Consider the following 47,130-nt stretch of genomic DNA (forward strand, 5'->3'; position numbering starts at 1 on the left):
ACCTCGGGAATGTCTGCGGTTGCCGGCCAGCGGCCGGCACTACCGGTATTGCTTACCAGCGCAACTTGCGCCGCGCCAGCGCCGCGGCCAGCTGCTCCATCACGTGTTGCGCCTGCGCCTGCGGCAGGTGGCGCAGGGTCAACGCCACATCGCCGTGCGCACCGGCCGTATCCAGCTGCAGGCTGCTGGTGCCGAGCAGCTTGTCCAGCGGTGAACGCTGCAGGCGCAGGCCCTGCACCTTGTCCAGCTCGGCCCAGCGCCACCAGCGCTTCCACCAGCCGCCGCGCACGGCCACGTAATGGGCATCCAGATACCAGCCCATGCGCGCCATCTGCCGATGTGCCACCAGCAGCGCCACCGGCAGCCAGGCCAGCACGATCAGGCCCCATGATCCCCAGCGCCAGTACGCGGCCGCTGCCAGCACCGGCACCAGCAGCAGCGCGCCCAGGCACAGCCGCCACCAGCCACGCTGCGGAATGGACTGCCATTGCGCTGGCGGCCACTGCAGTTGAGGCAACAGGTGCTGCACCAGCTGCTCGCAGCGCATTGCCGGTGCCAGCGGTGCCAGCTCGCGCAGGGCGCGGTCCTCGTCGCGCGAGGGCCCGCCGGCAGCGCTGTCGATGCGCAGCTGGCGCAGGCCGAACCAGCGATGCAGGGTGGTTTCGCGCAGCGTCCAGGCCTGGATGCGGCGACGCGCGACACTGCTGCGTGTGCGGCTGAGCAGGCCGGCCGAGACGGTCAGGCGGCGGTCCTGCTCGCTGAGGGTGAAGCCGTGATAGCGCAGCAGGGTCAGCACCACCGACAGCGCACGCAGCGCCAGCCAGCCCAGCAGCAAGGCTGCGGCCAGCAGCAGGAAGGCGCCGGCCACGCCGGGATGCAGGTGGCTTGCGTAGCCGAAGGCTTCCCGGCCGCCACGCTGGATGGCCGCGTCCATCACCGGCCGCGGCACGGTCTGGAACAGCACGCCGAAGGCGGCGATCGCCAATGCCCAGCCGCGGTTGGACAGCAGGCCCATGCGCACCACGTCCCAGCTCGACAGGCGCAGCAGCACCTGTTCGGTGTCGGCGTCGGTGATCGAGGGGGCGGCCACGACGTCGGCGGCCTGCGGTGCCTGCCCACGCTGGCGCACCAGTCGTTCCAGCGCCAGCGCCTGGTCCAGCTTCAGCACGCGCATTTCGGCTTCCGGACGCACGCCACCGGCCGATTCCAGGCGCAGCTCGGCCACGCCGAACAGGCGGTGCAGCGGGTTCTGCCGCACTTCCACGTTGTGGATGCGGGCGAACGGGATCTCGCGGCGGTTGCGCGCCAGCAGTCCGCTGCGCACGGTGATCGCGTCGCTGCCGATGCGGTAGCGGTAGCTGAGGTACTGCAGCACCGAGACCAGCACCAGCGCGGCAATCGCCGACAGCGGAATCAGCTGCGCCCACATCGGGTCGCGGTCACCGCGCTGGCCGAACACCAGCAGCGCCACCAGCGGCAGGAAGTAGTGGCGCAGCTGCATCAGCAGCACGAACAGCCACGACCACGGGTGCAGGCGATGGTCCTCGCCACCGGCAGGCAGCGATGCGGGCAGGGGCGGCGGCAGGCTCACAGGGCGTCGGCGTCCTGGTCGAGCTGATGGGACAGGGTGTCACGCAGGCGCTCGGCGTCGGCCTCGTCCAGGCCGCTCACGGTCACTGCGCTCATGCGGGTCCCGGCGGTGTGCACGATCAGCGTGGCCAGGCCGGCACGGCGTTCCAGCGGGCCGCGGCGCAGGTCCAGGTGCTGCACGCGCGAAATGGGGATGCGCGTTTCCAGCTGCCACATCAGGTCGCGGCGCAGGCCCAGCCCTTGGGTATCCAGCCGCCAGCGGGTGCGGGTCAAGCGCCGGTGGCCAAGCCACGCGCCGAAGACGATGCCGATCAGCAGCCCAAGGGCGGCCGTCCACAGGCCGCCGGGCAGCTCGAAGAACCACGCGGCCGCGGCCAGCGGCAGGCCCGGCACGAACAGTCCGCCGAAGGCGCCTTCCAGTGCGGCCAGGCGGGCGGCGCGCTGCGGCAGCGACTGCCAGGCATCGGCAGGCGGGGAGGTCAGGGGAACGTCGATCACGCAGGCTCCGTCAGGTGGCAGGGCGGGCGGTGGCGGCAGGGCCGCACCGCGCAGACGGTAGCAGGTCGACCGCGCTACTGGGCAGCCTGGATCAGCGCGTCCACATCCAGCATGTGGCCGGCACGATCGGCCTTGGTGCGCAGGTAGTGTTCGTTCTCGGCAGTGATCTCGCCGGTGACCGGAATGCAGTCCAGCACCTCGATGCCGGCGTTGCGCAGACGCTGTGCCTTGGTCGGGTTGTTGCTGAGCAGGGCCACGCGCGAAATGCCCAGGCCATGCAGCATCGCCACCGCACTGCCGTAGCGGCGCTCGTCGGCACCGAAGCCCAGCTGTGCATCGGCATCGATGGTGTCCAGGCCGTCGTGCTGGTAGCCGTAGGCGCGCATCTTGGCGGCGATGCCGGTGCCGCGGCCTTCCTGGTCCAGGTACAGCAGCACGCCGCCGCCCAGTTCCTTCAGCTTGCGCAGGCCGCGCCGCAGCTGGTCGCCGCAGTCGCACTTGAGTGAGCCGAACAGGTCACCGGTCAGGCACGAGGAGTGCACGCGTACCGGCACCACCGCCGACAGGTCCGGTTCGCCGACGATGATCGCGACCTGGTCGCGCTGGGCCACGCCGCCGCGGAACACCGCGAAGGTGGTCATGCCGACGTCGCGCAGCGGTACCGGCGAACGGGCGACCAGTTCGTAATCGTGGGCGGCGTGTGCCGCGCCTTCGGCCAGATCGCAAAGCGCCACTTCAGCAGCACCCTCGAAGGTGCGGTCAGCTGCGTCCAGGCGCACGGCCACCATGGCCGGCAGCAGCAGGCCCAGGCGGGCCAGCTCCACCGCGCCGGCATCGAAGGCGTCGCCGGCCGTCCAGTCGTCCGGCATCGGGCCGGGCTCGCGCAGGTAGCCCAGCGAGGGCAGGGCATCGAAGGCAACCCCCGCCAGCGGCAGGCGCGCGCCTGCCGGTGCCTCCACGCCGAGCACGCGGGCGCGGGTGGCGGTCAGGAACAGGTAATGGCGCTCGCGTGCGGCAGCGGCGAAGGCAGCGAAGCTGCTGGCAGTGGCGCTGTCCAGTGCAATCACCGCCAGCCGCTGGCCCTGCCCATCGTGGAGCAGTACCGGGCGACCGGCACGCAGTTCGGCCACCGCGCGTTCGCAGCGGATCGCGGCGGGGTCGCCGAACAGGGAAGAGGCAGCAGGCATGGCGGGACCGGGGGAGGCGGACATCGCAGTCTCTATGGGGGCGCCGGCGTCGTATTCAACGTGGTGCGGCCGCCGGTCGCAGGGGCCGGATGGGCCTGGGCGTGGGGGCCGTCAGTGCGGATGCTCTTCGGTCGCATACGGATCTTCCTCGCCGCTGCCCGGTGGCCGCAGCGTATAGCGCTTGTAGGTCCACTGGTACTGCGTCGGGTCGCGGCGGGCGATGCGCTCGATGCCGGCATTGAGCGCGGTGGCGGCCACCTGCGGGTCCGGATCGGCCACGGCCGGGTCGGTCGGCTCGATGTGCAGGGCGAATTCCATGTCCGGCCCGATGCGCTCGCACCAGCCATACAGCACGGTGGCGCCGGTGCGCTCGGCCAGCCGGTTGACCAGGGTCATGGTCAGCGCCTGCACGCCGAAGAACGGCACGAACACGCCATCGCCGGCCTTGGGCTGCTGGTCGGGCAGGATGCCGGTGGCGCCGCCGTCCTTGAGCACCTTGAACAGCTGGCGCACGGCCGGGCCCTCGGCGCGTACCTGCTGCACGTTCTGGCCGCCGCGCACCAGCTGCAGGAAGGCGTCGCTGGCCTCGTCTTCCGGCGGCTTGTAGACGATGGCGATCTGCCCGCGCGAGGCCAGCCACTGGTTCAGCAGCTCCCAGTTGCCGAAGTGCGGTGCGGCCACGATCACGCCCTTGCCGCTGGCCAGGGCCGCGTCGTACAGGGCTTCGCCGTGGCGCTGCTTCAGGTGCAGCCGCAGGTTGTCGGCCGGCTGCCGGCTCCACAAACGCAGGGTCTCGATGGCCTGCAGCGCAGTGGAGCGCAGCAGTTCGCGGTGCAGGCGGTCGCGTGCAGGACCGTCCAGCTCCGGGTAGGCCAGTTCCAGGTTGCGCCGGGTAACGCGGCTCTCACGGGCATTGACACGAACCCACGTCCACGCCAGGGCGTGTGCGACCCCCCGCAGCAGCGGCCAGGGCAGGCGGGCGAACAGGGTGGTGGCGCGGTAGACCAGCCGGGCTTTGCGTTGCGGATTCATCGGCGCCAGTTTAGCCAAGGGCGCTGCTATCGTGGCCGGCCCCGTTCATTGGAAGCCCACGATGCTCGTCCTGATCCAGCGTGTCAGCCAGGCCGCCGTCCATGTCGACGAGGAGGTGGTGGGGCAGATCGGCCCCGGCTTGCTGGCCCTGGTCGGCATGGAACCGGGGGATAGCGAGGCCCAGCTGCGGCGGATGGCCGAACGCCTGCTGGGTTACCGGGTGTTCGCCGACGAGGCCGGGAAGATGAACCGGTCGCTGCGCGACACCGGTGGCGGCCTGCTGCTGGTCAGCCAGTTCACCCTGGCGGCCGATACCCGTTCGGGCATGCGGCCGAGTTTCACCAGCGCCGCACCGCCGGACGAGGCTGAACGCGGGTTCAATCGATTTGTCGACATCTGCCGTGAAAATCATGCGCCAGGGGTGGAAACGGGCCGGTTTGGTGCCCATATGGTCGTCAGCCTGGTCAACGACGGTCCCGTGACCTTCCTTCTCAGGCCCTAGGCCGCCGGGACCACCGCCCGGCAGGCAGGGCCCCGGGCTGGTATAATGCTACGTTCCCTATTTCTCCCTAGCCGGTGGCGCGAGCACTACATGGCCAACGAACGTCCTGCCCAATCCGAAATCAAGCAACTGATCAGCAAGGGCCTGGAACAGGGCTACCTGACCTACGCCGAAGTCAATGACCATCTGCCGGACGACATGGTCGACCCGGAACAGATCGAAGACATCATCGGCATGATCAACGGCATGGGCATCGATGTCCATGAAGTTGCGCCGGATGTGGAAACCCTGCTTCTCAACGACGGCAACACCGGTAACCGCGAAGTCGATGACACCGCGGCCGAAGAAGCTGCCGCCGCGCTGAGCGCGCTCGACACCGAAGGTGGCCGTACCACCGACCCGGTGCGCATGTACATGCGCGAAATGGGCACGGTCGAGCTGCTGACCCGCGAAGGCGAAATCGCCATCGCCAAGCGCATCGAGGAAGGCCTTTCGCAGGTCCAGGCCGCCCTGGGCCAGTTCCCGGTTTCGGTCGAATCGCTGCTGACCGACTACGAGGCCCACAAGGAAGGCAAGAAGCGCCTGGCCGAAGTGATCGTCGGCTTCAACGACCTGGCCGACGAAGAGCCGGCGCCGCCGGCGGTCGCTGCCGATGACAGCAGCGATGCCGACGCAGAAGGCGACGAGGACGAGGACGATGACGTCGAGGGTGGCGAGGAAGAAGCCGCACCGACCGGTCCGGATCCGGAGGAAGTCGCTGCGCGCATGCAGGCGCTGAGCGATGCTTTCAATGCCTTCAAGAAGGCGGCGACCAAGGGCGACAAGAAGAACCTGCCGCGCCTGCGCGAAGAGATGTCGGCGGTGTTCGTCACCCTGAAGCTGCCGCTGCCGCTGACCGACGTGCTGACCAAGCAGCTGCGCGACACCATGGCGTCGATCAAGGCCCATGAGCGACGCGTGCTGAACCTGGCCACCGTCACCGCGCGCATGCCGCGCAAGGACTTCATCCGCTCCTGGGAAGGCAACCAGACCAACCTGGAGTGGGTGGAAGACGCACTGAAGCGCAAGCAGAAGTGGTCGTCGGCCCTGCGCGAAGTGAAGGACCAGATCATCGCCGAACAGCAGGCGACGATCGACATCGAGAAGCTGACCCAGCTGGACCTGGAAGAGCTGAAGGAAATCAGCCGTGCCATGGCCTACGGTGAAGCCAAGGCGCGCAAGGCCAAGAAGGAAATGGTCGAGGCCAACCTGCGCCTGGTGATCTCGATCGCCAAGAAGTACACCAACCGTGGCCTGCAGTTCCTCGACCTGATCCAGGAAGGCAACATCGGCCTGATGAAGGCCGTGGACAAGTTCGAGTACCGCCGCGGTTACAAGTTCTCGACCTACGCCACCTGGTGGATCCGCCAGGCGATCACCCGCTCGATTGCCGACCAGGCGCGCACCATCCGTATCCCGGTGCACATGATCGAGACGATCAACAAGTTGAACCGCATTTCCCGCCAGATGCTCCAGCAGTACGGCCGCGAGGCTACGCCGGAGGAGCTGGCCAAGGAAATGGACATGCCGGAAGACAAGATCCGCAAGGTGATGAAGATCGCCAAGGAGCCGATCTCGATGGAAACCCCGATCGGCGACGACGAGGATTCCCATCTGGGCGACTTCATCGAGGACACCAACGTGGAGTCCCCGATCGAGAACACCACCAACATCAACCTGTCTGAAACCGTGCGCGACGTGCTGGCCGGCCTCACCCCGAGGGAAGCCAAGGTGCTGCGCATGCGCTTCGGCATCGACATGAACACCGACCACACGCTGGAAGAAGTCGGCAAGCAGTTCGACGTGACCCGCGAGCGCATCCGCCAGATCGAAGCGAAGGCGCTGCGCAAGCTGCGTCACCCGAGCCGCTCGGAGCAGCTGCGCAGCTTCCTGGATATCGATTGATTTCCAGCGGCTGGTGAAGCGTTGAGAGAAACCCCGCCTGGTGCGGGGTTTTTCTTTTTGGGGTGCCTGGACATGCCCGACGGGGCTTGCCGATGACGCATCTGCCGTTTGAATTTTTCCTGCGACGGTCGCACGCTGATCGCGCAGATGCTCAACACATCCCGTAGGCGGGCCAGTCATCACCGGCGCCGATGCAAGCGCGCGGCAGGTCACGTGCAACTCGTACGGCCTGCGGCATTGATTCGTCATGCATCTGGAGTCACGCCATGAATGATGTGGAGCACGATGTTCCCGAGCCCGTGCAAACCGATTTCCCGCCGCTGCTGGACTGGGATGAGGTGATGCGGGATGAGTGCGAGGATCGATTGGGATTTGCACGCCGTACGACGTATGCGCTGCTGACGCTGTCGGAGCCCGGATTGCTTGCCGGCTTCAGCGGCGACAACCAACAGGGACTGGAGCAGATCAGAAGGATGGTTGCGTTGTTCCAGGCATGCCTGAGGCGGCAGGTATGGCTCGCGGAAGCGGCGGAGAGGCGGCTGGGGCGTATTTCGGAGGCGCTTGCCGCCGCCGGGTAGCCGATCGGGCGCGGCCTCCACTACACTGTGACGCTGCGCCGGGCCTATAGCTCAACGGTTAGAGCAGGGGACTCATAATCCCTTGGTTCCAGGTTCGAATCCTGGTGGGCCCACCATAAGAAGCAGGTGCTTGGGCGTCGGGCCCGATGCCTCTACCGCGTCGGCGGAAAGAACATTGGAAATAATTCTCGGACGCCGATAGGGTTCCACGGGATTTACTGCGCATCGACAGGCAATGGACACTTGTTGCCATGACAAGGAAGGCAGCAAGAAACGAATGGTTGGTCCTCGCCGGCAAGTGCGCGGAGAGTACACGGAGGCGGCCACGCCGGCTGGCTCTATCGCCAAGACCATATCTCCATGGTGACGCTCGAAAGCGGCAAGATAATGGCCTACAGGGAGTACTGGGATCCTTACGTTGCGCTGAGAGACTTCGGGCTGGTCAGGCCCGGTGTTGCCGCTCGGTAGCCCTGAACAGCACACGGCGTCGTGGCGTGATGCGTGCAGCGTGCCTTGGCAGCACCTGGATCAGCTTTCTGGAAGCTCGATCAGGAATCCCCTCCTTATGTAGTGCGGGATCTTCACGTACTCGGCCCTGACGCGTTCGGCGAACTCCGGATCCAGGTGCCAGTCACTCTTGTCCACCGCGAAATAGTTGACCCACTGCGCGGTAACGATTGGCCCTGGCCAATGACGGGCCAGTGTCATCAGATATCGACGCGCGGAACAGATTTTTCCGATGGCAATGACGCTCCGTCTCTCTTCGAGAGGCAGCATGCGCTCGGCAAGCTCGCGCGAGCGCCATACGTTCTCACCAGTGTTCATGGCGAGCGGCTCGATGATGAGCACATGCTCTGGAATTCCCAACTCCATGAGGCGGGTAGCTATGGTTTCGGCTTCTGAATCGTGAAGACCTGCGGTCATGCCACCGGAAACGACTGCCTTCCGGAACATTCTCTTGTGCCACAGGGTGACTACTGCCTGGCAGAAATCCTCCACTCCGTGCCGAGTTCCGAAGATCAGTGCGAGATCTGAGCGTACTGCAGGGCGCTCCGGCATGACGTAGTCGCCTATGCGCTCGATGTCTTCCAGTTGCATGGCTGCTTCCCTCATGGTCAATTTGGCTGGCTTCTAAGTTGACCACTGGAGTATTACGGTCTGTGGGTTCTCGAATTGGTACGAAGACCCTCTTCGACGCGCAGGTCAGGGGGGGGCGGCCCACAATCTGGTAGTGCATCTCCTGGATACCCCGCATGACATTCGTCGTGATCGCGTCCGCGAGCGCAATCGCGAGAAAGGCACAACGTTCCCCATGGAGGTACCCGCTGCCTTCTTTGAGCTGGCGAGCGAGCATTGGGAACCGATGGACCCAACCGAATGCGAGATCTACGACGTCAGGTAATCACCTGGAATCCAAGGCCCCCTTCTGACTGACAGGGATACCAAGGCCCCAACGCCGCTGCGCGCTCCTGATACATGAGGTAGCGCGTCATCGCCCCGCAACCGCGATGCTGATTCATGGGAGGAGACGGCGGCAGCCGCCATGCGGCTGCCGCGCATGTGGACGTCCTGCTGCTTGCAACTACTTCGGCATCAACACCGTGTCGATCACGTGGATCACGCCATTGGACTGGCCGACGTCGGCAATGCTGATCCCCGCCTTGCCGCCCTTGGCATCGATGACCCACAGCTTGCCGTCATGCAGTGCGACGGTGAGGGATTCACCTTCAACGGTCTTCAGCGTCGCCTTGCCGCCGTGCTTCCTGGCATCGGCCATCAGTTGCGCTGAACTGTAATTGCCTGGCACCACGTGGTAGGTCAGGATCTTGGTCAGTTGTGCCTTGTTTTCAGGTTTCACCAGCGTATCGACCGTACCTGCGGGCAGCTTGCTGAAGGCTGCATTGGTGGGCGCGAAGACGGTGAAGGGGCCGGCGCCATTGAGGGTATCGACCAGGCCCGCTGCCTTGACCGCAGCGACCAGGGTCGTGTGGTCCTTGGAGTTGATGGCGTTCTGGACGATGGTCCTGGTGGGATACATCTCCGCTCCGCCGACCATCACGGTACTGGCGGCGAAGCTCATTGAAGTGGCTGAGACGAGTACGGCGAAGCTGACTGTGGCGGCTATCCGCTGAAGGGCTTTCACGGCGCGTTCCTCTATAGGATGCCCGCAAGGCGCGGGCATCCTACATACGCGCTGGCGCGGCCCTTGGATGCAGGCAGATGCATCAGTGCGCGTTGTCGCTTGAAACCTCGCAGCGTTGTAAAAGCCGAGTGAACGACTGCCCCTGCCGGCGGCTACGCAGTACGAACTGCGCGCCGCTCAGCGGCGCGGATGGCGGATGTCGGAAGCGCAGCCAGAAAGGCGCGCGTTGCTGATGGCCTGGCGGACACCACAGCCACGGCATGACAGCACGGTTCCACCGGCAACGTGTTCCATCTCATGCTCGTCCCACACGCTCGTCGATCCGCAGGCGGTGCAGGTGGCGACGATCTGCAGTGCGCGGGCCAGGTCGCCCTGCTCCCCAGCCTTGTAGGTGAGATCGGTGATCTGAAAAATGCCGGTATGACTCATGGGAATGCCGGGGGGTGCTTGTTGACGAACGATAGGGCCCACCGGGTATCGGTCGTGTCGGTGCTGTGTTGATGGATGGTTGAAGTGCAGGCTATTCGTCGCTGCGTCGATTGAGCTCTTCAAGCCGTGCGCGGCTGACTGACTGGTGATTGCCGCAGGTTGGGCAACTGAGGGCAGCCGCACCGTCGAGATCGACAAGGCCATGGTTGGGAATGGCCCTGAACTGCCAGGAACACTTGATGCAGGAGCAATCGATTCGGGTGACCTGCAGCAGGGTGCCGTCTGCCCGCGTCACTCCCTCGACGCTGATTACGTAGAACTGTCCGATGTCACGCATGAAGATGAACGAAATCCCTGAATCCGTAGGGCGCCATCATGCTGTTTTGTGGGCCATCTGGGACAAAGGTGGCTTGGTCGAATTCTGAAGAGTTAAGAATTCGAGTGACGGTGCGGACTCGCAGCGGGACAGGTAATCCAACGCCGCGCGAGTGAGAGTTGGATACGACGACGTGAGCGCCTTCCGCAAGGTGTTCCAGAGCATTGTCGGCATGTCCCCGTCCGCATGCCGGGATCATTTCCGTATCCGGCGGCGTGCACAGGGGGAAGGCCGACGTCGGGGGGCCGTGGTTGACGGGATGGTGTCGATCCATCGCCAGCATGCCGGTGTCACCGCGCGGGGTCGTCGACCACAGGCGTGCTGGGCGTGCGGATGTTGATTCCGATCCCGACAGGAGATCGCATGATGCGCAGTGCTTGTGCGTTCTTCGTTCTGGCTGCATCGCAATGCGTTCGGGCATTCGCGTCCGACGCTGGCGAATCACCCAGGTCAAGACGCTGGCGCCGATCATCGATGGCCTGCAGTACAAGCGCGCCTTCAACCTGGCCGGGCCCTCACGGCCGAGGGTTACGGTGCCATCGAGTTCCTAGATGCACAGGGCAAGGTGATCCACACGCTGGCGCCAGAGGCCGAACTTCGCCGCTAGCGCGTGCACACTCCGAATCGAGGCTTACCCGCGCCGACCGCGCCCGTCGATGCTGTAGCGCCCGGCCCCGGTGCAGGCCAGCAGCAGGAACCCACCGGCCAGCCCCAGGTTCTTCAGGAACATGATCTGCTGGGTCTGGTCGGCGAAGTTGTGGTGGAAGATGAAAGCGGTGACCAGGCTGAAGCCCACCAGCACGATCGACACCAGCCGGGTCTGGAAGCCGAGCAGGATGCACAGGCCACTGCCGATCTCGAAGGCGACCGTTGGCCACAGCAGGATGCCGGGCACGCCCATGGCTTCCATATAGGCCTGGGTGCCGCTGAGATCGCCGAGCTTGCCCAGCCCGGAGACCAGGAACAGCGCCATCAGCAGGATGCGCGCAAGCAGGTAGGCAAGCGAATGCGATGAGGTGCTCACAGGGATGTCCTCGGGGATGGCCGACGAAGGCGATCGGAGCCCACCCGCAGTGAAGCCCGTGTCTACGCGGGGGCAAGCCGCCTTGACAGGCGCCGCGCGGCAGTAGACCTTTCCAGCATGACGATCGATATTGAATCGCTCAGCCTGCGGGAGCTGGGCGCCTTGGTGGTTGCCGCTGAACAGCGGAAGCAGCTGATTTCCAACCGCCGTCCTGCCAGCGCGGTGCGGCGTATGCTGAAAGCCGCCGCGGCGGAAGCGGGATATACCCTCGAAGAACTCTTTGGCGATGAAGCCATCGAAGCGGGCGCACCCAGCCGTAAACCGGCACGGCGCAGAACCGGCAAAGTGGCCGCCAAATACCGAGACCCGGAATACAAGCGGCTGACCTGGTCCGGCCGCGGGCGCATGCCGCGTTGGCTCGCTTCCAGGATCCAGAAGGGCCACAAGGTCACCGACTTCCTGATTCCCGGGTTGGCGCGACCGACGGCGCGCAAGGGCAGCCCGATCGGCCAGCGCACGGTCTTCAAGAAGGATTGAACCTGCCACGCTGCTACCCTGCCGGGGTCTTTGAACGAAGGAGCACGGGATGGCACACGATGCAGGCAGGACGATCACGCCCACGATGCTGTATACCGCCGCGGCCGCGGCCGTGCTGGTCAGCCTGCTGGCCTGGGCGGTGGAATGGAGCGGGATGGCCTATGTCTGCCCATATTGCCGCGTGCAGCGCACGGTCATCGGCGTGCTGGGCCTGCTGACGCTGTTCGCGCGCCCGGGCGGCATCGTGGTGCCCTGGCTGTCGTACAGCGCGGGCGCCTTCGCGTTCGTGGTGGCGGCGATGCAGCACTTCAACGGTTGGAAGCGCATTTCCGCCGGCGACTTCAGTTTCAACGAACAGTGGTACATCGATCCGTGGCTGCTGTCGGGCTGCGCGATGCTGGTCCTGGTGGCGCAGCTGATGCTGGTGCAGGCCGCCTGCCGGCGCAGGTTGCACTGACAGTGTCGTCGCTGAGGGAGAAGTGCCGGGTATGGCAAGCGCTCTCAATCCTTCAAAGCGGTAGTGACATCGCGTGTGGCGCGCGATGCTCATGAAGTATGCCGTCGCACAGGATCCTCTACATACTGAATCCATCGGGCAACATGGCACGAAAGTTCAGCGTCATGCGTGATCGTGAAGGCGGCATCCGTTGCGACAAAATGGAACCCGGCGCGATGGATTGCGAACCCTTCGTCATCATCGACGAGCTCCCGGTCGAGCAACCGGCGATCAACTATCTTCAGTTCAAGCGCATCGTCGCTCAATCGGTGATCAGCCTGTCTGAGCCCGGCTACCCGACCAATGTGTACGATGACATCCAGAATCCGCAGAGAAGGGATGCGGTCAGCCAGCATCTGGGGCAGCGTTTCGAGACTTACATCTACCTGGCTTCCGGCGCGTACTCGCTTGGCATCGATGTCTGGGCGCCGCAGAAGATCCGCTATGCTGACGGGTCTACCGCTTCCTACAACTACAGCATGATCAACCGTCGCTGGGAGGCCAACGCCCTCCTTTACAAGGACAGGTTCGGTAACTCCATTCCGCTTAGCGTTACACAGTTGAGCGAGGGGCGAGGCGGCGTTACGCATCGCTTCGAATTCCCGAATGGGAATGCCACCGATATGGGAAGCTTCGTCAATGCGCTCAACAACATCGGTGTCCCGGTGACGGGGGCGGGCAATCAGTCTGTCACCTGCACCAGCACGATCAGGCTGACCGAGGTCAAGGTGACCTGCAACCGGAACTGATGAGGAATAGATCGATGCGAGTTTCACCAGGCCTGGGTTCCACGGTCATATTCGGTACTTCCTTTGTGGGAGCACTGCTATGCGGGTTCGTGTTTCCATCCATGTCGGCAGGTTCCCCGGAGCTGACCCCTTGGATGTTCAACGGCCTGCTGGCGTGCGGTGCGGTTGCGCTTTTTAGTGCTCCCTTTGGCTGGCGGGGTTACCTGAACTGGAGATCGCGTCGATTGAAGTAACGCATGGGGCCTGCGTGACTGCTGGCCCCTTGTTGCCTGGGAGGAGGCGCAGCGCTAGGCGTCCTGGAAAACCGCCAGCTGCGCAGCAAACGCACGCTGGTAGGCGGGCCGCTGCGTGGCCCGGGCCACATAGGTGGCGACCTGTGGGTACTGGTCGAGCAGGCCGCTGCTCTTCAGGCGCAGCAGCACCGAGACCATCATCAGGTCGCCCACGCTGAATTCGCCGTCCAGCCACGTTGTCCTGGCCAACCACGTCGATAGTTGGGCCAGCCGCGTCCGGACCCGCTCATCGAGCATTGGCAGCCGTTGCGCGTACCAGGGTTGCTCGCGCTCAAGCACCCAGGCCATGGAGCGCTCGACGATGGGGGGCTCCACCGTGTTCAGCGCAGCGAACACCCACATGATCGCGCGCATGCGGGCGTCCGGATCGCGCGGCAGCAGGCCGGGGTGCTGTTCGGCCAGGTGCAGGGCGATGGCGCCGGATTCGAACAGGGTCCGGTCGCCCTCCTGCCACGTGGGAATCTGCCCGAACGGATTCCGTGCCAGGTGCGCGGGCTGCTTCAGCTCGGCGAAGCTGAGCAGTTGTACGTCATAGGCCACGGACAGTTCCTCCAGCGCCCAGCGCACGCGCATGTCACGGGCCAGGCCCTGGCCGCGGTCGGGGGAGGCGGCGAAGGCGGTGAGGATCGGTGGCATTGGAGCGCTCCTGCAGGCCGATGGGCCTGCCTTTCCTGTTCCGACGAGCGACGGGGCGGGAAATCGACAGCCCTCGATGCGGGCCTTCACCCGGCCCGATGCTGCTCCCGATACTGATCGGGCGTGCACTGCGCGTGCCGCTTGAACATTTCGGCAAACGCGCTGACGCCTGAATAGCCCAGCTCCCCGGCGATGCGGCTGATCGGCTTGCGTGTGCACAGCGCCTCGGTGGCGCGCACGAACTTCACACGCCCACGCCGGCCGCCGAGTGACATGCCCAGTTCACTGCGCGCCATGCGCTCCAGCGTGCGCACGCTCATGTGAGGCCGCTGCGCGATCTCGGCCACGGATTCGGCCGTGCATTTGCCGCCTGCATCGTGCTGATGCAGCGCCGGAAGATTCCGCTGACGGTGCTGGAGTCACTGTTCCTGCAGGCCACGGCGGCGTCGCTGATCCTGCTGCCGGTGCAGCTGCCGGAGTGAACAACCTGACCGCGGTGGGCTGTTTCGGTTTCGCTGCGGTGTGTGCATCGATCCTTGCGCCCCTCAGCTGGATGACCGGTCTTTCGCGCTTGGGCGCGGCGCGCGTTTCGGGATTCTTCAACCTGGTGCCGATCGTGACCGCCGCACTGGCGGTGATGCTGCTGGGTGAGTCACTCAGCGGATGGGGTGCTGGGTGGCAGCCTGCTGGCGGTGTCGGGTGTGGTACTTGCTGAATATGCCGCCAGGCACGGGTGCGGAAGGCCGATGCGGCCCGATATTCCAGCAAGGTCTGCACGAAACGTGCACCTCACGTCGACGTTGTGCGATGCCGTTGCGCTTCAGTCTGGCAACCCCATTCCCCGCCCGCGCAGGAGCCCATCGATGAATACGCCTGGAAAGCCGAGACCCACCTGGAAGCAATGGCACGTGCTGCTGGTGATCCTGGCAATCGCGCTGCTGGTCACTCTGATCATCGTCACCGCACCGTGGTAACGCGTGCAACGCGCTCAGATTCCGTGAAAGCCGACGATGCTTGAAATGACGAAGTCAGCAGGTGTTTCGCATGGTGATGCGTGCATCAATTCGTGCTCACCTGGTTGGCACACGCGATTGCACACAGTGGGGTCGAAGGCAATGCAGATGCACTGCCATTCTCCACTGACTTTCGAGCACACAGGAGCGACGCCATGAGCACCCAGTCCACCATCGAACATCGCCTCAACGACCTGATCGAAATCGCCCGCGATGGCAAGTCGTTCTATGAAGAAGCGGCCACCAAGGTCAAGGATGCCGAGCTGTCGGCACTGTTCACCCGCATCGCCGGCGTCAAGGGCCGCATCGTGGCAGCGTTGAGCGGCTCAGTGGCCGCCAGCGGTGGCAAGCCGGCCGAACATGGCACCGTGGTCGGTTCGATGCAGCAGTTCTACGGCAAGGTTCGAGCCGCTTTCGGTGACACCAACTATGGCTACGTGGCTGAACTTGAAGAATCCGAGGACCGCCTGCTGGGCGCGTTCAAGGATGTGCTGCAGGACAACGAGCTGCCGCCGGCCGTGCGCCAGGAAGTGACCCAGCTGCTGCCGGAAGTGCAGGAATGCCATAACGTCATGCGTGCGCGAAAGCACGCAATGAAGGCCGCCTGACCTCATCGGTCGGCCCAAGCAGCGGGACTGGCAGCCGGGGCGGTTTACCGCCCCGGCTGTTGCATTTGCGGCCCGCGCCGATGGCCTTTGATCAGGCCGCGTCGTCGTTCAGCATGTAGCCCAGTCCACGCTTGGACTCGATGCTGACACTGGCCGAGCGCAGGGCACGGCGCAGGCGTGATACGTGCGGATCCAACACGGTGGTACCGCCGTCGGCGCCGGCCAGGTGCACGGCAGCACTCAGCACTTCATGGCGGACGATCCGGCCCTGGCGGGCGCAAAGCGCTTCCAGCAGCAGCAGCTGGCTGCGCGGCAGGCTCAGGGGCGCACCGCCTACCAATGCCATGCGGTTGGAAAAATCGAACGTGAAATTGCCGATTCTCAGAATGTGGCCGGCATCAGCGTCAAGGCGCCGGGTAATCGCGCGCAGCCGCGCGGCCAGTTCGTCGAACTCGAACGGCGTGGGCAGGTAGTCATCGGCACCGGCATCCAGGCAAGCGATGCAGTCGGCAGCGTGGTTGTGGCGCCCCAACAGCAGAATGGGCAGCCAGGTACGCAAGCCGCGCACGATCTGCACCAGCTTCAGTGAATCGCCTTCGGGCAGCCAGCGGTCGAGAATGAGGGCGCGGTACTCCACGGCCTGTACCGCGGCCTTGGCCAGTGACCAGGTTGCCACGAGGTCCACCAGCATGTTGCGGCTCTGCAGTACGTTGCGAAGCGCCTGTGCAAGTTCGGCGTCGTCCATGGCCACGAGGATGCGCATGCTGCGTCTTTTCCTGATTGCTGGATCCGGCGGGCGTGCAGGCGCACTGCGTAGCGTCCGTCATGGTGGTGAGGTCGCAGCGGGGCCGAGCAATGGTCACGGCTGCAGCACGTGCTGCAGCTGGCTGATCATCCCCCCCCGGGATGCCTGTCCTGGCATTGGCAGATGCAGGACGCGCAGCGCGGGCAGCGGACGGCTGCCTGCCAAGCGATCTCTACGTCGTATGGAGACCTGCCACGTGGCGGTGCATCACGCTGTGGCAGATGTCGAGGTGGTGGGCGCGCACCACCACCTCAGGCAAGCCGGAGAGGCTTAGCCGTTGCAGCAGTTGCTGTCGGAGCTGCTGCAGCTGTTGCCCAGGTTTTCCTGCTGGTTTTCGATCATCAGGCGCTGCAGATTCAGGACGCGATTCATATCAACTCTCCTTAGTCGTACATGGGATCGGGAGGCATGCGTGCCTCCCACGCGTTACGCAATGAAATGATTCACTGCGCGATTGCACCACGCAATCTCAAAGCCCTGTTGCAGTTGCTGAAGAACCCCGGTCTATACGTGGCGGATGGAAAATGGCATTGCCGATTGGAATGAGTCAAGTCAATTGTGGAATGAGAATCGCCTGCGCAATGTAGCGGCAAGGTACGGTGGCAATCATCGATCTGCAGGGACATTCTGGGCGGCTGCATTGCAGCGATAGCCGGCGGATTTCACGCCGTGCTTACGAATGAAGCAGGCAGGGAATCCGCATTCCGCATTTTGCGATGCCTGCAGGCTGGAGCGCCCGCAATGCATCCATCGCGCATGTGCGAGGCGTTCGCGGATGTGTGCACCGGGCAAATGAGCCGTGGAACCGACCAGGGAGAGACGATGTCAGCGCGTCAACGATCACTGCGTGAAGCACGCCACATGGACAAGGCCGCCTATGTGGGGGGCGACGAGCGGTTCTACGAATTGAGCTACAACCAGTACCGGCCCAGCGAAGATTTCCGCAGTATCGTTGAAGCGGAGATCGAGGCGGCCGGCATGGCGTGGACGATCCATCGCATCGGTGTCTGGTCGCACCTGGCGACGCATGGCGACCCGGTCGCCGGCAACCTGCCGCCGCAAGGCTGGAAGATCCACGTTTCAGCCACGCAGGAGAACTGCCAGCGGTTGCTGCGCACCGTCACCCGGATGGCCCTGGCCGAGCGCGTGAAGTTCAAGTTCGCCAATGACATGAACACGATGCGCATGATGAGCTCCAAGCGTTGGCCACGCGGTGGCTCGGGCAAGTTCATCACGCTCTATCCGCTGGACCTTGCGGTCTTCACGCGCTTCATCGAGCAGCTGCATGGGGCGCTGAAGGACGAAGATGGCTCGTACATCCTGTCCGATCGACGCTACAAGGACTGCCGCTGCCTGTATTACCGCTATGGCGGCATGCGCCAGGTGTACCGGCTTGATTTCATCGGCCAGAAGGTGCCGATGCTGGTCGCGCCCGACGGCAGCCATGTTCCCGACCTGCGCAATCCCTATTTCGAGGTGCCTGCCTGGGAAACCGACCCGTTCCCCAGCGAGGATGACCCCGGCGAGATGACGTTGAAGGAGGGCCGCTATCAGGTGCAGGCCGCGCTTGGGTTCTCCAACACGGGCGGGGTCTACCTGGCATTGGATCAGGTCACCGGGGAGGAAGTGGTCATCAAGGAGGCGCGGCCCCATGTGGAAATGCACGGGGAAGGGCTCGACGCCACCAGCCGCCTGGCACGCGAACGACGCAATCTGGAACTGCTGGGCCCGGTGGGCGCCTCGCCGCGCTGCCTGGATGCATTCACCGATTGGGAAAACAGCTATCTGGTGGAAGAGCGCCTGGATGCATTCGATCTTCGCGAGCTGATGCTCAAGCATTCGCCGCTGATGAAGGCCCGTCCCAGCGCACGCGATGGTAGTGACTACTACGGGATGTGCGTGACCATCTTCACCGGTCTGCTTCGCGCGGTCGACCGCGCACACAAGGTGGGAGTGGTGATCGGTGACATCTCGCCGTCCAACATCATGGTCGACCGCAGCGACATGCGTGTGCGCCTGATCGATCTGGAGGCCGCGTTCCTGGACGGCAGCGATGAGTGGGACGACATCCACACGCCCGGATTCCGCCGGATCATGAAGGGTCGCAAGCGCGCCAGCTGTTTCAGGGATGACCGCTATGCGACCGCGGTGGTGATGTTCTACTGCCTGTTCCCGCTGATGGCCATGGCCTACATCCGTACCGACCTGTTCCAGAAGGTGCTGCCGGTGATGATGGAGGACATCGGCTGGCAGCACACGCCAGTGGCCGCGGTCATCCAGGCGCTGGTGGACGACCGTATCGGCCTGGAAGAGGCCGCACAGCTGCTGCAGCAGCCGGCGACCCTGCAGGGGCCGTTCTCGTCGCCGCAGCGCCCGTTACCGGCGCCGCGCCAGTGTATCCGGCGGCTGCTCGCGTTCATGGATGCACACAGCCGGCTGCAGCCGGAGCGGACGCTGTTCCCACTTGATCCGTTCGCGCACTCCACCAACACGATGAGCCTTGGTCTGGGGGCGACCGGTGTGATCCACGCCTTCCATGGGGTGGGTCATCAGCCGTCGCCGGCGGTGATGGAGCGCTATGCGCAGGAGCTGCAGGCCCTGGATCGCACATCGCTACCGCCGGGGTTCCTCACCGGCCTTGCCGGCATCGCCTGGTCGGCGCTGCTGCGTGGCGAGGTGGAACTCGCCCGCAGCCTGCTCGACAGCGCTGACGGCAGTGACCTGTTGCATGCGCATCACTCGCTGTATCACGGCATGGCGGGTATCGGAATGGCGCACCTGGCCATGCATCACGCGACCGGCCTGCCCGGGCATCTCGACAGGGCGCTGTCGCTGGCGCGGCGGCTTGCAGACACCGTCCACCACGGAGAGCGGGGTGCCTACTGGCAGGACGAAGGTGGCGTCCGCATCGGCATGGGTTACGGCCAGGCCGGCGTGGCGCTGTTCCTGCTGAGGCTGTCGCAGCTCAGTGGTGATCCGGCATGGCGCGTGCTTGGCGAGCAGGCACTGCGACACGATCTCTCCTACGGCTTCGAGCTGGAGACCGGGGTGACCACCTTCCCCAGCTCACCGGAAGAGGTCAACACCTATGAACCCTATCTGGAGCAGGGGACTGCGGGCATCGCCAAGGTCGTGATCCGTTACGGCCTGTGGCAGGACGTGAATCGGCTGGTGGATGACTTCCATCGCAAGTATTCCGGCTTCTGCGGCCTGTTGTATGGCCTGTCGGGCATGCTGGATGTGTTTGTCGACGCCCATCTCTACTCCGGTGACCCGAGGTACCTGCAGATGGCGGAGCGACCGTACCAGGGCATCGTCGATCTGTATCTGTTCGAGGAGGAGGAGGGAATGGCGGCGGTGCCGGGCGAGAATCTGTTCCGCATTTCCTTCGACCACGGTACCGGCATCGCCGGAGTGATCCGCGCCCTGCATCGGTACGACACGCTGGCGCCGGACGAGTTCTTCCTGGATGCACTCGATGTGCATGGCGCGGTGGTACGGGAAGTGGACGGAGCCGGGGTGGGGCAGGCGGCGGTTGCATGAATGCGCGCCCGCACCCGGCCGGACAGCCACTTCAGCGCGAGCAGACCGCGCAGCGGCACAGTGTGCGCGCCATCCTCGCCAGCTTCGCGATCCTGCTCGGCCCCCTCCGCGGGCGCTACCTTGCGGTGGCCGCCACCACCGCGATGTTCGGCGGACTGGGCGGGCTGCTGCATCCGCTGCTGATCCGCGCGATCTTCGACGAGGCCGCCAGCCGGCAGGATTTCAATCGCTTCCTGCTGCTTACCGGTGCATATCTGCTGCTGTGCCTGGTGACCAACCTGGGCAACTACAGCTGCGCGCTGTGGCAGCAGCGCGTGGATAACCGCATCGTGGAGCGGATCGGGACCTCGTTGCTGACCGCCTACTATGGCCGCAGTTATGACGAGGTGGTGCAGAAGGGGGCTGGCTACTATGTGGCGCGGATCCGCTCGGACGTGAAGGATGGCGTGGTGCCGATGCTGTCGGTCGCACGCACCACCCTGACCCAGGCGGTGACATTCGTCGCCTTGATCGCAGCCCTGCTGATCATCTCCTGGCGTGCGTTCCTGGTGCTGATGGCCATCATTCCCATCGCCACCACGGTCAGCGTGCTGGTCGGCCGACGCATCCGCGAGCTGACCGTGGTGGAGCGTGACCGCGAGGCCGAACTGGTTTCTTTGCTGACCCGGGCCGTGTCTGCCTTCAAGATGGTCTGTACGTTCGGCCTGGGCCCCAGGACGGTGCAGGCCCATGACCGCAGCCTGCGCGAGGTGCTGGATTCGACCTACCAGCGCTTCAGGGTGGTGAGGACCCTGCAGGGTGCGAGCGACCTGACGATGGTGATCTCGGATGTCTGCTCGATCTTCGTCGGCGCACTGTTCGTGTTCCGCCAACAGATGACACTGGGTTCGTTCATCGCCTTCATGAACGCCTTCTGGCGCTCAGCCACGACGCTCATCGGCATCTTCAAGAACATTGCCGAGATGCACAGCCACGGTGTGGTGGTGGTGCGGGTGGCGGAGTTCATGACCGCGCCGGCAGCCGCGGCGTCGGCCACGCACATCGAGGGTGGTCTGCTGGCGACGTCGATCGGCTACGGGTACGGCGCCACTCCCGTGTTTTCGGATTTCACCCTGGCCCTTTCACCCGGTGAACGTGCACTGGTGATTGGCGACAATGGCAGCGGCAAGACGACCCTGGCCAACGTCCTGGCCGGGTACTTCCAGCCCGTCGCCGGCCAGCTGCTGCGACCGGCGCGTATCCGCGCCATCACGCTTCCTCTGCAGTTCCCTCCGCTGAAGGTGCGCGACCTCGGCGCCGATCCGGTGCTGCTGGCGCGACTGGGGATGGACGGCGACGGGATCGCCGACAGCCTGCCGGAAACCCTGTCGGCAGGGCAGCAGCAGAAGATCGCCCTGGCGATGGTGCTGGGCGAGGATGCCGACCTCTACATTCTTGATGAGCCGGTCGCCAACCTCGATACGGCCAGCCGCGAGATTGCGATGGACGCGATCTTCGCACGCAGCCATGGCCGCATGCTGGTGATGATCATGCACGGCGCCGAGGCCTACCGCGCCCGATTCGATCACGTACACGAACTTGGCAGGTCCATGTGGCAACCGGCACGGGTCACGCCCGTGCACGTCCGGGGAGAGGCATGACATGAAGTCGATACAGGGTGCAGAAAAGGGTGCGGGCATGCGCAGACTGGTCTACTGCGCGCAGGTGGCGCTGCACAATACACTGCGGAGCAAGGCCATCACCGCCCTGATGGTGCTGGCCATCGCGGTGGGAATTGGAGCCAGCATGACCACCTTGACCGTGGTCTACCTGCTGTCCGGCGATCCCTTGCCCGGGCGCAGCGGTGACCTCTACTACCCCCAGCTGGATGCCAATCCGAACTCGAAGGGCCGCGAACCGTACGACGTGCTGGACTATCGCTCGGCCTTCGACCTGTGGTCGTCCGGGCGCGCGGACCAGCAGACACTGGTGGTTGCCAATCCGGTCAAGCTGCGGCCCGATCAGGGCAGCGCGCCACCGGTCATCCGCTCATCGATCTCCACCACCACCGACTTCGCGACGATGTTCGCGGTGCCGCTGGCGCATGGACGCTGGTGGTCGCGCGAGGAGGATGACGCGCGCGCACGTGTGGTGGTGATCTCGTCGGAGCTCAACGAGCAGATGTTCGGTGGGGGCGACAGTGTGGGGCAGACACTGCGGGTCAAGGACACCGCGATGCGCATCGTGGGCGTGCTCGCGCCCTGGCGACCCTCGCCGCTGTTCTACAAGGTGCGGGGCGGCCGCTTCAGCGGCGGCAACACGTCGGGCTTCTTCGCCTCGGCCGATGATCTGTTCATGCCGCTGACCTCCAGCCTGGAGATCAATGACGGCGACTTCGTGCCGTTCACCTGCTGGTCCACGCCGGAGGAGCGCGGCCGGCTGCAGACCGCGCCGTGTGTCTGGGTACACCTGTGGGTCAAGCTGGACAGCGCCGCCAGGGTGGCCGCCTATCAGCGGTTCCTGCAGAACTATGCCGCTGAGCAGAAGGCCCTGGGCCGGATCAGCCACGCCGACAACACGCGGCTGCGCTCATTGATGCAGTGGCTCGACTTCAACCAGGTGGTACCCAGCGACGTGAAGCTGCAGGCCATCCTGGCCTTCGCCTTCCTCGGGATCTGCATTGCCAATGTGGTCGGTCTGCTGCTGGCGAAGTTCCTGCGCTACAGCGGCGAGATCGGCTTGCGTCGCGCACTGGGCGCAAGCCGCGCGGCGATCTTCCTGCAGTGCGTGGTCGAGGCCGCGCTGGTGGGGGCACTGGGTGGCACGCTGGGCCTGTTGCTGACCTGGCTCGGCCTGAGCGCGGTGCGCAGCCAGCCGGTGGCCTATGCGGACCTGGCGCGGCTTGATACCACCATGCTGCTGTTCACCCTGGCGCTGTCGGTGCTGGCCAGCCTGCTGGCGAGCCTGATTCCCGCGATCCGTGCCAGTGCGGTCCAGCCCATCGCCCAACTGAAGCTTCTGTAGAGGAACCACCATGCAGATCGGCATCGTACTTTCGGCCCTGCGCCGGCACCGCCTGGCGACCTTCCTCATCGCGATGGAGATCGCATTGGCCTGCGCCGTGCTGTGCAACGCGATCTTCCTGATGATCGAGCGGAACGCTGCAATGCAGCTGGTCAGTGGCCTGGACGAGTCACGGCTGGGGGTGATCCAGCTCGACGGCATCGATGCCGAGCGCGCCAACGATGTCAACGCGCGGGTCGTTGGTGCATTGCGGGGGCTGAGCGGCGTGACGGCGGCCGGGCTGGTCAGTGCCATGCCGTTCGGCAGCCCGGGCATACGCGCCGGCGTCAACCTGGACGAGGACCAGCAGGTGCCCGGCGGTGTTCTGGATTTCTACCTGGCCGATGCCGTGGCCCTGGACGCGCTGCAGTTGCACCTGGTGGGGGGGCGCATGCCCGGTGCGGACGAGTTCGCACCGACCGATGAACTGGTGCCGGCCAATCCCCCGGCGCTGGTCACCCAGGAGCTGGCCCAACGCTACTGGCCCGGCGAAAACGCCGTGGGCAAGAGCCTGTGGGCGATGGACACCCGGCTGCGGGTGATCGGCGTGGTCGAGCACATGGCCGTATCCCGCCCCGGCCGCGGTGAAGCCAAGGGCTCGGACTGGTCGGTGATCGTGCCCGCATCGCAGGGGCCGCGCCTGACCGGCCGCTATCTGGTGCGCGCCGAGGCCGGCGACATGAACCGCGTAATGCGCGATGCGCAGCAGGCAATCCGCCGTGTCGCGCCGGACGTGGTGTTCGATGTCGAGGGCAGCCGGCGGATCTCCGAACTGCGCGAGCGGCATTTCGAAGGTGACCGGGTCATGATGGGGCTGCTGGGCGGTGTCATCATCGCACTGCTGGCTGCCACTGCCCTGGGCATAGTCGGACTGGCCAGTTACTGGGTGGAGCAACGTCGCAAGCAGATCGGCATCCGCCGCGCGCTGGGGGCCACGCGCACCGATGTGATGCGCTATTTCCAGATCGAGAACCTGCTGATTGTCTCCATCGGCATCGCGGCCGGGGCTCTGCTGGCCTACGCGATGAACCTGACCCTGATGCGCTTCTACGAACTGCCGCGCCTGCCACTGCTGTACCTGCCGGTGAGTGCGGTGATCCTGCTGCTGCTGGGCCAGGCGGCGGTACTGCTGCCGGCGCTGCGTGCCGCGGCCATCGCGCCGGTGTCGGCCATCCGTTCGTTGTGAGTCCCGCAGCGGCCTTGGCCGGTCGCTGCTTCCATCTGCAAGCGAGAATTCCCATGCTCAGGATGCAAGGCGTCAGCAAAGTGTTCCAGGTGGGTGAAGTCATGACCCATGCATTGCGCTCCATCGACCTGTCGGTGCATGAGGGCGATTTCCTCTCGATTACCGGCCCTTCCGGCTCCGGCAAGTCCACACTGCTGAACATCCTCGGTCTGCTCGAGGGCTTTTCCGGCGGCCACTACGCGATCGGTGGCGTGGATGTTGGCGGCATGCGCGACGCGGCGCTCAGCGCGCTGCGCAACGAGAAGATCGGCTTCGTGTTCCAGGCGTTCAACCTGATTCCGGATCTGACCATCCAGGCCAATGTGGAGGTGCCCCTGCGCTACCGTGGCATGGCGGCAGCCGAATGCAGGCAGCGTGTGGTCTCGGCACTGGCCCAGGTCGGACTGGGCAGCCGCATGTCGCACTATCCCGGCGAACTGTCGGGCGGGCAGCAGCAGCGCGTGGCGATCGCCCGCGCCATCGCGGGTACGCCGGCCCTGCTGCTGGCTGACGAGCCGACCGGAAACCTGGACTCGCAGATGTCGCAAGGGGTCATGGAGATTCTGCGTGAGCTCAACCAGGGCGGCATGACCATCATCATGGTGACGCATGACAAGGAGCTGGCGGCGTGCGCGGGTCGCAGCGTCCACATCGTGGATGGGCAGATCGTCGAGGTCACAGCGCAGGCCATGCAGGCGCTGTGCGCCTGAGCTGAAAGAGCGTCACCCGCAAGCAGAAGGGGCGGCCGATCGGCCGCCCCTCCTGTTTTCATCGCATTGCAGGCACAGATCAGAAACGCACGGACCAGCGTGCATTCGCACCATGGTCACGGCTCTCGCTGCCGAACTGGCCGCTGTAGCCCAGCTCCAGCTGCTGGCGCGAGGTGAGCCACGCCGACAGGCCCAGTTCGGCCACCACCGCGTTGTCGGCGATCGGCGCGCCGTTGACCGCGAACGTGGAGCTGCCATTGGCAAACGCAAGGTTGGCGACCTGGCTGCGATCCCCCGAGGCACGACGATAGCCGACGCCCCCGCGCAGGTGCAGCCAGCTGTCCTGCTGGAACGAAGCCTTCAGCCCCTTGTCGAAGCGCACGCCGGCGGTGGCGATCGTGGTTCCGGTGTCGTCCACCTTGCCCTGCAGCGCCGCTGCTCCACCGCGTTCGCTGATGCGCTTGAGGTCCACTTCCACGCGCGCCACCTGCAGGTACGGCTCCAGCCCGGCTTCGGGGCCACCGAAGCGATAACCAGCTTCGATGAAGGCCTGGCGGGTGCGGGCGTCGTAACGCGCGCTCAGGCTGTCACTGAAACCTGCGAAGGCGACTTCACGCGTGCTCTTCACCTCGTGCTTGCTCCACGCCACACCACCGCGCAGGCCGAAGCCGCCCCAGGTGTGGCTGGCATAGGCACCGAAGTGCGTGTTGTCGATCTTCGACTTGGCGCGGCGGTCCTGCTGCTTGACGTCGGTACGGCCGGTACCGGCCAGCACGCCGACCTGCCAGCCGGAGAACTCGCGGTCGATGCCGACCAGCAGGCCGTTGCTGTTGGCCTCGGTGCGGGCGGTGTTGAAGTCACCGTCCAGCCTGCTGTTGCCACCGATGGCCTGCACCCATGCACCCGTCGCATCACCCACGTCGCTGCCGGGCGCGGTGGCGCCGGCACGGCGTGACAACGCGGCATCGCGCACGTAGCGGCTGCCCTCGACCAGGGCGATGGCCGTGGCCGGATGCAGCTCGCCGCTGAGGCCATCGAGCACGCCACCGACCTGCTGCGGGAACAGCTGGGTCAGCGGCTTGGGCAGGCCCTGGGCGATCGCCAGCAGGTCGGCGGCGGCCGCCACCGCACGCTGGTTGGGCGTGTTGGCAGCCGTGGCCAGCGAAGCGCCACGGGCAACGTCGATGCGCGTGCCATTGGCACCGTAGGCCAGGCTGAACTGCAGGAAAGGCGAGAACGCACTGAAGTCGGTCTTGGCGAACTGGCCGCTGATGCCACCGTCGGCACGCAGGACGTTGAACTGTTCGCCGAGGTAATACACGCCCGGTTCCGGCAGGGCGACCAGGGTGCCGCCGAGGGTCGCGGTGCCGGTCACGTGCAGCTGGTCACTGCGACTACCCGGTGCCAGCTCCGCCGCATACACGCCGGTGGCGCCCTGCACGTAGTTGCCGTTGATGGTCAGCGTGCCGATCGAGTTGCCCGGCGCGATGATGCCGTCCACGCGGGTGTTGCCGAGCGTGCCGACGCCCTTCAGCAGGCCATTGGCGCCGACCGTGGTGGTGCCACCGGCCTGCGTGCCGTTGAAGGACACCACGCCGCCGTTGACCACCAGGTTGCTGTTATCCAGCACGCCGCTGGTGCTGACCGTGCTGACGCCACCGGTGGTGGTCAGGGCGGTGGAGACCAGCCTGCCGTTGAGCAGCAGCCGGCCACCCTGGACCTCGACCGCCGAGGTGAGCGTGTTGGCGCCGTTCAACTCCAGCATGCCGTCCTGCACCACGGCGCCGTTGAAGCTGTTGTTGCCGCTCAGGCGCAGCCAACCGATACCGGATTTGGTCAGCTTGCCGGGGCCGCCGATGTCGTTGGTCCAGTTGTCCCACGCATCGCCTTCCCAGACCTTCAGGCCGCCGGCCCTCTGGTTCATCACCACGTTGGTGTCCACGCGCAGCGAGCCATAGCCCTCGATGGCCTTGCGCAGGTCGACCATGCCCCAGCCGTAGATTGCATCGATGCCTGGCGCGCCGAGATCGCGTGCGGTGGTCAACAGCACGTCGCGGACCTGGGCGTTGTCCAGGTACGGGAAGCGCTCCATCAGCAGGCCGAGGGCGCCGGTGATATGGGGGGCGGCCATCGACGTGCCGGTCTTGGTGCCGTAGACGTAGTTGGTGTTCTCGCTGTCGATGATCAGCCGCACGTAGGCGGAGGTGTTCTCGATGCGGCCCTGGATATCACCGGAGACGATGGTGCTGACGATATCGGTACCGGGGGCCGAGATGCACCAGTTGGCGGCAACCCCGCAGATGCTGGAACTGCCATCGATCACGTAGTCGGTTTCACCTGCGGCGGCGTCGGGCCGGCGGACATTGGCGACCGCCAGCCAGTACGGTTCCAGTTCGGGCTTCCAGCGCGGCATCGAGGCGGTGATGCCGGCAACCGCACCGCTGCCGTTGCCAGCCGACCACACCTGGATGAGAGTGGAGCCCGGGGCATTGCCGTTGTTGGCGTAGATGCTGCCGTACACGCCGTAGTCGGCACCAATGCTGGCGTACTGCTGGTCCAGCGCGGCGGCGGTCATGTTGCGCGTGGAAATGCCCCAGCTGTGATTGATGGCGCGTACACCCTGCGCCTGGATCTGCGCATACATGTCCAGCGTGGCGGCATCATCCGGATCGGTGCGGTACACCGCGCGCGGACGATAGAACCTGTCCGGGTCCAGGCGCCACTCGTAGTAGGTGTCACCGAACACGCGGGCGGCAGTGAGATCCGCACCAAAGGCCACGCCATGCATGCCGGTGCCATTGCGGTTGGCGCCGATGGTGCCAAGCACATGCGTGCCGTGATCGGCGTAGCTGAAGCCGTAGGGCTGGCCGGCGGCGATCAGGCGTGCCGCCAGTGAGGCCGGAACGCCGGCGCCCAGTCCGTAGTAGTTGTAGCCGGGCTGTTCGCCGCGGGTCTGCCCGCAGGCGCCGGCCCCTGCGACCACGCCCGGCGTCGCACAGTCGGCACCGATGGTGATGCTGGAGGTATTGCGTCCTGCAAACTCCGGATGCGCCAGTGCGGAGCCCGAGTCGAACAGCGCCAGGCGTACGCCCTTGCCAGTCAGGCCGCGCGCATAGGCGTAGTCCGCGCCCATCGCGCCCAGGCCCCAATCGGCGTTGAATTCATCGCTGCGCCAGCTGGCCGGATCGCCGGGGTTGCCAAGAACGGCGGTGCTGCTGGCGGCGGCTGCAGTGGCCGTGGTTGCAGGTGCGGTGCTGGCAGCGGGCTGCGCCCACGCGGCCTGCAGCTGGCGCTGCTGCTGCCAGGCCTCGAGTGATTCGCTGGCCATGGCTGGCAGTGCGGTGGCCAGCAGCAGCGAGCTGGCGACGGCAAGCGCCAGCGGGCGATGCGACAGGGAGCGGGACGAACGGCCGTACAGCGGGTGATTCATCGGACAACTTCCTTGGTTGACGGACAACAAGGCCGTTAACGCCAAGGCATGGCGATATCCCCCAGTAATGTGAAGGGAATTTTATGAACGTGTTAATGTTTTGTGATCGGTGCATGGTGCGGCTCCAGCGGGCAGGGCACCGTGACCCTTCCTTCCGAGGCTTCGGAACCGCCCATGCGTACCGCATTCCGTAAACCACCGTTGGCGATATTGGGCGGTGCCGATCCTGGCAGCGACGCGTTCGAGCGCGCAGCTGGTGGCCAGGTGCCCAGCGTCATCCCGGAAGGCAGCATGCCGCCGGCCGACTGGCCGGCCACGGTGGTGGTGCCCTGTGGCATGGGGGATGCGCGCAACCTGATCATGGCCCTTGCCGGTGATGCCTGCATCGTCAGCGGTGGGCGCGCCTGCACGATCTCGGAGGTTTGGCTGCACAAGCGGCCGCTGCTGCCGTTTGCAGGGGCAGGTAGCGGGTCCGACGCGCTGCCGGACACCCCGCCGGACGAGCGCGGCAATTCGCCGATCCTGCCGTGGCGCAACAGTGATGAGCTGGCCGGGCAACTGCGTGTCCTGGGAATGCTGCAACACTGAGTCCAGCCGCATCCGCCTTCACCCAACGTCCCGGGTGCAGCGCTAAGGTTGCCCGGCCTGGGCTCACCAGGCTTATCAAGGAGTGATGTCGATGCGTACTTTCAGGAAAGTGATCGCCGGTGCTGTGTTCGCGTTGGCCTGCAGCGGCTCGGTGGCCGTGGCCGGACCGGTCCAGCCCTGCGATTTTCCCTGCTGGAAGGCCTACCAGGCGTGTGTAGCCGGTGGGGGTGATGCCATGGAATGCCAGTACGAATACGATCGATGCGTCATGGAGCGCTGCGGCGCGGTGTAAGCCCAGCCATGATCGGCTGATGACGGGCCCCGTCCATGACGGGGCTCTTCTGTTTGTGCGCAGGGTCGGGCACTCTCGGCGCATTCTTCCTGGTGGAGTGGAACATGGCCGTCATGCGTGTCGTCGCCAACATCGCCACGTCTGATCCCGCCCGCGCCGCTGCATTCTATGGCGAGCTGCTCGGCATGCCGGTGGTGATGGACCATGGCTGGATCGTCACCCATGGCGGGCAGGGCAGTGCGCTGGCGCAGGTCAGCTTCGCCAGCGAAGGGGGTTCCGGCGCACCGGTGCCGGACCTGTCTATCGAAGTGGACAACCTGCAGGAGGTGCTGGAACGCATGCACGCGGCTGGCATCGCGCTGGACTATGGGCCGGCCGACGAGCCCTGGGGCGTGCGGCGCTTCTTCGTCCGCGACCCGTTCGGCCGGCTGTTGAACATCCTCGCCCACGCCTGAGCGACGGCGGGCGCTTCAGCGACGGGTGCCGCCACGCTTCGGCGCCGGCGACACGCCGACCATGCGCAGGCAATCGGCCACCACCGCCGCAATGAAGGTGTCGGCGTCCTGCGTGGGCGCAGCGATCAGGTCATCGGTGGCGCCATGTACGCCGGCATAGATCAGCGAGGCCGTGATCTGCGGTGCCGGCAGCTGCCACAGGCCTGCACGGGTGCCCGCCTCGAGGATGTCGAGCAGCTGCTGCTGGATGGCGTTGCGCTCGGCATTGCCGCGCTGGTGGTGGTGATGGTTGGCGTAGACGACGTCGTGCAGTGCGTGCGTGCGCACATAGGTCTCGATGTTGGCGCGGATCCAGGCGCACAGTCGCGCCACGCCATCGTGGGCAGGCTGCTGCTGAACGGCATGGTCGACCTCGGCCATGAACTGCAGCGTGTAGCGCTGCGCCAGCGCCTGCAGGATCTCGGTGCGCGAGGCGAAGTAGGTATAGAACGTGCCCTTGGCCACGTCGGCGGCGGCCACGATGTCACTGATGGTGGTCGCTTCCACGCCCTGTGACAGGAACAGCGCCTGCGCGGCGTCCATCAGCTCTTCCTGGCGGGTTTCAGCGGGTTTGGTGCGGGGCCTGGCGACTGCGGGAATCTGCATGGGGCGGGGTCCGGGTGCGACGGTCGCCATTCTAGCTTCCTCCGGCAATGACTGACCGCCGGTCATTGACTGACGGTCAGTCAGCAAACTACGATGCGCGCACGCTCCCTCCCGGCATCCGCACATGCAACGCTTCCGACGGCCGGCCCTGGTGCTGGCGGCCTACCTGGGCACCTTCCTCGCCTCGCTGGACATCAGCATCGTCAACGTCGCGCTGCCGACGCTGCAGCAGGCACTGCACACCGACATGGCCGGGCTGCAGTGGGTGATCAACGCCTATGCCATCGCCCTGTCCGCAGTGATGCTGTCGGCGGGGCCGCTGGGTGACCGCTATGGCCACCGCCGCATGTGGCTGCTCAGCGTGGCGACCTTCACCGTGGGCTCGCTGCTGTGTGCCTGCGCAGGCAGTCTTTCCGCACTGGTGGCGGGGCGGGCGGTGCAGGGGGTGGCCGGCGCCCTGCTGATCCCGAGTGCGATGCCGATCCTCAGCCATGCATTCCCTGATCCGCGCCAGCGTGCACGCGCGATCGGGGGCTGGTCGGCGTTCAGCGCGCTGGCGCTGGTGCTGGGGCCGCTGCTGGGAGGCGAACTGGTGCAGCGCGCAGGTTGGCCCAGCATCTTCCTGATCAACCTGCCGCTGGGCCTGCTTGCACTCGCGCTGGGGGCCTGGGGCATTCCAGAGCGACGGCATCCGCAGCACGCCGCGCTGGACCCGGCCGGGCAGCTGCTCAGCATCGTCGCGCTGGGTGCACTCAGTTACGGCCTGATCGCGATCGGCGAGCACGGCCTGCTGGCACCTTCGACCCTGCTGGCGCTCGGCATCGCAGCATCCGGCCTGGCGCTGTTTGCGTGGGTCGAGCGCCGCGTGGCGCGGCCGCTGCTGCCGCTGGACCTGTTGGCGAAGCCGGGTTTCGGCATGCTCAACCTGGCCTCGTTCGTGCTTGGATTCACCGCTTATGCGAGCCTGTTCTTCCTGTCGCTGTTCTTCCAGCAAGCGCAGGGACATGGGGCTGCGCAGGCCGGTGCGCAGCTGGTACCGCAATTCGTGCTGATGGCGGTGGTGTCGCTGCTGTTCGGCCGTCTGGCGGCGTGGTTCGGGCTGCATGCCGCACTGGTGACGGGCTATGCAATGACAGGCATGGCGCTGTGTGCGATTGCCACGTTCGAGCCGACTACAGCGCACGGCCAGGCCAGCGCACTGCTGATGCTGCTCGGCACTGGCATGGGGCTGGCGGTACCTGCGACCGGCATGGCGGTGATGTCATGCGTACCGGCCGAGCGTGCCGGCATTGCGTCGGCCACGATGAACGCGCTGCGCCAGGCGGGCATGAGCCTTGGCATCGCGCTGCTGGGAAGCCTGATGGGCCTGCGCGCGGTATGCCAGTTCACTGCCACCGCGCAGGCGGCAGGGCAGCCCGCAGTGGCCGCACAGGCGCGCACGCTGATCCTGCAGCCGTCTTCACTGCTGCCGGGGACGCAGATACTGGCCTGGTACCGCGGCGCGATGGCCAGCGGTTTCGGCTGGGCGATGGCTGTCGCGGGCGTGCTGGCCCTGTTGGCGGCGCTCGCCCTGTACCGCCAGTGCAGGCGCGCCTGAGCACGCTGCGGTCAGCCTTGCTGGCGTTGCGGCCCTTCCTTCGTCGGCGCGGGTTCGGCCGCGTGCTGCCGCTGTTGCCGTGCATTGGCGTGGCGCGCGTGCCCGCCTTCGCGGCCGATCGCTGCCATGTGCTGGCGATTGCGGCTGATCGCCTCGCCGCCCTTGCGGCCTGCCACGCGTGCCTCGGCCGGGCTGAACTCATGTGCATTGCCGGACGCATGCGCGGCGCGTCCACCCTTTGCGGCAATCGCGCGCTGCTTGTCCCGGTCCATCGAAGCGAAGCCGCGATGGGAGGTGCCGTGATGCTGGTCAGCCATGTGAAGGCTCCCGGTGCATGGAAGGGGAGCTCATCCTTGCGTGTGCCCGGCTAAGGCAGTGTCCGCACCGGCGGTGCTGCCCTCACGCCACGCCGCACTGGCTTTCACGACGCAACTACGCCGCTGCGCGAGTGAGCGCCGCTTGGCTAGGATGGACCGGCATGGCGGATGACCGCCCAGACAGGAAAGGACGCCGTGAACAGATTCGGATGGCTTGTACTGCTGGCCTGCGCTGCACCGGCCCATGCAGACACTGCGCTGCTGAGCGGCAGTTTCGTTCACTTCGGTTACTCGTCCACCGATGAGCAGCTGCCAGCGGCGCAGCTGCCGCTGTTCCTCGACGAACTGCGGGACCTGGGCAACGACACGCTCATCATCGGCCAGACCCGCGCCACGCGTGCCGGCGTGGGCTGCGCCAGCAGCGCGCAGGATTTCGAATGGATCGCCGGCTTCCCGGCCAAGCTGGGCACGGTGCTGGACGCGGCCGCAGCGCGTGGGATGAAGGTCGTGGTCGGCACCACCTACAGTTCGGGCCAGTGTGCGGCGTTCTGGCAGGGCTCGAACGCTGCAGCGGTGGCGCAGGACGCAGCGCAGTCGATGGCGCAGCTGGCCCAGCAGTACGCGATGCATCCGGCATTCGCCGGCTGGTACATCACCGATGAGCCCGCGCAGGTACCGGCCGAGCGTGCGTCGTTCTATCGTTCAATCGTTTCCACACTGAAAGCGGCGACGCCATCCAGGCCGGTGATGGTGGCGCCCTATCTGGCATCCTCCAGCGTCGACCCGGCCAGCGTGGCCAGTGCTGCGCTACGGTTTCGCTCTGCCACGGGGGTCGACGTGCAGATCTGGCAGGACGGCATCGGCGCGGCGTCGCACGCGAAACTGTTCCAGTGGGATCGACCGGGCTATTCCACCGAGCAGTACTACCAGGCGTTGTCGGCGCAGCTGGGCGCCAGCGCTGTGTGGGCCGACATCGAGCTGTTCAACCATGGCAGCCCGCTGTTCCTTGATGCCGGTAACGGCCTGTCCGGTGCATACCGGTCGGCGTCGGTGCAGCGCATCAACCAGCAGTTGTGGAGCGCGCGTTCGGCTGGCAAGCGCGTTGCCTGGCTCAACCAGTACCACATGTCCGAAGTGGTCGGCCCCGGCCAGGGCTACGGCGAGGCGCCGCGGATGATGAACACCTATCGCGGGTTGTACGGGTTGGGTGCCTCGTACATCGTCGATCCGGTGCAGACCACCTATCACTACAGCGTGGCGCCGGCGACCAGCTATCCCGACGGCAGCGGCCATGAGCTGTTCGACCGCCGGGTAGGCGACCCGCGCAATCCGATGGACGCGGGCTGGGTAGGCGTGCACGGCAACGTCAGCATCACCATCGACCTGGGCCAGCGCCGACGGGTGGACTGGATCGGCCTGCATACGATGACCCGCCCGGCCTGGGGCATCGTCACGCCGACTTCGGTGGAGGTGATGTGCGCCGAGCCCGGAACTGCCGCCGTAACCATCGGCACGCTGTCGGCACCCTTCACCCAGTCCGGCGTGATGGGCTCGACCGAAGAGGAGTACGTGCTCGGCAATGCAGCCCCCCTGGCTGCGCAATGCCGCACGCTGGAGCTGCGCGTGGCCAACGGCAGCTGGACCTTCCTCAGCGAGATCGAGATGGCTGCAGAGCAGTAACGCCTCAGCGCCGGCGGGCGTCCTGCAGGCGCTGTGCGAAGGGCCGTTGTTCGAGCGCCACCAGTGCATTGCGCAGCACCTGCTCCAACGACTGCCCCAGATCGGCATCGAGGCTGCGTGCCGCCACTGCGGTGGCCTGCCATTGCGCCTGCAGCACAGGCATCGCGCGCTGCGCGCGCGGGCTCAACTGCAGGATGCGTTCGCGCCCGTCGTCACCATTGGCAGTGTGCAGCCAACCATCGCGCACCATCGCCGCCACGGTCTGGCTGAGCGCCGAATGGCTGAGCCCGCAGGCCAGCGCGAGGTCCTTGATCCGGCAGGGGCCCTGCGCCATCAGCGTGCGCAGCACCGGCGTGTAGCGCGGCCGGTAGTCCAGTTGCAGGTGCCGGTAGGCCTGCTCGACGGCCGGGTCCAGCTGGTCCAGCAGTGCGCGCAGCAGGGTACCCAGCGTGGCGTGTTGGAGATCCATGAGTGGGATGATATATAAGCGCTTATATATCCTCAATGCGGGGTGGATGATGGCGGTCTCCTGGATGCTCGGCGCGCTGCTGGCGACGGCCTGCCCGGCGCAGGATGCGGTGCTGCAGGCGGCCGCCAGCGCCGTGCAGGCGCAGTACCTGGACGAGGCGGAGGCCGCCCGCATCGCCGATGCCCTGCGCAGCTGGTCGGCGCAGCAGCGGTATGCGGACAGCTGTTCGGATCCTGCTGCGTTCAGCGCACGCCTGAACCAGGACCTGGACATGTTCGATGGCCACTTCCACGTTGAGCGCGTGGACGCAGCTGCCGGCCAGGACGACTGGTTGATGGCCTGGCGTGCCGATGCCCGCAGCAATGGTGCCGGTGTGCGCGAGGTGCGGGTGCTGGAAGGCAACATTGGCTACCTGCGGTTGAGTACTTTTTACCCGCTGGATCTGGCGCGGCCGAAGTTCGCTGCGGCCTTCACGCTGCTGGCCGACACCGATGGCCTGGTGCTGGATCTGCGCCAGAACGGGGGAGGCGACGATGCAAGTGCCGACCTGCTGGTGCGCACGCTGCTGGACGCGAAGATCGGCGCGGTGCAGCAGCTGGACCAGCGTGGCCGGCGCACGCCGGTACCGCTGCCGCCTGCCAGCCTGCCTGTGTACCTGAAGCCGCTGGTGGTGCTGATCGACCGGCGTACCGGTTCGGCGGCCGAGTTCGTCGCCTATTCGCTGCAGGCCCTGGGCCGCGCGCGCATTGTCGGCACGCGCAGTGGCGGTGCCGCGCATATGTTTGGTGATCCTGTGCTGCTGCCCGATGGCTATCAGATCAGCATTCCCGACCGGCAACCGATCAATCTGCGCACCGGCGGCAACTGGGAAGGCACCGGCGTGAGGCCTGATGTGGCCGGCGGCGACGATCCGCTGTTCATCGCGCGGCAACTGCTGGCGCCTGCGAAGTCGTCAAGATGAACGCACGATTGCATGGCTGTCCTATCGCAGATGCGCGAACGCATGCCTAGAATCGAAGCATCCCGGTAGTTCCCGGGCGCTTCGAGTGAATGGACTCAATGAAGATTCTGTTGACCGGCAGTTCCGGGCGCATCGGGCGCGCGATCTTCGGTGCGTTGGCGGCCGCCCACGAAGTGGTGGGGCTGGACCGCAGCCCGTTCGCCACCACGCGCATCATTGCCGATGTCACCGATCGCCAGGCGGTCACGCGTGCGGTGCAGGGCGTGGACGCGGTCATCCATACCGCGGCCCTGCATGCTCCGCATGTCGGCCTGGTGCCGGACGCGGTATTCCAGCAGATCAACGTGGAGGCAACCGCGCACCTGCTGCAGGCCGCACGCGAAGCCGGCGCACGGCGTTTCGTGCTGACCAGCACCACCGCGCTGTACGGCCATGCCGTGGTAGCCGGTGGCTGCCGTTGGATCGATGAAGACACCGAGCCGCTGCCGCGCACGATCTACCACCGCACCAAGTTGCAGGCCGAGACCCTGGCTGAAGCTGCCGCCACGCCGGGCTTCAGCGTTCGCGTGCTGCGCATGGGCCGGTGCTTCCCGGAACCGCCCGAGCGCATGGCGATGTTCCGCCTGCATCGCGGCATCGACGCCCGCGATGTGGCCAGCGCACACGCTGCACTGCTGCTCGACGAAGGCGCCCGATTCGCCCGCTATCTCGCCTGCGCACCGACGCCGTTCCGGCGCGAGGACTGCCTGGAACTGGCCACCCACCCGCGCAGCGTGCTGGCCCGTCGCGCGCCGCAGCTGCTGGCCGAGTTCGAACGCCGTGGCTGGCCGCTGCCATTGAGCATCGACCGTGTCTACGACAGTGCCCGCCTGCGCAGTGAGCTGGGCTGGCAACCGTGCTTCGGGCCGGACGACGTGCTGCAGCAGTATGCCGTCGGCAGCATCGAGGTACTGCCGCGCGCGCAGTGGATCAAGGACCGCGTGGCCGAGTGAGGCCATCGCGACGGACGGGTGGCTGACCCGACCCTGAGCAGATTCAGGAATGTGCAGGCCGGTCGCCTCAACCTCGTTGGCGGGCGGCCGCTAACCCGGTGCGCTTCCAGCGCCGGGCCCGCCCGGCGGCCGGTGGCCTGCGCGACGGATCGCGCGCCTGCGCGGTGCCTTCGTGGTGCCGGTCGACCTGAACTGCCTTGCGGACCCTCCCATGCCTTCTTCCCGTTCCGCCGCTGCCCGCCGCCCGGGCAGCATCGCCCACAAGCTGATGCTGGGCACCGCCGCGATCGCGCTGCTGTGCTTCGGCCTGACCGCGTTCCTGATCTATCGCCAGGCCAGCGCCAGCCTGATCAGCGCCTCACGCCAGACCATGACCAGCGAGGCGACCGCTGAGGCGCGCCAGGTGGCGGCCGATCTGGGCACCGCCTTTGCCAGCAACGATGCCATGGTTGAAAGCGTGCTGGCCCAGCGCGCCCGTGGTGACGTGCCCGACCGCGCCAGTCTGGCGGCGGTGCTGGGCGAGCAGCTGCGCGCCCATCCCGAATGGCTGGGCAAGAGCACCATGTGGGAGGCCGATGCCTTCGACGGCAAGGATGCCGAGTTCGTCAACACCGAGGCGCACGATGCCACCGGCCGCTACATGAGCTACTGGGCCTGGCAGGAGGGCAAGCCGCAGCAGTCGGTGATGACCGATTACACCGAGACCGCCAGCGGTTCCGGTGACTGGTACATGGTGCCCAGCCGCGACAAGCTGCCGAAAGTGAGCGAACCGTATGCCTATGACATCGCCGGGCAGCAGGTGCTGATGAGTACGCTGAGCACGCCGATCATCGAGAACGACAGGTTCCTCGGTGTGTTCACCGTCGACTTCTCGCTGGCAGCGTTGCAGAAGCACCTGGCCACGCTGCAGCCGATGGGGGCCGGCCGCGTCGAACTGCTGTCGCCGAAGGGCGTGGTGCTGGCCTCGGCCAATGCCGCCGAAATCGGCAAGCCTCGCAACGACGCACTGACCCGCAGCATGCTGGCCGAGATCGCCGCCGACCGCCCCTTCGAGGCCTTCAGCCCCGATGCGGCCGGCAACGTGCGCGTGTATGTGCCGCTGCGCGTGGGCGATGCCCCGCAGCGCTTCGCGCTGGGCGTGGTGATGCCGCATGCGGTGATCGTGGCCGAAGCGCGCCAGCTGCTGTGGCTGACCCTGCTGGTCGGCGTGATCGCCGCGCTGACCCTCAGCGCCGGTGTCTACATACTGCTGCGCCGCCTGGCGATCCGCCCGCTGGCCGAAGCGGTGCGCGTGGCCGGTGACGTCGCCGCCGGCAAGCTGGACAGCACCCTGCCGGCGCGCAGCAACGACGAAGTGGGGCGCCTGCTGGACGCGATGCAGGGCATGCGCGGCCAGCTGCAGGCGGTGATGGCTGCGCAGGCCGAAATGGCGCGCCGCCACGATGCCGGTGAACTCAGCTACCGCATGGATGCCGCGGCGTTCCCGGGCGAGTACGGCCGCATGGTGGCCGACAGCAACCAGCTGGTGGCCTCCAGCAACGCGGTCACCCAGCGCCTGGTTGAAGTGATGCAGCGCTATGCCGTCGGCGACCTCAGCGTGGACATGGAAGCACTGCCGGGCGAGAAGGCGGTGTTCACCGCTGCGATGGCGACCACCAAGCGCAACCTGGCCGCGATCAACGAGCAGATCCAGCAGCTTGCCGCTGCGGCCGCCGCCGGTGACTTCGCCGTGCGCGGCGATGCACTGCGCTTCGACCACGATTTCCGCCGCATGGTGGAGACCCTCAACACCATGATGGAAGTCAGCGACCACAACCTGGCCGCACTGTCGACGCTGCTGCGCGCGATCGCCGGCGGTGACCTCAGTACCCGCATGCAGGGTGACTTCCATGGGGTATTTGCGGTGATGCGCGACGATGCCAACAGCACCGTGCAGCACCTGACCCAGATCGTCGGCCAGATCCAGCAGTCGGCAGCCAGCATCCGCCTGGCCGCCGGTGAGATCGCTGCCGGCAACAGCGACCTGTCGCGCCGTACCGAACAGCAGGCTGCCAACCTGGAAGAAACCGCCGCGTCGATGGAAGAACTGACCTCCACCGTGCGCCAGAACGCCGACCACGCGCTGCAGGCCAACGCGCTGGCCGGTTCCGCGGCGGGCGTGGCCAGCGAAGGCGGCCAGGTGGTCAGCCAGGTGGTGCACACCATGGAGCAGATCGAGGCGTCTTCGCAGCGCATCGCCGAGATCATCTCGGTGATCGATGGCATTGCGTTCCAGACCAACATCCTGGCGTTGAACGCGGCAGTGGAAGCGGCGCGCGCCGGTGAGCAGGGCCGTGGCTTCGCCGGGGTTGCCAGTGAAGTGCGCGCGTTGGCGCAGCGTTCGGCGGGTGCTGCGAAGGAGATCAAGGAGCTGATCGACGCCTCGGTGGCCCAGGTCGGTGCCGGTGCGCAGCTGGTGCACGGCGCGGGGCGCACCATGCAGGACATCGTCGGTCAGGTCGGTCGGGTCAACGAGATCATGGCCGAGATCTCGGCCGCGTCGCGCGAACAATCGGCCGGCATCGAGCAGGTCAACCAGACTGTGGTGCAGATGGACGAAACCACCCAGCAGAACGCCGCGCTGGTGGAGGAAGCCAGTGCCGCCGCGCGCGCGATGGAGGAGCAGGCCGAGCAGCTGGCGGTGGCGGTGTCGCGCTTCCGCCTGCAGGCCGAGCCGGCGGCCGTGGCACGCCGCGCGGCCTGATCGCGCAAATGAAGACGCCCGGCGGGGGCCGGGCGTCGGTTGCATCCTTGCCGCGCATCCCTGCGCCGGTCTGATGGCTTAGAACATTCCTTCAAACGGGTTCCAGCTGGTGCGACCTTCCACCTTCTCCAGGTAGTAGCTGTAGTTGGTGCTGGAGGCGACCAGCAGATTCATCGCGATGAACAGCATGCGCCCGACGACGTCGGGAAGGAACATGCTGACGATGGCCAGCGCGATGTTGATGCCGATGACCACCAGCGCCTTGCGCCACATGCCCAGGATCAACAGGTAGATCGCACCGAAGAACAACGCGAAGAAGTTCAGGTTGATCTTCAGGCGGTCACCGAACGACAGCGCCTTCCAGGCCTGCTTGAAACCGGGATTCTTGGGCGCGCCATGCTGGCGGAAGAAGTTGAAGCGGAACTGCCACTTCGGGCTGAACTGGGACAGGTCAGTGGTATTCATTTGGGGGAAACATCCCTGTGAGAAAACGTTTTCATGATAAGGCAAGTCCTATTCAGGATCCAAGGGCTGCCGTCAAAAATGTGACGCGTGCCGTGTTCCACAGGCTGCGGCCGGGTGCCGCACCGTCACCCGCCCGCCTTGTTTTTAGGATAGGGTGCGCAGTTCCGCTGCCGCCCCGGTTGGACCCGTGCGGCGGCGGGATGTCCATGGAGGTTGCATGACCACACCTGCTACACCGGAAAACGCACCGGGACCGGTGCTCCTGCCGACACCTGAAGTGGTGCAGGCACAACAACTGCTCGCACGCCAGCAACTGGCGGTGGCGATGGACCGTGCGCGCACGGCCGCCACGCGGGACGCGGCACCGGCCGCGCTGGAAAGCGAGTAACCCGCAATACCGTCGATCGCGCTGGCATGTCGCCAGCGCGATCACGGCGCGTGCCGCCGGTCAGAAGCGCGCGGTCATGCTGAGGAAGTAGCTGCGCCCGGCGACGAAGTAGTCGGTGGAGCCTTCCGCATACAGCTTCTTGTCGGCCAGGTTGCTGACGCCACCGCGCAGGGTCAGCACCTCGTTGACGTTCCATGCCACGGTCAGGTCATACAGGGTGTAGGCCTTGAGGAAGGTCGTGGCGGTGCCGGTCTGCTTGCCGGTGTACTGCGCCGACAGGCTGCCGGAGAACACCGTATTCGGCGACCAGTCCAGCGACGAGTAGCCGGAGAATTCCGGCGTATCGATCAGGTTGCGGCCGGTGGTCAGGTTCCTGGCTTCCTTCATCCAGGTCGCCGAGGTGCGCCAGCGCCACTGCTCACCGAAGCGGACGTTGAAGTTGCCTTCCATGCCGCTGGTGCGCGCGCGCTGCACGTTGCTCATGCGCGTCCACCAGATGCCGTTGAAGCGGCCCAGCGGTGCGTATTCGATCTTGTTCCGGAAGTCGGTGTGGAAGTAGGTCACGCCAACATCGATCAGGTCATTGTCGAAGCTGATGCCGATCTCGCGGTTGGTGCTGGTTTCCGGATCCAGGTCCGGGTTGCCGGCCATGTAGCACCCGCCGCGGGTATAACCCAGCGGGATCAGCGAGGTGCAGCCACGGCCGCCGGACTGGGTGGCAGCGGTGGCCGAGTTCTCGGTCAGGCTGGGCGCACGGAACCCCTTGGAGACGCCACCGCGGATGGTCCACTGTTCGGCCGGATGCCAGACCAGGTACGCACGCGGGCTGACGTGGCCGCCGAACTTCTCATGGTGGTCCAGGCGCGCGCCCACGGTCAGGGCCAGGGTGCGGTGCAGCTTCAGTTCGTCTTCGACAAACAGCGCCCAGGTATCCACTTCCAGGCTGGAGCCGCTGACGGCGTTGCCGGCGTAGTCGATCGGCGCGCGGCCGATGGTATCGGTGTTGGTCAGTTCCTGGCGCTTCCACTGCCCACCCACGGCAAACTGGTGTTCAACGCCCAGAGTGAACGGCGTGGTCAGGCTGCCTTCGATGATCGTGTCGGTGGCCTCTGAGCGGCCGGTGGCGCCGATGTCGTTCTTGTATTCGGTCCAGTACGCGCTGAGCCTGGAGGTGCCGAAGCTCCACGTGCCATCGTGGTTGAGCGCCAGCGAGCTGCGCTTGAGCTCACTGGCTCCCCAGGCGCCTTCGTCCTGCTTTTCCAGCGACGCATCGATGAAGGCCTGCTGCACGCCATGGCCGGCTTCCAGCGACAGTTCCTGTGCGTCGCTCAGCTTCCACTGCAGCAGCGCATCGACAGTGCGGTCCTTCTCGCCGGCGTAGGCATTGCCGTAGACACCGTGGTTGGACTGGTCCGAATCACGGCGCATGCTGTTGGCACCGATGCGCAGGCCGAAGCGTTCGCCCAGTGGGCCGGAGAAGGTCGCGCCGATCTGCTGGGTATCGCCGCGCTTGCCATCACCGGGACGGGTGTAGCTGTGGGTGGCGCTGCCGTTCCATTCGTCGCCGATGCGCCGGGTGATGATGTTGATCACCCCGCCCATGGCGTCGGAGCCGTACAGCGAGGACATCGGCCCACGCACCACTTCGATGCGTTCGATCTGGTCGGGCGAGATCCAGTTCAGGTCCTGGCGGCCGAGGTCGGGGCGGTAGTTGGTCGCGGCCGAGCTGCCCATGCGCTTGCCGTCCACCAGCACCAGCGTGTAGTTGGACGGCATGCCGCGCAGCTTGATCTTGGACTGTTCGCCGACGGCGCTGAGGCCGCCGGTCACGCCCGGCACGCGGCTGAGCAGGGTGGCCAGGTCGGGAACCGGCTGGCGCTCGATGTCCTCACGGCTGATCACGCTGATGCTGGCCGGGGCATCCTTGATCCATTGCTGGCTGCCCGAGGCGGTGACCACCACGGTATCCAGATCCTTGGTGGAGGCATCGGTGCCGGCCTCTGCAGCGGCCAGGCCTGGCAGGGCCAGCAGGCAGGCGGAGGCCAGGGCAGGGGCCAGGCGGGTGCGCGGCAGGCGCGCGGAACGGGAACGGGACGATGGGGACATGGCGGCTTCCATGGGAGGTGGGGTGACCCGGTGGAAGCAGCAGGCGCAGGCAGACAGCAGGCAGCCACCCTTCCGTGGGTCGTCGGTGCGCGCGGTGTGGACCGGCGCAGCTGGGTGGGTCGCGGCCGTGCGGAAGACGGTGACCTGCCTGGTTAATGAAATGATAACCGTTCGCGTTTGATACGATCCAGTACCCGGGGCGATGCAATGACATCTGGCCATCCCCCGACGTGATCGCCTGCTATTTGCTGAATGGGGATAAATCCCGGCGTAGGCCTTCGCACCCGGCTTACATTCAGCGCCCTAGACTGGGCCGCATTTTCGATTCCGCCCCGTTGGAGATCGTGTGGGTTCCGGTAGTGACAGACATCGACTGTGCGGCCTGAAGCCGACACAGTCTGGACAAGTGCGGGCGCCGGGAAAGCGCGCCGGGAACCTTGGTGCATGCAGCCCGGCCGGGATAGCCGGCCGTGCCGACGGCGCGGAGTAGGCGGCGATGGGGGTGCAGACCATCCATGCGGAAGCAGAAACGCCCCGGCTCGACGCCGGCTGGGCGCTGCTGCCCGCTGAATCTCCGTTGCAGATGCCCGAACAGACCCTGCGCGAAGGTGCACTGAAGGTCCGGCGGCATCGCACGTCGCCGCGCCTGATCGGCCTGCGCCGGCTGTACATCTTCGGTGGCACGCTCGGCATGACCGCCGTGGCCACGCGGATGATGTGGCGGGTGCTGTCGGCCAATGGCATCAGCGTGCTCGAAGCCTGCCTGCTGGTGCTGTTCGTTGGCCTGTTTGCCTGGATCGCGCTGTCTTTCGCCAGCGCCCTGGCCGGCTTCCTGACCGCCGTGTTCGACCGTGGCTATCGCCTCGGCATCGACCCGGACAAGCCGCTGCCGACCGTGCACAGCCGCACCGCGCTGCTGATGCCGACCTACAACGAAGACCCGCGCCGCCTGCTGGCGGGCCTGCAGGCGATCTACGAGTCGGTGGCGGCCACCGGCCAGCTCGGCCGATTCGATTTCTTCGTGCTCAGCGATACCCGTCGCGAGGACATCGCCGCTGCCGAGGAGCGGGTGTTCGGCGAGCTGCGCGAGCGGGTGCCGGACGGCCAGACCCGCCTGTTCTACCGTCGCCGTGGTGACAACAGCGGGCGCAAGGCCGGCAACATCGCCGACTGGGTCCGTCGCTTCGGCGGTGCCTACCCGCAGATGCTGATCCTCGACGCCGACAGCCTGATGACCGGCGACAGCATCGTGCGCCTGGTGGCCGGCATGGAGCACAACGCCGACGTCGGCCTGATCCAGACCCTGCCGTCGGTGATCGGCGGCCGCACCCTGTTCGCACGCATGCAGCAGTTCGGTGGCCGCGTGTACGGGCCGGTGATCGCCCGTGGCGTGGCCTGGTGGCATGGCGCCGAGAGCAACTACTGGGGCCACAACGCCATCATCCGTACCCGCGCCTTCGCCGACCACGCCGGCCTGCCGGCGCTGCCGGGGCGCAAGCCGTTCGGCGGCCACGTGCTCAGCCATGACTTCGTCGAAGCAGCGTTGATGCGTCGTGGCGGCTGGGCTGCGCACATGGTGCCCTACCTCGGTGGCAGCTATGAAGAGGGCCCGCCGACGCTGACCGATCTGCTGGTTCGCGACCGCCGCTGGTGCCAGGGCAACCTGCAGCACGGCAAGGTCGTGGGCAGCCGCGGCCTGCACTGGATCAGCCGCACGCACATGCTGATCGGCATCGGCCACTATTTCACCGCACCGATGTGGGCAATGCTGATGCTGATCGGCATCGCCATCCCGCTGTTCCAGGAGGGCATCGACTTCAATGCCCTGCTGCACCTGTCGCCCAGCGTGTACTGGCGCGCACAGGACGAAGAGCAGGTGGTGCGCCTGTTCGCCGCCACGATGGCGGTACTGCTGCTGCCCAAGGTGCTCGGTTACCTGGCGATGCTGCTGGACCCGGTCGACCGCCGTGGCTGCGGCGGTGCGATCCGTGCCTTCGTGTCGATGCTGGTGGAAACCGTGCTGGCCGCGCTGATGGCGCCGGTGGTGATGTACGTGCAGTCGCGGGGCGTGGCCGAAGTGTTGTCCGGCCGCGATTCCGGCTGGGATGCGCAGCAGCGTGACGACGGCGGCATCTCGTGGCTGGCACTGATCCGCGGCTACGGTGGCCTGGGTGTGTTCGGCGCCTTCATGGGCGTGCTGGCCTGGGCCGTGTCGCCGTCGCTGGCGGCGTGGATGGCGCCGGTGGTGATCGGCATGGTATTGGCCATTCCGGTGGTGGCGCTGACCTCCTCGCGTGGTCCGGGCGCCTTCCTGCATCGCCTGGGCCTGCTGGACATTCCCGAAGAGAACATCCCGCCACCGGTACTGGTCCGCGCCGCGCAGCTGCGGCGCGAAGCGGCCGAGCAACCGCCGCTGTACTGATTGCCCCACGCCAGCGGCATAATGCGGCTCGAACTTGAAGGAGCCGCATCATGCTGCAAACGGTGGAACAGGAAACCGGCGCCTCGCCGCAGTGGTCGGTGATCTGGCTGCACGGCCTCGGCGCCGATGGCCATGATTTCGCGCCGATCGTGCCGGAGCTGGTGCGGCCGCACTGGCCGGCGCTGCGCTTCGTGTTCCCGCACGCACCGGTGCGGCCGATCACGATCAACAACGGCGTGCCCATGCGCGGCTGGTACGACATCGTCGGCATGGACTTCCGGTCGCGTGCCGACATGGCCGGCGTGCAGGAATCGGTGGTGCAGCTGGACGCGCTGATCGCGCGCGAGATCGAGCGTGGCGTCGCGGCGGAGAAGATCTTCCTGGCCGGCTTCTCGCAGGGTGGTGCGATCATCCTGACTGCTGCGCTGTCGCGCACCGCGCCACTGGCCGGCCTGATCGCCCTGTCCACCTATCTGCCCGAAGCCGACAGTGCCACGCGCGTTGAAGGCGCGGTGCAGGTGCCGGTGTTCATGGCCCATGGCAGTGGCGACCCGGTGATTCCGCAGGCCGTGGCGGCCCACAGCGCACAGGCGCTGCGTACGCTGGGCCTGGACGTGGCGTGGCACAGCTACCCGATGGCCCACCAGGTCTGTGCCGAGGAAATCCGGGCGCTGGGCGACTGGCTCCAGGAACGGCTGGGCGCGGCCTGAGCCATGTCCCCGGCCAGCCCATCGCCGTGGATGCCGGAACTGTGCCGCCTGCCGCGGCTGGCGGCGATGCTGGGCCTGGCCGAGCTGGTGGTGGTGGTGCTGGCGCTTGCGCCGGATGGCAGCCGCCACTGGACCGTTGGCGAGCTGCTGTCGGCCAGCGGCTTCGCGCTGTGGCTGGCGCTGGCCGTGACCGCCAGCCTGTGCCTGCTGCGGCAGGCGCTGTCCAGGCTGCCGCAGGTGATGGGGGCGGTCGCTGCCATCGCACTGGCGGCCCTGATCGCGGTCGTCTGCGCCGGCATCGTGCACGCGCTGTACGCGGTGCTGGGTGACAGCTTCGCCAACGGCATCAGCTTCTGGCGCTTCACCCTCGGCAGCGCCGCCACCACCGCGCTGATCACCGCGCTGGCGCTGCGCTACTTCTATGTCAGCGACCGCTGGGCCGCGCAGGTGCAGGCCAATGCACGCGCCCAGGCCGATGCGCTGCAGGCGCGCATCCGCCCGCATTTCCTGTTCAACAGCATGAACCTCATCGCCAGCCTGCTGCATCGGGACCCGGCGGTGGCCGAGCGTGCCGTGCTCGACCTGTCCGATCTGTTCCGTGCTGCGCTCGGTGCAGGCGAGGGCGATTCCACCCTGCGCGACGAATGCGAACTGGCCGAGCGCTACCTGTCGATCGAATCGCTGCGCCTGGGCGAACGCCTGCAGGTGCGCTGGCAGCGTGACGAGCCGCTGCCGTGGGACCTGCCATTGCCAAGGCTGGTACTGCAGCCGCTGGTGGAAAACGCCGTGCTGCATGGCATTTCGCGCCTGCCCGAGGGCGGCACCATCGAGCTGCAGCTGCTGCGCGAGGGCAACGATCTGCAGATCCGCGTGCGCAATCCCGCGCCTGATCCGCAGGCGCCCGGGCTGGCCCTGGCGCGGGGGGCTGGCCATGCCCAGCACAGCATCGGCCATCGGCTGGCCTGGCGCTTTGGCAGTGCCGCGCGGATGACGGCTGGCTGGAGCGAGGGCTACTATGCCTGCCAGGTGACAGTGCCGATCCAGTGAGGGGACGATCGTGAGGGTAGTCATCGCCGATGACGAACCACTGGCGCGTGAGCGCCTGCGCAGCCTGTTGGCCGCACAGGACGGCGTGGACGTGGTGGCCGAGGCCGGCAACGGCGAGCAGGCCCTGCACGCGTGCGCGGAGCTGCAGCCGGACCTGGTCCTGCTGGACATCGCAATGCCTGGGCTGGACGGCCTGGAAGCAGCCCGCCACCTGGCCAGCTTCGAACCGCGGCCGGCGGTGGTGTTCTGCACTGCCTACGATGCGCATGCGCTGTCGGCCTTCGAAGCGGCAGCCATCGATTACCTGATGAAGCCGGTGCGCGCCGAACGCCTGGCAGCGGCGATTGCACGGGCACGCACGTTCCTGGCCGGTCGCGATGGCCAGCCGCAGGCGCACAGCGGGCAGCAGGCACGCAGCGTACTGTGCGCACGCCTGCGCGGCAGCCTGCGGCTGATTCCGCTGGACGACATCCACTACCTGCAGGCCGAAGAGAAGTACGTGGTGGTGCACCACGCGCGCGGCGAGGACCTGATCGAGGAATCGCTGAAGTCGCTGGAGGAAGAGTTCGCCAGCCGCTTCATCCGCATCCATCGCAACTGCCTGGTGGCGCGGCACGAGCTGGTGGAGCTGCGCCGCGGCTCCGGCGGGCAGGTGCAGGCGGTGCTGCGGCATGGCAGGCAGCCGCTGGAAGTCAGCCGCCGCTGTGTGGCGACGCTGAAGCAGGAACTGCGGCATCTGTGAGTGGTCCCGCGCGGCCTGCGGCCGCGACTGCTTACAGATCAACATCAACATCAAGATCAACAGCAGGTTGGCCGGCTCGTTGTTCTTACGTGCTGGGTCGGGGCCGGGGGGGGGGGGGGGG

General features: G+C 66.4%; 45 protein-coding genes, 1 tRNA gene and 1 pseudogene. 28 read left to right on the forward strand and 19 right to left on the reverse strand.

Features of this window, described 5'->3' with window-relative positions:
• Window positions 1–52 precede the first annotated feature (52 nt).
• From VG561_RS19710 to VG561_RS19725, 4 genes are all read right to left on the reverse strand, one after another.
• Entirely contained in the window at window positions 53–1,591 is a 1,539-nt protein-coding gene (locus tag VG561_RS19710; RefSeq protein WP_134809340.1) for a PH domain-containing protein, read from the reverse strand.
• Window positions 1,588–2,088 carry a PH domain-containing protein gene (locus VG561_RS19715; RefSeq protein ID WP_014648556.1) on the reverse strand — a complete coding sequence of 167 codons (501 nt, stop codon included), beginning with the start codon at window positions 2,086–2,088 and terminating at the stop codon, window positions 1,588–1,590. Before VG561_RS19715 ends, VG561_RS19710 begins: the two co-directional genes overlap by 4 nt.
• A 74-nt stretch (window positions 2,089–2,162) precedes the next feature.
• Window positions 2,163–3,299: a GTP cyclohydrolase II RibA gene (gene ribA, locus VG561_RS19720; protein WP_041863895.1), complete on the reverse strand. Its 1,137-nt coding sequence runs from the start codon at window positions 3,297–3,299 to the stop codon at window positions 2,163–2,165.
• An 87-nt stretch (window positions 3,300–3,386) separates the two neighbouring features.
• Window positions 3,387–4,307, reverse strand: a complete 921-nt coding sequence (locus tag VG561_RS19725) for a lauroyl acyltransferase (RefSeq protein ID WP_075076439.1) — start codon at window positions 4,305–4,307, stop codon at window positions 3,387–3,389.
• A 61-nt stretch (window positions 4,308–4,368) separates the two neighbouring features.
• Here VG561_RS19725 and dtd point away from each other — a divergent pair, with 61 nt between their 5' ends.
• The 4 genes from dtd to VG561_RS19745 all read left to right on the forward strand — a co-directional run bounded on the left by dtd (window position 4,369) and on the right by VG561_RS19745 (window position 7,447).
• Entirely contained in the window at window positions 4,369–4,809 is a 441-nt protein-coding gene (dtd, locus tag VG561_RS19730; protein WP_014648553.1) for a D-aminoacyl-tRNA deacylase, read from the forward strand.
• A 90-nt stretch (window positions 4,810–4,899) separates the two neighbouring features.
• Window positions 4,900–6,753, forward strand: a complete 1,854-nt coding sequence (gene rpoD / locus VG561_RS19735) for an RNA polymerase sigma factor RpoD (RefSeq protein WP_014648552.1) — start codon at window positions 4,900–4,902, stop codon at window positions 6,751–6,753.
• A 266-nt stretch (window positions 6,754–7,019) separates the two neighbouring features.
• Window positions 7,020–7,331, forward strand: a complete 312-nt coding sequence (locus tag VG561_RS19740) for a hypothetical protein (RefSeq protein ID WP_423179913.1) — start codon at window positions 7,020–7,022, stop codon at window positions 7,329–7,331.
• Window positions 7,332–7,371: 40 nt separating this feature from the next.
• Window positions 7,372–7,447: transfer RNA gene (locus tag VG561_RS19745), tRNA-Ile, on the forward strand.
• Window positions 7,448–7,859: 412 nt separating this feature from the next.
• On the opposite strand, the gene VG561_RS19750 is transcribed toward VG561_RS19745, so the two are convergent.
• The 4 genes from VG561_RS19750 to VG561_RS19765 all read right to left on the reverse strand — a co-directional run bounded on the left by VG561_RS19750 (window position 7,860) and on the right by VG561_RS19765 (window position 10,240).
• Window positions 7,860–8,429: a YdcF family protein gene (locus tag VG561_RS19750; RefSeq protein WP_423179914.1), complete on the reverse strand. Its 570-nt coding sequence runs from the start codon at window positions 8,427–8,429 to the stop codon at window positions 7,860–7,862.
• A 484-nt stretch (window positions 8,430–8,913) separates the two neighbouring features.
• Entirely contained in the window at window positions 8,914–9,474 is a 561-nt protein-coding gene (locus tag VG561_RS19755) for a fasciclin domain-containing protein (RefSeq protein WP_032958323.1), read from the reverse strand.
• A gap of 177 nt (window positions 9,475–9,651) precedes the next feature.
• Entirely contained in the window at window positions 9,652–9,903 is a 252-nt protein-coding gene (locus VG561_RS19760) for a hypothetical protein (RefSeq protein ID WP_014648542.1), read from the reverse strand.
• Window positions 9,904–9,994: 91 nt separating this feature from the next.
• Window positions 9,995–10,240, reverse strand: coding sequence for a hypothetical protein (locus tag VG561_RS19765; RefSeq protein ID WP_014648541.1), 246 nt, complete (start codon window positions 10,238–10,240; stop codon window positions 9,995–9,997).
• Between the two features lie 446 nt (window positions 10,241–10,686).
• Between VG561_RS19765 and VG561_RS19770 the strand changes: the two genes are divergently transcribed.
• Window positions 10,687–10,830 carry a hypothetical protein gene (locus VG561_RS19770; protein WP_423179915.1) on the forward strand — a complete coding sequence of 48 codons (144 nt, stop codon included), beginning with the start codon at window positions 10,687–10,689 and terminating at the stop codon, window positions 10,828–10,830.
• 80 nt (window positions 10,831–10,910) lie between these two features.
• Here the strand turns inward: VG561_RS19770 and VG561_RS19775 are convergent, their stop codons facing one another.
• Window positions 10,911–11,303, reverse strand: a complete 393-nt coding sequence (locus tag VG561_RS19775) for a DoxX family protein (RefSeq protein WP_032958324.1) — start codon at window positions 11,301–11,303, stop codon at window positions 10,911–10,913.
• Window positions 11,304–11,420: 117 nt separating this feature from the next.
• Here VG561_RS19775 and VG561_RS19780 point away from each other — a divergent pair, with 117 nt between their 5' ends.
• The 3 genes from VG561_RS19780 (at window position 11,421) to VG561_RS19790 (ending at window position 13,085) form a co-directional block, all read left to right on the forward strand.
• Window positions 11,421–11,840, forward strand: coding sequence for an H-NS family nucleoid-associated regulatory protein (locus tag VG561_RS19780; RefSeq protein ID WP_075076431.1), 420 nt, complete (start codon window positions 11,421–11,423; stop codon window positions 11,838–11,840).
• Window positions 11,841–11,889: 49 nt separating this feature from the next.
• Window positions 11,890–12,297, forward strand: a complete 408-nt coding sequence (locus tag VG561_RS19785) for a hypothetical protein (protein ID WP_014648538.1) — start codon at window positions 11,890–11,892, stop codon at window positions 12,295–12,297.
• A gap of 164 nt (window positions 12,298–12,461) precedes the next feature.
• Window positions 12,462–13,085: a hypothetical protein gene (locus VG561_RS19790; protein ID WP_423179916.1), complete on the forward strand. Its 624-nt coding sequence runs from the start codon at window positions 12,462–12,464 to the stop codon at window positions 13,083–13,085.
• A 287-nt stretch (window positions 13,086–13,372) separates the two neighbouring features.
• Here VG561_RS19790 and VG561_RS19795 read toward each other — a convergent pair whose 3' ends face one another.
• Together VG561_RS19795 and VG561_RS19800 are read right to left on the reverse strand one after the other, a co-directional pair.
• Entirely contained in the window at window positions 13,373–14,014 is a 642-nt protein-coding gene (locus VG561_RS19795) for a glutathione S-transferase family protein (protein WP_423179917.1), read from the reverse strand.
• Window positions 14,015–14,100: 86 nt separating this feature from the next.
• A pseudogene (locus VG561_RS19800) lies at window positions 14,101–14,370 on the reverse strand (helix-turn-helix domain-containing protein); the annotation flags it as partial.
• Window positions 14,371–14,492: 122 nt separating this feature from the next.
• On the opposite strand from VG561_RS19800, the gene VG561_RS19805 reads away from it, so the two are divergent.
• A complete protein-coding gene (locus tag VG561_RS19805) occupies window positions 14,493–14,729 on the forward strand; it encodes an EamA family transporter (RefSeq protein WP_227864594.1) in 237 nt (78 codons plus the stop codon).
• Between the two features lie 453 nt (window positions 14,730–15,182).
• Window positions 15,183–15,635 (forward strand): PA2169 family four-helix-bundle protein, encoded by a 453-nt coding sequence (locus VG561_RS19810; RefSeq protein WP_014648535.1) that lies wholly within the window; start codon window positions 15,183–15,185, stop codon window positions 15,633–15,635.
• A gap of 91 nt (window positions 15,636–15,726) precedes the next feature.
• Here VG561_RS19810 and VG561_RS19815 read toward each other — a convergent pair whose 3' ends face one another.
• Both VG561_RS19815 and VG561_RS19820 read right to left on the reverse strand, forming a co-directional pair.
• On the reverse strand, window positions 15,727–16,398 hold the full coding sequence (locus VG561_RS19815; RefSeq protein WP_032958333.1) for a response regulator transcription factor: 672 nt from the start codon (window positions 16,396–16,398) through the stop codon (window positions 15,727–15,729).
• 312 nt (window positions 16,399–16,710) lie between these two features.
• The gene (locus VG561_RS19820) at window positions 16,711–16,812 is read right to left on the reverse strand and encodes a class III lanthipeptide (protein WP_014038605.1); all 102 of its coding nucleotides are present in this window, start codon (window positions 16,810–16,812) and stop codon (window positions 16,711–16,713) included.
• A 450-nt stretch (window positions 16,813–17,262) separates the two neighbouring features.
• Here VG561_RS19820 and lanKC point away from each other — a divergent pair, with 450 nt between their 5' ends.
• Genes lanKC through VG561_RS19845 form a run of 5 tightly spaced genes read left to right on the forward strand, consistent with a single transcriptional unit; the run spans window position 17,263 to window position 24,960 of the window.
• Entirely contained in the window at window positions 17,263–19,983 is a 2,721-nt protein-coding gene (gene lanKC, locus VG561_RS19825) for a class III lanthionine synthetase LanKC (RefSeq protein WP_423179918.1), read from the forward strand.
• Window positions 19,980–21,623, forward strand: a complete 1,644-nt coding sequence (locus VG561_RS19830) for an ABC transporter transmembrane domain-containing protein (RefSeq protein ID WP_014648531.1) — start codon at window positions 19,980–19,982, stop codon at window positions 21,621–21,623. The genes lanKC and VG561_RS19830 overlap by 4 nt, the downstream gene beginning before the upstream one ends.
• A gap of 37 nt (window positions 21,624–21,660) precedes the next feature.
• Window positions 21,661–22,986 (forward strand): ABC transporter permease, encoded by a 1,326-nt coding sequence (locus VG561_RS19835; protein WP_142235132.1) that lies wholly within the window; start codon window positions 21,661–21,663, stop codon window positions 22,984–22,986.
• Window positions 22,987–22,996: 10 nt separating this feature from the next.
• A complete protein-coding gene (locus tag VG561_RS19840) occupies window positions 22,997–24,211 on the forward strand; it encodes an FtsX-like permease family protein (protein WP_032958343.1) in 1,215 nt (404 codons plus the stop codon).
• Window positions 24,212–24,264: 53 nt separating this feature from the next.
• Window positions 24,265–24,960: an ABC transporter ATP-binding protein gene (locus tag VG561_RS19845; protein ID WP_142235349.1), complete on the forward strand. Its 696-nt coding sequence runs from the start codon at window positions 24,265–24,267 to the stop codon at window positions 24,958–24,960.
• A gap of 79 nt (window positions 24,961–25,039) precedes the next feature.
• Here the strand turns inward: VG561_RS19845 and VG561_RS19850 are convergent, their stop codons facing one another.
• A complete protein-coding gene (locus tag VG561_RS19850) occupies window positions 25,040–28,390 on the reverse strand; it encodes an autotransporter domain-containing protein (protein WP_142235133.1) in 3,351 nt (1,116 codons plus the stop codon).
• Window positions 28,391–28,564: 174 nt separating this feature from the next.
• Here VG561_RS19850 and VG561_RS19855 point away from each other — a divergent pair, with 174 nt between their 5' ends.
• The 3 genes from VG561_RS19855 (at window position 28,565) to VG561_RS19865 (ending at window position 29,725) form a co-directional block, all read left to right on the forward strand.
• Window positions 28,565–28,978, forward strand: coding sequence for a Rossmann fold nucleotide-binding protein (locus VG561_RS19855; RefSeq protein ID WP_142235134.1), 414 nt, complete (start codon window positions 28,565–28,567; stop codon window positions 28,976–28,978).
• Window positions 28,979–29,069: 91 nt separating this feature from the next.
• Window positions 29,070–29,270 carry a hypothetical protein gene (locus tag VG561_RS19860; protein WP_032958391.1) on the forward strand — a complete coding sequence of 67 codons (201 nt, stop codon included), beginning with the start codon at window positions 29,070–29,072 and terminating at the stop codon, window positions 29,268–29,270.
• Between the two features lie 104 nt (window positions 29,271–29,374).
• Complete coding sequence (locus VG561_RS19865; protein ID WP_032958352.1) at window positions 29,375–29,725, forward strand: VOC family protein; 351 nt, start codon at window positions 29,375–29,377, stop codon at window positions 29,723–29,725.
• 15 nt (window positions 29,726–29,740) lie between these two features.
• Here the strand turns inward: VG561_RS19865 and VG561_RS19870 are convergent, their stop codons facing one another.
• Complete coding sequence (locus tag VG561_RS19870; RefSeq protein ID WP_046432686.1) at window positions 29,741–30,370, reverse strand: TetR/AcrR family transcriptional regulator; 630 nt, start codon at window positions 30,368–30,370, stop codon at window positions 29,741–29,743.
• A 124-nt stretch (window positions 30,371–30,494) separates the two neighbouring features.
• Here VG561_RS19870 and VG561_RS19875 point away from each other — a divergent pair, with 124 nt between their 5' ends.
• Entirely contained in the window at window positions 30,495–31,967 is a 1,473-nt protein-coding gene (locus tag VG561_RS19875; RefSeq protein ID WP_049439232.1) for an MFS transporter, read from the forward strand.
• A gap of 11 nt (window positions 31,968–31,978) precedes the next feature.
• Here VG561_RS19875 and VG561_RS19880 read toward each other — a convergent pair whose 3' ends face one another.
• Window positions 31,979–32,284, reverse strand: a complete 306-nt coding sequence (locus VG561_RS19880; RefSeq protein ID WP_046432675.1) for a KGG domain-containing protein — start codon at window positions 32,282–32,284, stop codon at window positions 31,979–31,981.
• A gap of 195 nt (window positions 32,285–32,479) precedes the next feature.
• Here VG561_RS19880 and VG561_RS19885 point away from each other — a divergent pair, with 195 nt between their 5' ends.
• Window positions 32,480–33,964, forward strand: a complete 1,485-nt coding sequence (locus tag VG561_RS19885; RefSeq protein ID WP_142235136.1) for a DUF4434 domain-containing protein — start codon at window positions 32,480–32,482, stop codon at window positions 33,962–33,964.
• Window positions 33,965–33,968: 4 nt separating this feature from the next.
• Here VG561_RS19885 and VG561_RS19890 read toward each other — a convergent pair whose 3' ends face one another.
• Complete coding sequence (locus tag VG561_RS19890) at window positions 33,969–34,433, reverse strand: MarR family winged helix-turn-helix transcriptional regulator (RefSeq protein ID WP_142235137.1); 465 nt, start codon at window positions 34,431–34,433, stop codon at window positions 33,969–33,971.
• Window positions 34,434–34,482: 49 nt separating this feature from the next.
• Between VG561_RS19890 and VG561_RS19895 the strand changes: the two genes are divergently transcribed.
• From VG561_RS19895 to VG561_RS19905, 3 genes are all read left to right on the forward strand, one after another.
• Complete coding sequence (locus VG561_RS19895) at window positions 34,483–35,394, forward strand: S41 family peptidase (protein ID WP_049439338.1); 912 nt, start codon at window positions 34,483–34,485, stop codon at window positions 35,392–35,394.
• A 98-nt stretch (window positions 35,395–35,492) separates the two neighbouring features.
• Window positions 35,493–36,386, forward strand: a complete 894-nt coding sequence (locus VG561_RS19900; RefSeq protein WP_014648518.1) for an NAD-dependent epimerase/dehydratase family protein — start codon at window positions 35,493–35,495, stop codon at window positions 36,384–36,386.
• Between the two features lie 211 nt (window positions 36,387–36,597).
• A complete protein-coding gene (locus VG561_RS19905; RefSeq protein WP_423179919.1) occupies window positions 36,598–39,129 on the forward strand; it encodes a methyl-accepting chemotaxis protein in 2,532 nt (843 codons plus the stop codon).
• A gap of 78 nt (window positions 39,130–39,207) precedes the next feature.
• On the opposite strand, the gene VG561_RS19910 is transcribed toward VG561_RS19905, so the two are convergent.
• Window positions 39,208–39,594 (reverse strand): DUF2628 domain-containing protein, encoded by a 387-nt coding sequence (locus VG561_RS19910; protein ID WP_142235139.1) that lies wholly within the window; start codon window positions 39,592–39,594, stop codon window positions 39,208–39,210.
• A 217-nt stretch (window positions 39,595–39,811) separates the two neighbouring features.
• Here VG561_RS19910 and VG561_RS19915 point away from each other — a divergent pair, with 217 nt between their 5' ends.
• A complete protein-coding gene (locus tag VG561_RS19915; RefSeq protein WP_005419553.1) occupies window positions 39,812–39,982 on the forward strand; it encodes a hypothetical protein in 171 nt (56 codons plus the stop codon).
• 60 nt (window positions 39,983–40,042) lie between these two features.
• Here VG561_RS19915 and VG561_RS19920 read toward each other — a convergent pair whose 3' ends face one another.
• Entirely contained in the window at window positions 40,043–42,088 is a 2,046-nt protein-coding gene (locus tag VG561_RS19920) for a TonB-dependent receptor domain-containing protein (RefSeq protein ID WP_142235140.1), read from the reverse strand.
• A 496-nt stretch (window positions 42,089–42,584) separates the two neighbouring features.
• Here VG561_RS19920 and mdoH point away from each other — a divergent pair, with 496 nt between their 5' ends.
• Genes mdoH through VG561_RS19940 form a run of 4 tightly spaced genes read left to right on the forward strand, consistent with a single transcriptional unit; the run spans window position 42,585 to window position 47,009 of the window.
• Entirely contained in the window at window positions 42,585–44,510 is a 1,926-nt protein-coding gene (gene mdoH / locus VG561_RS19925) for a glucans biosynthesis glucosyltransferase MdoH (RefSeq protein WP_049404751.1), read from the forward strand.
• 50 nt (window positions 44,511–44,560) lie between these two features.
• On the forward strand, window positions 44,561–45,220 hold the full coding sequence (locus VG561_RS19930) for a dienelactone hydrolase family protein (protein ID WP_197575529.1): 660 nt from the start codon (window positions 44,561–44,563) through the stop codon (window positions 45,218–45,220).
• A gap of 3 nt (window positions 45,221–45,223) precedes the next feature.
• Window positions 45,224–46,267, forward strand: a complete 1,044-nt coding sequence (locus tag VG561_RS19935) for a sensor histidine kinase (protein ID WP_185741895.1) — start codon at window positions 45,224–45,226, stop codon at window positions 46,265–46,267.
• A gap of 10 nt (window positions 46,268–46,277) precedes the next feature.
• On the forward strand, window positions 46,278–47,009 hold the full coding sequence (locus tag VG561_RS19940) for a LytR/AlgR family response regulator transcription factor (RefSeq protein ID WP_014648511.1): 732 nt from the start codon (window positions 46,278–46,280) through the stop codon (window positions 47,007–47,009).
• The last annotated feature ends 121 nt before the right edge of the window (window positions 47,010–47,130 follow it).

The sequence above is a fragment of the Stenotrophomonas sp. CASM110 genome, from assembly GCF_049384345.1.
GTDB classification, from domain to species: domain Bacteria; phylum Pseudomonadota; class Gammaproteobacteria; order Xanthomonadales; family Xanthomonadaceae; genus Stenotrophomonas; species Stenotrophomonas muris.

What these genes read in the sequence shown, in the direction of transcription:
- ribA (WP_041863895.1), bottom strand. Translation starts at nt 3,299, where the DNA reads ATGTCCGCCTCCCCCGGTCCCGCCATGCCTGCTGCCTCTTCCCTGTTC.
- VG561_RS19725 (WP_075076439.1), bottom strand. Translation starts at nt 4,307, where the DNA reads ATGAATCCGCAACGCAAAGCCCGGCTGGTCTACCGCGCCACCACCCTG.
- dtd (WP_014648553.1), top strand. Translation starts at nt 4,369, where the DNA reads ATGCTCGTCCTGATCCAGCGTGTCAGCCAGGCCGCCGTCCATGTCGAC.
- rpoD (WP_014648552.1), top strand. Translation starts at nt 4,900, where the DNA reads ATGGCCAACGAACGTCCTGCCCAATCCGAAATCAAGCAACTGATCAGC.
- VG561_RS19740 (WP_423179913.1), top strand. Translation starts at nt 7,020, where the DNA reads ATGAATGATGTGGAGCACGATGTTCCCGAGCCCGTGCAAACCGATTTC.
- VG561_RS19750 (WP_423179914.1), bottom strand. Translation starts at nt 8,429, where the DNA reads ATGCAACTGGAAGACATCGAGCGCATAGGCGACTACGTCATGCCGGAG.
- VG561_RS19760 (WP_014648542.1), bottom strand. Translation starts at nt 9,903, where the DNA reads ATGAGTCATACCGGCATTTTTCAGATCACCGATCTCACCTACAAGGCT.
- VG561_RS19765 (WP_014648541.1), bottom strand. Translation starts at nt 10,240, where the DNA reads ATGCGTGACATCGGACAGTTCTACGTAATCAGCGTCGAGGGAGTGACG.
- VG561_RS19770 (WP_423179915.1), top strand. Translation starts at nt 10,687, where the DNA reads ATGCGTTCGGGCATTCGCGTCCGACGCTGGCGAATCACCCAGGTCAAG.
- VG561_RS19780 (WP_075076431.1), top strand. Translation starts at nt 11,421, where the DNA reads ATGACGATCGATATTGAATCGCTCAGCCTGCGGGAGCTGGGCGCCTTG.
- VG561_RS19785 (WP_014648538.1), top strand. Translation starts at nt 11,890, where the DNA reads ATGGCACACGATGCAGGCAGGACGATCACGCCCACGATGCTGTATACC.
- VG561_RS19790 (WP_423179916.1), top strand. Translation starts at nt 12,462, where the DNA reads ATGCGTGATCGTGAAGGCGGCATCCGTTGCGACAAAATGGAACCCGGC.
- VG561_RS19795 (WP_423179917.1), bottom strand. Translation starts at nt 14,014, where the DNA reads ATGCCACCGATCCTCACCGCCTTCGCCGCCTCCCCCGACCGCGGCCAG.
- VG561_RS19810 (WP_014648535.1), top strand. Translation starts at nt 15,183, where the DNA reads ATGAGCACCCAGTCCACCATCGAACATCGCCTCAACGACCTGATCGAA.
- VG561_RS19815 (WP_032958333.1), bottom strand. Translation starts at nt 16,398, where the DNA reads ATGCGCATCCTCGTGGCCATGGACGACGCCGAACTTGCACAGGCGCTT.
- VG561_RS19820 (WP_014038605.1), bottom strand. Translation starts at nt 16,812, where the DNA reads ATGAATCGCGTCCTGAATCTGCAGCGCCTGATGATCGAAAACCAGCAG.
- lanKC (WP_423179918.1), top strand. Translation starts at nt 17,263, where the DNA reads ATGTCAGCGCGTCAACGATCACTGCGTGAAGCACGCCACATGGACAAG.
- VG561_RS19830 (WP_014648531.1), top strand. Translation starts at nt 19,980, where the DNA reads ATGAATGCGCGCCCGCACCCGGCCGGACAGCCACTTCAGCGCGAGCAG.
- VG561_RS19835 (WP_142235132.1), top strand. Translation starts at nt 21,661, where the DNA reads ATGCGCAGACTGGTCTACTGCGCGCAGGTGGCGCTGCACAATACACTG.
- VG561_RS19840 (WP_032958343.1), top strand. Translation starts at nt 22,997, where the DNA reads ATGCAGATCGGCATCGTACTTTCGGCCCTGCGCCGGCACCGCCTGGCG.
- VG561_RS19845 (WP_142235349.1), top strand. Translation starts at nt 24,265, where the DNA reads ATGCTCAGGATGCAAGGCGTCAGCAAAGTGTTCCAGGTGGGTGAAGTC.
- VG561_RS19850 (WP_142235133.1), bottom strand. Translation starts at nt 28,390, where the DNA reads ATGAATCACCCGCTGTACGGCCGTTCGTCCCGCTCCCTGTCGCATCGC.
- VG561_RS19855 (WP_142235134.1), top strand. Translation starts at nt 28,565, where the DNA reads ATGCGTACCGCATTCCGTAAACCACCGTTGGCGATATTGGGCGGTGCC.
- VG561_RS19860 (WP_032958391.1), top strand. Translation starts at nt 29,070, where the DNA reads ATGCGTACTTTCAGGAAAGTGATCGCCGGTGCTGTGTTCGCGTTGGCC.
- VG561_RS19865 (WP_032958352.1), top strand. Translation starts at nt 29,375, where the DNA reads ATGGCCGTCATGCGTGTCGTCGCCAACATCGCCACGTCTGATCCCGCC.
- VG561_RS19870 (WP_046432686.1), bottom strand. Translation starts at nt 30,370, where the DNA reads ATGCAGATTCCCGCAGTCGCCAGGCCCCGCACCAAACCCGCTGAAACC.
- VG561_RS19875 (WP_049439232.1), top strand. Translation starts at nt 30,495, where the DNA reads ATGCAACGCTTCCGACGGCCGGCCCTGGTGCTGGCGGCCTACCTGGGC.
- VG561_RS19880 (WP_046432675.1), bottom strand. Translation starts at nt 32,284, where the DNA reads ATGGCTGACCAGCATCACGGCACCTCCCATCGCGGCTTCGCTTCGATG.
- VG561_RS19890 (WP_142235137.1), bottom strand. Translation starts at nt 34,433, where the DNA reads ATGGATCTCCAACACGCCACGCTGGGTACCCTGCTGCGCGCACTGCTG.
- VG561_RS19895 (WP_049439338.1), top strand. Translation starts at nt 34,483, where the DNA reads ATGGCGGTCTCCTGGATGCTCGGCGCGCTGCTGGCGACGGCCTGCCCG.
- VG561_RS19900 (WP_014648518.1), top strand. Translation starts at nt 35,493, where the DNA reads ATGAAGATTCTGTTGACCGGCAGTTCCGGGCGCATCGGGCGCGCGATC.
- VG561_RS19905 (WP_423179919.1), top strand. Translation starts at nt 36,598, where the DNA reads ATGCCTTCTTCCCGTTCCGCCGCTGCCCGCCGCCCGGGCAGCATCGCC.
- VG561_RS19910 (WP_142235139.1), bottom strand. Translation starts at nt 39,594, where the DNA reads ATGAATACCACTGACCTGTCCCAGTTCAGCCCGAAGTGGCAGTTCCGC.
- VG561_RS19915 (WP_005419553.1), top strand. Translation starts at nt 39,812, where the DNA reads ATGACCACACCTGCTACACCGGAAAACGCACCGGGACCGGTGCTCCTG.
- VG561_RS19920 (WP_142235140.1), bottom strand. Translation starts at nt 42,088, where the DNA reads ATGTCCCCATCGTCCCGTTCCCGTTCCGCGCGCCTGCCGCGCACCCGC.
- mdoH (WP_049404751.1), top strand. Translation starts at nt 42,585, where the DNA reads ATGGGGGTGCAGACCATCCATGCGGAAGCAGAAACGCCCCGGCTCGAC.
- VG561_RS19930 (WP_197575529.1), top strand. Translation starts at nt 44,561, where the DNA reads ATGCTGCAAACGGTGGAACAGGAAACCGGCGCCTCGCCGCAGTGGTCG.
- VG561_RS19935 (WP_185741895.1), top strand. Translation starts at nt 45,224, where the DNA reads ATGTCCCCGGCCAGCCCATCGCCGTGGATGCCGGAACTGTGCCGCCTG.